Source organism: Pantoea vagans (assembly GCF_001506165.1).
Lineage (GTDB): Bacteria > Pseudomonadota > Gammaproteobacteria > Enterobacterales > Enterobacteriaceae > Pantoea > Pantoea vagans_C.
In genome coordinates, this window is record NZ_CP011427.1 from 1 (window position 1) to 57,671 (window position 57,671).

The 57,671-nt window shown below is 56.6% G+C and carries 48 protein-coding genes, 5 pseudogenes and 1 riboswitch (1 of these 54 running past the window's edge); of the genes and pseudogenes, 34 read left to right on the forward strand and 19 right to left on the reverse strand.

Annotation, left to right across the window (positions count from 1 at the left end; translation table 11 throughout):
* Nucleotides 1-2: 2 nt before the first annotated feature.
* Together LK04_RS00005 and LK04_RS00010 are read right to left on the reverse strand one after the other, a co-directional pair.
* Nucleotides 3-944, reverse strand: a pseudogene (locus LK04_RS00005) (malate:quinone oxidoreductase); the annotation flags it as partial.
* 569 nt (nt 945-1,513) lie between these two features.
* Entirely contained in the window at nt 1,514-1,756 is a 243-nt protein-coding gene (locus tag LK04_RS00010) for a DUF1158 domain-containing protein (protein ID WP_039333369.1), read from the reverse strand.
* Between the two features lie 283 nt (nt 1,757-2,039).
* Here LK04_RS00010 and mntP point away from each other — a divergent pair, with 283 nt between their 5' ends.
* From mntP to LK04_RS00060, 10 genes and pseudogenes are all read left to right on the forward strand, one after another.
* A complete protein-coding gene (gene mntP, locus LK04_RS00015) occupies nt 2,040-2,594 on the forward strand; it encodes a manganese efflux pump MntP (protein ID WP_059109752.1) in 555 nt (184 codons plus the stop codon).
* 648 nt (nt 2,595-3,242) lie between these two features.
* A pseudogene (gene dgcN, locus LK04_RS00020) lies at nt 3,243-4,244 on the forward strand (N-acetyltransferase DgcN).
* A 1-nt stretch (nt 4,245) separates the two neighbouring features.
* Nucleotides 4,246-5,212: pseudogene (gene dgcA, locus LK04_RS00025) on the forward strand (N-acetyl-D-Glu racemase DgcA).
* A gap of 15 nt (nt 5,213-5,227) precedes the next feature.
* A pseudogene (locus LK04_RS00030) lies at nt 5,228-7,092 on the forward strand (dipeptide ABC transporter ATP-binding protein).
* A gap of 21 nt (nt 7,093-7,113) precedes the next feature.
* Nucleotides 7,114-8,655: a glutathione ABC transporter substrate-binding protein gene (locus tag LK04_RS00035; RefSeq protein WP_039333359.1), complete on the forward strand. Its 1,542-nt coding sequence runs from the start codon at nt 7,114-7,116 to the stop codon at nt 8,653-8,655.
* Between the two features lie 100 nt (nt 8,656-8,755).
* Nucleotides 8,756-9,685 carry an ABC transporter permease gene (locus LK04_RS00040; RefSeq protein WP_039333357.1) on the forward strand — a complete coding sequence of 310 codons (930 nt, stop codon included), beginning with the start codon at nt 8,756-8,758 and terminating at the stop codon, nt 9,683-9,685.
* Entirely contained in the window at nt 9,685-10,569 is an 885-nt protein-coding gene (locus tag LK04_RS00045) for an ABC transporter permease subunit (RefSeq protein ID WP_039333356.1), read from the forward strand. Before LK04_RS00040 ends, LK04_RS00045 begins: the two co-directional genes overlap by 1 nt.
* A gap of 2 nt (nt 10,570-10,571) precedes the next feature.
* A complete protein-coding gene (locus LK04_RS00050) occupies nt 10,572-11,630 on the forward strand; it encodes a P1 family peptidase (RefSeq protein WP_039333354.1) in 1,059 nt (352 codons plus the stop codon).
* 87 nt (nt 11,631-11,717) lie between these two features.
* Nucleotides 11,718-12,538: pseudogene (locus tag LK04_RS00055) on the forward strand (M55 family metallopeptidase).
* Between the two features lie 82 nt (nt 12,539-12,620).
* Nucleotides 12,621-13,457, forward strand: a complete 837-nt coding sequence (locus tag LK04_RS00060; RefSeq protein ID WP_039333352.1) for a fumarylacetoacetate hydrolase family protein — start codon at nt 12,621-12,623, stop codon at nt 13,455-13,457.
* A 180-nt stretch (nt 13,458-13,637) separates the two neighbouring features.
* Here LK04_RS00060 and LK04_RS00065 read toward each other — a convergent pair whose 3' ends face one another.
* From LK04_RS00065 to LK04_RS00090, 6 genes are all read right to left on the reverse strand, one after another.
* Nucleotides 13,638-15,164, reverse strand: a complete 1,527-nt coding sequence (locus LK04_RS00065) for a serine hydrolase domain-containing protein (RefSeq protein WP_039333350.1) — start codon at nt 15,162-15,164, stop codon at nt 13,638-13,640.
* On the reverse strand, nt 15,161-15,901 hold the full coding sequence (locus LK04_RS00070) for an ABC transporter ATP-binding protein (protein ID WP_039333348.1): 741 nt from the start codon (nt 15,899-15,901) through the stop codon (nt 15,161-15,163). Before LK04_RS00070 ends, LK04_RS00065 begins: the two co-directional genes overlap by 4 nt.
* Before the next feature lie 141 nt (nt 15,902-16,042).
* On the reverse strand, nt 16,043-16,870 hold the full coding sequence (locus LK04_RS00075) for an ABC transporter ATP-binding protein (RefSeq protein WP_039333346.1): 828 nt from the start codon (nt 16,868-16,870) through the stop codon (nt 16,043-16,045).
* Entirely contained in the window at nt 16,871-17,770 is a 900-nt protein-coding gene (locus tag LK04_RS00080; protein WP_039333344.1) for an ABC transporter permease, read from the reverse strand.
* Entirely contained in the window at nt 17,767-18,777 is a 1,011-nt protein-coding gene (locus tag LK04_RS00085; protein ID WP_039333341.1) for an ABC transporter permease, read from the reverse strand. The genes LK04_RS00080 and LK04_RS00085 overlap by 4 nt, the downstream gene beginning before the upstream one ends.
* Nucleotides 18,777-20,372 carry an ABC transporter substrate-binding protein gene (locus LK04_RS00090; protein ID WP_039333338.1) on the reverse strand — a complete coding sequence of 532 codons (1,596 nt, stop codon included), beginning with the start codon at nt 20,370-20,372 and terminating at the stop codon, nt 18,777-18,779. Before LK04_RS00090 ends, LK04_RS00085 begins: the two co-directional genes overlap by 1 nt.
* 199 nt (nt 20,373-20,571) lie before the next feature.
* On the opposite strand from LK04_RS00090, the gene LK04_RS00095 reads away from it, so the two are divergent.
* A complete protein-coding gene (locus LK04_RS00095) occupies nt 20,572-21,627 on the forward strand; it encodes a dipeptidase (protein ID WP_039333335.1) in 1,056 nt (351 codons plus the stop codon).
* A gap of 2 nt (nt 21,628-21,629) precedes the next feature.
* Entirely contained in the window at nt 21,630-22,544 is a 915-nt protein-coding gene (locus LK04_RS00100; protein ID WP_039333333.1) for a LysR family transcriptional regulator, read from the forward strand.
* A 60-nt stretch (nt 22,545-22,604) separates the two neighbouring features.
* Here LK04_RS00100 and LK04_RS00105 read toward each other — a convergent pair whose 3' ends face one another.
* Nucleotides 22,605-23,957: an MFS transporter gene (locus tag LK04_RS00105; protein WP_039333331.1), complete on the reverse strand. Its 1,353-nt coding sequence runs from the start codon at nt 23,955-23,957 to the stop codon at nt 22,605-22,607.
* Between the two features lie 172 nt (nt 23,958-24,129).
* A complete protein-coding gene (locus LK04_RS00110; protein WP_039333329.1) occupies nt 24,130-25,032 on the reverse strand; it encodes a GntR family transcriptional regulator in 903 nt (300 codons plus the stop codon).
* A 135-nt stretch (nt 25,033-25,167) separates the two neighbouring features.
* Between LK04_RS00110 and LK04_RS00115 the strand changes: the two genes are divergently transcribed.
* Entirely contained in the window at nt 25,168-26,196 is a 1,029-nt protein-coding gene (locus LK04_RS00115) for a zinc-binding alcohol dehydrogenase family protein (protein WP_039333327.1), read from the forward strand.
* 138 nt (nt 26,197-26,334) lie between these two features.
* On the opposite strand, the gene LK04_RS00120 is transcribed toward LK04_RS00115, so the two are convergent.
* Nucleotides 26,335-27,252, reverse strand: coding sequence for a nucleoside hydrolase (locus LK04_RS00120; protein ID WP_059109753.1), 918 nt, complete (start codon nt 27,250-27,252; stop codon nt 26,335-26,337).
* Between the two features lie 106 nt (nt 27,253-27,358).
* Nucleotides 27,359-27,434, forward strand: a riboswitch (Fluoride riboswitch).
* A gap of 91 nt (nt 27,435-27,525) precedes the next feature.
* On the opposite strand from LK04_RS00120, the gene crcB reads away from it, so the two are divergent.
* A complete protein-coding gene (crcB, locus tag LK04_RS00125; protein ID WP_039333080.1) occupies nt 27,526-27,903 on the forward strand; it encodes a fluoride efflux transporter CrcB in 378 nt (125 codons plus the stop codon).
* 118 nt (nt 27,904-28,021) lie between these two features.
* A complete protein-coding gene (locus tag LK04_RS00130; RefSeq protein ID WP_039333082.1) occupies nt 28,022-28,819 on the forward strand; it encodes a sugar phosphate isomerase/epimerase family protein in 798 nt (265 codons plus the stop codon).
* Here the strand turns inward: LK04_RS00130 and LK04_RS00135 are convergent.
* The 3 genes from LK04_RS00135 to LK04_RS00145 form a co-directional block, all read right to left on the reverse strand.
* Entirely contained in the window at nt 28,816-29,421 is a 606-nt protein-coding gene (locus LK04_RS00135) for an alpha/beta hydrolase (protein ID WP_039333084.1), read from the reverse strand. The genes LK04_RS00130 and LK04_RS00135 overlap by 4 nt on opposite strands.
* An 11-nt stretch (nt 29,422-29,432) precedes the next feature.
* Entirely contained in the window at nt 29,433-30,374 is a 942-nt protein-coding gene (locus LK04_RS00140; protein ID WP_039333086.1) for a glutathione S-transferase family protein, read from the reverse strand.
* A 98-nt stretch (nt 30,375-30,472) separates the two neighbouring features.
* A complete protein-coding gene (locus LK04_RS00145) occupies nt 30,473-31,372 on the reverse strand; it encodes a LysR family transcriptional regulator (RefSeq protein ID WP_039333088.1) in 900 nt (299 codons plus the stop codon).
* A gap of 253 nt (nt 31,373-31,625) precedes the next feature.
* Here LK04_RS00145 and LK04_RS00150 point away from each other — a divergent pair, with 253 nt between their 5' ends.
* Nucleotides 31,626-32,750, forward strand: coding sequence for a GNAT family N-acetyltransferase (locus LK04_RS00150; RefSeq protein WP_039333091.1), 1,125 nt, complete (start codon nt 31,626-31,628; stop codon nt 32,748-32,750).
* Here LK04_RS00150 and LK04_RS00155 read toward each other — a convergent pair.
* On the reverse strand, nt 32,747-34,579 hold the full coding sequence (locus LK04_RS00155) for an ABC transporter ATP-binding protein (protein WP_039333093.1): 1,833 nt from the start codon (nt 34,577-34,579) through the stop codon (nt 32,747-32,749). The two genes, LK04_RS00150 and LK04_RS00155, sit on opposite strands and share 4 nt — an antisense overlap.
* Before the next feature lie 63 nt (nt 34,580-34,642).
* Here LK04_RS00155 and LK04_RS00160 point away from each other — a divergent pair, with 63 nt between their 5' ends.
* Nucleotides 34,643-35,137 carry a GNAT family N-acetyltransferase gene (locus tag LK04_RS00160; protein WP_039333095.1) on the forward strand — a complete coding sequence of 165 codons (495 nt, stop codon included), beginning with the start codon at nt 34,643-34,645 and terminating at the stop codon, nt 35,135-35,137.
* 85 nt (nt 35,138-35,222) lie between these two features.
* Here the strand turns inward: LK04_RS00160 and LK04_RS00165 are convergent, their stop codons facing one another.
* Entirely contained in the window at nt 35,223-36,137 is a 915-nt protein-coding gene (locus LK04_RS00165) for a sugar ABC transporter substrate-binding protein (RefSeq protein WP_039333098.1), read from the reverse strand.
* Nucleotides 36,138-36,571: 434 nt separating this feature from the next.
* On the opposite strand from LK04_RS00165, the gene LK04_RS00170 reads away from it, so the two are divergent.
* From LK04_RS00170 to LK04_RS00220, 11 genes are all read left to right on the forward strand, one after another.
* Nucleotides 36,572-37,966 (forward strand): MFS transporter, encoded by a 1,395-nt coding sequence (locus LK04_RS00170; protein ID WP_059109754.1) that lies wholly within the window; start codon nt 36,572-36,574, stop codon nt 37,964-37,966.
* Complete coding sequence (locus tag LK04_RS00175) at nt 37,947-38,906, forward strand: 2-hydroxyacid dehydrogenase (RefSeq protein WP_039337350.1); 960 nt, start codon at nt 37,947-37,949, stop codon at nt 38,904-38,906. Before LK04_RS00170 ends, LK04_RS00175 begins: the two co-directional genes overlap by 20 nt.
* 545 nt (nt 38,907-39,451) lie before the next feature.
* Nucleotides 39,452-39,760: a type II toxin-antitoxin system RelE/ParE family toxin gene (locus LK04_RS00180; RefSeq protein WP_039337348.1), complete on the forward strand. Its 309-nt coding sequence runs from the start codon at nt 39,452-39,454 to the stop codon at nt 39,758-39,760.
* 42 nt (nt 39,761-39,802) lie between these two features.
* On the forward strand, nt 39,803-40,135 hold the full coding sequence (locus LK04_RS00185) for a HigA family addiction module antitoxin (protein ID WP_039337346.1): 333 nt from the start codon (nt 39,803-39,805) through the stop codon (nt 40,133-40,135).
* Between the two features lie 186 nt (nt 40,136-40,321).
* Nucleotides 40,322-41,485, forward strand: a complete 1,164-nt coding sequence (locus LK04_RS00190) for an HD-GYP domain-containing protein (protein WP_039337345.1) — start codon at nt 40,322-40,324, stop codon at nt 41,483-41,485.
* 108 nt (nt 41,486-41,593) lie between these two features.
* Nucleotides 41,594-41,683: a K(+)-transporting ATPase subunit F gene (gene kdpF, locus LK04_RS00195; RefSeq protein ID WP_100701897.1), complete on the forward strand. Its 90-nt coding sequence runs from the start codon at nt 41,594-41,596 to the stop codon at nt 41,681-41,683.
* A complete protein-coding gene (kdpA, locus tag LK04_RS00200) occupies nt 41,683-43,362 on the forward strand; it encodes a potassium-transporting ATPase subunit KdpA (protein ID WP_039337343.1) in 1,680 nt (559 codons plus the stop codon). Before kdpF ends, kdpA begins: the two co-directional genes overlap by 1 nt.
* A 7-nt stretch (nt 43,363-43,369) precedes the next feature.
* Complete coding sequence (gene kdpB / locus LK04_RS00205) at nt 43,370-45,418, forward strand: potassium-transporting ATPase subunit KdpB (RefSeq protein WP_059109755.1); 2,049 nt, start codon at nt 43,370-43,372, stop codon at nt 45,416-45,418.
* An 11-nt stretch (nt 45,419-45,429) separates the two neighbouring features.
* Nucleotides 45,430-46,002 (forward strand): potassium-transporting ATPase subunit KdpC, encoded by a 573-nt coding sequence (kdpC, locus tag LK04_RS00210; protein ID WP_039337257.1) that lies wholly within the window; start codon nt 45,430-45,432, stop codon nt 46,000-46,002.
* A gap of 21 nt (nt 46,003-46,023) precedes the next feature.
* On the forward strand, nt 46,024-48,699 hold the full coding sequence (gene kdpD, locus LK04_RS00215) for a two-component system sensor histidine kinase KdpD (protein WP_059109756.1): 2,676 nt from the start codon (nt 46,024-46,026) through the stop codon (nt 48,697-48,699).
* 54 nt (nt 48,700-48,753) lie between these two features.
* A complete protein-coding gene (locus LK04_RS00220) occupies nt 48,754-49,251 on the forward strand; it encodes a TIGR00645 family protein (RefSeq protein WP_039328365.1) in 498 nt (165 codons plus the stop codon).
* A 28-nt stretch (nt 49,252-49,279) separates the two neighbouring features.
* Here LK04_RS00220 and LK04_RS00225 read toward each other — a convergent pair whose 3' ends face one another.
* Nucleotides 49,280-50,212 carry a LysR family transcriptional regulator gene (locus LK04_RS00225; RefSeq protein ID WP_039328367.1) on the reverse strand — a complete coding sequence of 311 codons (933 nt, stop codon included), beginning with the start codon at nt 50,210-50,212 and terminating at the stop codon, nt 49,280-49,282.
* A 92-nt stretch (nt 50,213-50,304) separates the two neighbouring features.
* Here LK04_RS00225 and LK04_RS00230 point away from each other — a divergent pair, with 92 nt between their 5' ends.
* From LK04_RS00230 to LK04_RS00245, 4 genes are all read left to right on the forward strand, one after another.
* Nucleotides 50,305-51,513, forward strand: coding sequence for an MFS transporter (locus LK04_RS00230; protein WP_039328438.1), 1,209 nt, complete (start codon nt 50,305-50,307; stop codon nt 51,511-51,513).
* Nucleotides 51,514-51,566: 53 nt separating this feature from the next.
* Nucleotides 51,567-52,916, forward strand: a complete 1,350-nt coding sequence (locus tag LK04_RS00235) for a cation:proton antiporter (protein WP_039328368.1) — start codon at nt 51,567-51,569, stop codon at nt 52,914-52,916.
* A 26-nt stretch (nt 52,917-52,942) separates the two neighbouring features.
* Nucleotides 52,943-53,290 (forward strand): hypothetical protein, encoded by a 348-nt coding sequence (locus tag LK04_RS00240; RefSeq protein ID WP_039328369.1) that lies wholly within the window; start codon nt 52,943-52,945, stop codon nt 53,288-53,290.
* A 494-nt stretch (nt 53,291-53,784) separates the two neighbouring features.
* Nucleotides 53,785-54,630, forward strand: a complete 846-nt coding sequence (locus LK04_RS00245; RefSeq protein ID WP_039328439.1) for an alpha/beta hydrolase — start codon at nt 53,785-53,787, stop codon at nt 54,628-54,630.
* A 78-nt stretch (nt 54,631-54,708) separates the two neighbouring features.
* On the opposite strand, the gene LK04_RS00250 is transcribed toward LK04_RS00245, so the two are convergent.
* Complete coding sequence (locus tag LK04_RS00250) at nt 54,709-55,626, reverse strand: bestrophin family protein (RefSeq protein WP_039328440.1); 918 nt, start codon at nt 55,624-55,626, stop codon at nt 54,709-54,711.
* 254 nt (nt 55,627-55,880) lie between these two features.
* Between LK04_RS00250 and LK04_RS00255 the strand changes: the two genes are divergently transcribed.
* Entirely contained in the window at nt 55,881-56,522 is a 642-nt protein-coding gene (locus LK04_RS00255; protein WP_039328370.1) for a hydrolase, read from the forward strand.
* A 1-nt stretch (nt 56,523) separates the two neighbouring features.
* Here LK04_RS00255 and LK04_RS00260 read toward each other — a convergent pair whose 3' ends face one another.
* Nucleotides 56,524-57,426 (reverse strand): LysR family transcriptional regulator, encoded by a 903-nt coding sequence (locus LK04_RS00260; protein ID WP_039328371.1) that lies wholly within the window; start codon nt 57,424-57,426, stop codon nt 56,524-56,526.
* A gap of 95 nt (nt 57,427-57,521) precedes the next feature.
* On the opposite strand from LK04_RS00260, the gene LK04_RS00265 reads away from it, so the two are divergent.
* Nucleotides 57,522-57,671: the 5' portion of an SDR family oxidoreductase gene (locus LK04_RS00265; RefSeq protein WP_039328372.1), read on the forward strand. 678 nt of this gene lie beyond the right edge of the window; only the first 150 of its 828 coding nucleotides appear in the window; it begins with the start codon at nt 57,522-57,524; the stop codon falls past the right edge of the window.

Genomic DNA, 57,671 nt, shown 5'->3' on the forward strand with positions numbered 1-57,671 from the left:
CCATCCAGCACGCGGGTATCCACGTGTGGCACGGACATCGGCGGTGCGCCAACGCTGGCTTTACCGTACACCTTCGCCATGTGCTGTTGCACCACGTCTGGGTTTTCGGTCACCAGGAAAGAGCCGCCCACCGGGAAACCGGCGTAGCCTTTCACTTCTGGAATGCCGGATTTCTGCAGCAGTGGCAGCGCTGCGCCGCCCGCACCGATAAACAGCTGGCGGGTGATCAGCACGCGATTTTCACCGCTGGTGAGATTATGCAGGCTGACCTGCCAACGACCATCATTCAGGCGCTTGATATCACGCACTTCCTGGCGCAGACGCAGGCGGAAATTAGGTTTCTTCTCTAAAGAAGCAATCAGTTGGCGCGTGACTTCACCGAAGTTCACGTCAGTACCCATGTCGGTCCAGGTGGCGGCCACTTTCTGCTTACTGTCGCGTCCATTCATCACCAGTGGGATCCACTGGGTGATCTGTTCACGGTCTTCAGAATAATGCATGCCACGGAACAGAGTACTTTTTTGCAGTGCCTGGAAACGTTTGCGCAGGAATTCAACGTTATCGTCGCCCCAGACAAAGCTCATATGCGGCGTGCTGTGAATAAAGCTTTTAGGGTTGCGCAGGTTGCCCTTCTGAACGTGGTACGCCCAGAACTGACGGGAAATCTGGAAGGATTCGTTGATCGCCACCGCTTTGGCAATGTCGATGCTGCCATCCGCCTTCTGTGGCGTATAGTTCAGCTCGGCCAGCGCAGCGTGACCGGTACCGGCATTATTCCAGCCGTTGGAGGACTCCACCGCGACATCATCGAGGCGTTCCACCATTTCAATCGACCAGTCTGGCTCCAGATCCTGCAGCCATGTGCCTAAGGTCGCACTCATTACGCCTGCACCAATCAGCAGAACGTCAACGTCTTTTCGTTCCTGAAGTTTTGCGCTATCCATGCCAGCGGCGGCTAGCGCCAGGTTTACCGCAGTGTTGCTCATGAGGCGACATCTCCTCTCTCTGTTGACCTGAAGCTCAAGGTTCGCAGGCGAAACAGCCACGCTTCTTTCGAGCGCGTCGCGCTGTTTCTCAAAGGTTAAGACTCAGGTTTAAGTCATGGGGACGATAACGGTTAACTGCACGTTATGCATATGCATTTGAATATAACATTCTCGTATCGGAATTAAACGTTTGTTTATTTTTTAAAGGCGGAAATGATTCAGCATAAGAATTAATCAGCTCAACCCCGCTGGTATAAGGGATTTTTATCCTTAATCAGAGAGTTATGGTAACGCAGTTGTTGCGATATTGTGAGAGGAAAAGGCATGGGATGGTTGCTTAGTGAGCTGGATCACAACTTAACACTATGATTAAATTGATTTAATGTGAAATTGATTTTTTATGCGGTTTTTCTGTTGCGCATGTTTCGCCAGGTTCTGTAAAAATAATGTTACATTCCTGTGGTTCTTAAATTATCTGCCGCGTTCTGCTTTGGTCAGAAGAAAAATGCATCACGCAGCGGATAACATCATGCCTTGGACCAGAGGCGCCAGGCGAAACGGATGACGAAAAATTCAATCGCGCCGAGGATCAGGAACCACAGGCAGAAGACGATGGTGTAGAGCTGATTTACATCCTGCAAATGCAAATTCTCTTGCAGTTGTCTGGCCAGCGTGACGCCAAACTGAGGTGCTGGCAACAGCAGGGCAGAGAGAAAGCCCAGCAGCAAAATACCACCAGGGATGATTAACGTTTCAAACGGGTTTTTCATCGCAGTTTTCCTATCAATAAGCGCGGGCATTAGCGCACAAAAGGGCGCAATGGTGCAATCCCCGTGCCGCTCAAGCCTCAGAATTTTCTTCAATTCCATTCACTTAGCGACATAAATAGCGCAAGTTAAGAGTTATAGCCTTTGCTATACTTAAATCCATGATTTTACTGTCTTTTTTTTGGCGTTTTTGCGTGCTAGACTGCGCGCACTTTTTTATTACTGAACAATAGATGCGGAAAATTGCCTGTTTGAACGCTTTTTCCGCGGCATTGATTGAAAACCCATGACATTTATCGCAACTCTGATTCTGGATGTCGATGGAAAAGGACAAAAGCACCAAAGCATCCTTGCATCGCCGAATTTCAAAGAAGCGCTACGCACGGGCTTAATTTTTGGTGTCATTGAAATGCTGACACCGCTGATTGGCTGGGCCATTGGTCTGGCTGCCAGCCGCTACATTATGGCTTGGGATCACTGGGTGGCATTTGGCCTGTTAACCGTACTCGGCGGCCGTATGATGATGGAAGGTTTTCGTCAGACGGCGGATGAGCCGTGTGAGGCGCCACAGCGTCATGGCTTTATGGTGCTGGCACTGACAGCGGTAGCAACCAGTCTCGATGCGTTGGCGGTGGGCGTCGGCCTCGCCTTCCTGCAGGTGAATATTATTCTGACGGCAGTTACCATTGGTGCCGCCACCACTATTATGGCAACCACCGGCGTGATGGTGGGACGTTTCATTGGCCCGGTGATGGGCAAGTGGGCAGAAGTCTTGGGCGGCGTGGTGTTAATCAGTATCGGTTGTACCATTCTCATTGAGCATCTGAATCTGTTCAGCTAACTATACCCGTCATACTTCGAACCGCAGCTGCGTTGGCTGCGCGTGCTCACTCCAGTCACTTACTGATGTAAGCTCCTGGAGATTCACCCACTTGCCGCGTGATTCGGCCTTCGGCCTCACCTTCGGGCCAGCGCAAGCGCTGTTCAAAGCGCCGTAAGGCACTTTTGTGCTGCAATTCGAATTATTTAGGTATTGGATCCCATTTTTGTGATCTGGTTCAAAAATATTTGCGTGAAAAATGCGCGTTAGTTATACTTTTCGCATATTTCTTCAACAATTTTTGAGCCAGGTAATCATGAAACGCTTTTTCCGCTACGTGTTCCGCGCCTATGTCGAGACCTTTAAACACGTCCCGCCAGGCGCGCTTTAAATACCCGTCATACTTCGAACCGCAGCTGCGTTGGCTGTGCGTGCTGCGATTCGAATTATTTAGGGTATTTCACCCGTGAATGGCCCTACGATTTTCTTATCTCTCCGCCAGTTCATCCTACTTATTGCCTCAAAAAAATCCTTTCTAGCGCTGGCACCATCAGTTTTTGATCTGGCTAGCCTGACGTTATACCCCGCCACCAAACAAGCATTCGTCACCTTTTTCTCCGCATGGAATAGTCGATTCAGGCCTCTAACCCGTCTGAAACGAGAAACATCATGCTGATCCCTCAACCCTATTTACTGTTCCTTGGCGATGTCACCGATCCACTGGCTGCTAAAACCGCGCGCGCATTCATGTCTGGCGACCGGAGCAGTGCGTGGGCGAAATTAAACTGCCGGGCTGTACTGTCAGCCTGGGTCTGGACGTGCTCGATATTGCAACGGCAAAAGAGCGTGGGGCAAAAACCCTGGTACTGGGTACCGCTAATGCCGGTGCTATCTGCCTGAGCACTGGCTTGAAACCGTTAAAGGTGCCATTAAAGCCGGTATGAACGTGGCCAGCGGTCTGCATCATCGTCTGGTGGATGAGCCGAGCTGGTGGCGTTAGCGCAAGAGTTTGGTGTGGAACTGTTTGACCTGCGCCATATGCGTCCAAAACTGAATGTCGGCAGCGGTAAGAAGCGTACAGGTAAGCGAGTGCTTACTGTTGGCACCGACTGCTCGGTGGGCAAAATGTACACCTCACTGGCACTGGAAGCCGCCATGCGTGAGCGCGGCATGAAAGCTGATTTCCGTGCCACCGGCCAAACCGGCATTCTGGTGGCGGGTGAAGGGATTGCGATTGATGCGGTGATTGCCGACTTCATCGCCGGTGCGGTTGAAGCGTTGTCACCGGCCAATGACGCCGACCACTGGATATCGTGGAAGGTCAGGGTTCCCTGTTCCATCCTTCTTATGCGGGCGTCAGCATGGGTCTGATCCATGGTGCGCAGCCGCACTGGCTGGTGATGTGTCATGAAATGGGCCGTCCACATATGCGTCATTTGCCGCATCAGCCGATGGTCAGCCTGAAATTGTGTTGAAGCCAACCTGCGCGCCGCTCATGTCACCAGCGACAATGTGCAACTGGCCGGTTTCGCCATCAACACCTCAAACTACAGCGAAGCGGAAGCGCGCGCCTTCTGCGCAGAAGTCAGTGCCGAATTCGGCGTGCCAGCAACCGACCCAGTGCGTTTTGGTATTGCAGATATCGCTGCACTGCTGCAGGAGCGTGGCTAATATGCGGCGCATGCAGATTGAAGTGCTTGAGCTGCCGCTGGCGCGTCCCTTTGCGATCTCACGTGCACACGCACGGCTGTAACCGTCATCCGCGTCACGCTGGAGCAAAACGGTTTTATTGGTCGTGGCGAATGCACACCGGACGCCCGCGCTACGATGAAAACGCCAGACAGCGTGCAGGCCGAACTGGAAGCGCTGGCGCGAGGATGTCGAAGCTGGCTTAAGCCGTCTCGATCTGCAACGTCGTATCTCTGCCGGTTCAGCGCGAAATGCGCTGGACTGCGCGCTGTGGCGTCTGGATGCGGCACTCGGCCAAACAGACGCTGTGGCAACAGTGTGAGCGGGTTGCACCGCCTTCGGTGATTACCGCTGAACCTTAAGCCTCGATTCAAGTTGAAAACATGGCCGCGGCGGCGGCGGATGCGGTTTCACGCGGTGCCATCCTGCTGAAATTAAGCTTAATCGCGATGAGATTCTGGAAAAGGTTGCGGCGATTCGCGCCGTTGCACCGCGTGCCACGCTGATCATTGACGCAACGAAGCCTGGTCAGGTGTGGATCTGCACAGCCTGCTCACCGCTTTGCAAGCCTACAACATCGCCATGGTCGAACAGCCACTGCCTGCCGGTCAGGATCAGGACTGCAACGTTTTCCCCATCCCATTCCGGTGTGTGCCGACGAAAGCTGTCACACCCGTGAAGATATCGCGCAGCTGCGTAATCGCTACGAAATGATCAACATCAAGCTGGATAAATGCGGTGGTCTGACCGAAGCCTTGGCGATGGTCGAAGAAGCACAGAAGCTGGATATGCGTTTGATGGTGGGCTGCATGTTGGGCTCTTCACTGGCGATGGAAGCCGCGCTGCCGGTGGCGATTGCCGCCGAGCATGTCGATCTGGATGGCCCGATTTGGCTGGCCGCCGATAGCTCACCTTTCCTTACCTACGCTCAAGGCCGAATCCGGCTGTAACCGCACGAGGCAACGATGACGGACACTTTACTTACTCCCAACGCCGCCAGCGTTGCCGGTTCCGCGCCGGTCCTCGCGATTCAGGATCTCAGCGTCTCGTTTCGCGGCCGCAGCGGCGAAACCAGGCTCTCAAAGGCATCAGTTTTGCGATTCATCCGGGCGAAATTGTCGCCGTGGTGGGCGAAAGCGGCTCAGGAAAATCGGTCACGTCGCTGGCGGTGATGGGCTTACTGGCAGCATCGGGGCGCATCGATCGCGGCAGCATGCAGTTCCGCGATCGCCAAGGCAAAGCGCATGCCCTGGAGAAGCTGGATGAAACACAGCGCCGTGCGTTACGCGGCCGTGAGATGGCGATGATTTTTCAGGAGCCGATGACCTCGCTCAACCCGGTATTGCGGGTAGGCGATCAGCTCACGGAAGCGCTGCGCGATCACCAGCTGTGTGATAAACCCACGGCGGATGCACGTGCGCGTGAACTGCTGCGTCAGGTGCGTATTGCTGATGTCGATCGCATCATGAAAAGCTACCCGCATTCGCTGTCGGGTGGCATGCGTCAACGCGTGATGATCGCGCAGGCATTGGCCTGCGATCCCCAGTTGTTAATTGCCGATGAACCGACCACCGCGCTGGACGTAACGGTTCAGGCGCGCATTCTTCACATCCTGCGCGATCTGCAACGTGAAAAGCAGATGGCGGTACTGTTTATTACCCATGACATGGGCGTGGTGGCGGAAATCGCCGACCGTGTGGTGGTAATGCTGCGCGGTGAAGTGGTAGAGGAGGGCACAGTCGATGAGATTTTCAACGCCGCTCAACATCCTTACACCCAGGCCCTGCTCGCGGCGGTGCCCAAGCTCGGCGATATGCGTGAGCACAGCTGGCCGCAGCGTTTCCCATTGCTGGGTGCGCCACACAGCCATAACGCGGAACAGCGCACCGCCCGTTATGACGAAACCCCACTGCTGGATGTGCGTGGCCTGAAAGTCTATTACCCGATCCGCAGCGGAATCTTCTCCGCGCTGACGCATCAGGTGCACGCGGTCGAGCAGATCGACTTCAGCTTATGGCCGGGGGAAACCTTAGCGATTGTCGGCGAGAGCGGCTGTGGCAAATCCACCACGGGCCGCGCGCTGATGCGTCTGATCAACAGCCATGCCGACAGCATCCATTTTCAGGGCAGTGAAATCGCCGATCTCAAAGAGGCGCAGTTCCAGCCGCTGCGTAGTGAAATCCAGATGGTGTTTCAGGACCCGTATGCCTCACTCAATCCACGACTCACCGTTGGGTTCACCATTGCGGAGCCCCTGTTGCTGCACGGTTTGGTGAAGTCGCTGGAGGAAGCCACGCCGCAGGTGAATGCCTTGCTGAAAAGCGTCGGTCTGTTACCGGAACATGCCCAGCGTTACCCGCATGAGTTCTCTGGTGGCCAGCGTCAGCGCATCGCCATCGCGCGTGCCATGGCGTTGAAACCCAAAGTCATCATTGCCGATGAAGCGGTGTCCGCACTGGATGTGTCGGTGCAGGCGCAGGTGGTGAATCTGATGATGGACCTGCAACAGCAAACCGGTGTGGCATGGATTTTCATCTCGCATGATATGGCGGTGGTGGAACGCATCGCTAATCGCGTGGCGGTGATGTACCTCGGCCAGATTGTTGAACTGGGGCCACGTCAGTCGGTATTTAACCAACCGCAACATCCTTATACCCAACGTCTGCTGGCCTCGGTGCCGGTGGCCGATCCACAGAACCGTCAACCCCGCATTTTCGAAGACAGCGAGATCCCCTCGCCGCTGCGCAAAGTGGGCGAAACGGTCACAAAACCCCGTTATCGCCAGGTTGCGCCGCAACACTGGGTCGCTGACGACATTGCATCGCGTTAACGCTCAATACCAGGAGATTTCATGAAATCGAATTTTCGCCGTGCTTCACTGGCTGTTGGATTGACCCTCGCGCTGGCTGCTGCCGCGCAGGCGCAGGATCTGCGCATCTCAATGTATGCAGATATCACCGGGCTGGACCCGCATGATACCTCGGACAACGTCAGCTACTCCGTACAGAGCGGTATCTTTGAACGTCTGTTCCAGTTTGATGCCAAGATGAAGCTGCAACCCTGGCTGGCGACCAGTTACACCAGCAATGACACCGCCACCGAATTTACCCTGACGCTGCGTAAAGGCGTCACCTTCCAGGACGGCACGCCTTTTGATGCCGAGGCGGTAAAAGCCAACCTTGAACGCCTGGCCGATCAAACCAAAGGGCTGAAGCGTAATAGCCTGTACAAGATGATTGCCAAGGTCACGGTGCTGGCACCGGATCAGGTGAAAATCGATCTCAACCAATCTTTTGGTGCCTTCATCAACACTCTGGCGCACCCGTCGGCGGTGATGTGGAGCCCGGCGATCCTCAAGCAGTATCCAGAAGAAGCCCAGTTGCGCTTACATCCGGTCGGCACTGGCCCGTTCAAGTTTGTCGAGTGGCAGCCAGGCAAAGCGGTTTCGCTGGTGAAGTATGACGGCTACTGGCAGAAAGGCTGGCCGAAGGTGGATAAAGTGACCTTCTCACCGAGCCCAGAAGACGCAACGCGCGTAGCGGCGCTGAAATCAGGGCAGGTCGATGCGATCTGGCCACTGCCATCGGACCTGATCGCCACCGTGCAGAGCGACAGCAAATTGGCGATCCAGCGCGATCCGAGCATTTACCTCTATTACATGGCGATTAACACCCAGCATAAACCGCTGGCCGACGTGCGAGTGCGCCAGGCGATTAACTACGCCATCGACCGCGATCTGTGGCTGAAAGTGGCGTTCGCCGGTATGGGTAAAGCGGCTACCTCTGCCATGCCAGAGGGGGTGCAGTTCTACCAGAAGCAGACTGAGCCAAACTACCGCTATTCCGTCGACCAAGCCAAAGCACTGCTAAAAGAGGCGGGATATCCGAACGGGCTGGATCTTAAACTCTGGACCACCAATGCCACCGCCAGCGTGCGTGCAGCACAGGTATTGAAAGCGCAGCTGGCGACTGTCGGCATTCGCGCCACCGTGACGCCAATGGATTCCGGCACGCGCAACGCCAAGCTGTGGGGCGTGAAAGATCCGAAGCAGGCAGAATTTGACCTTTACTACGGTGGCTGGTCAACCTCGACCGGTGATGCAGACTGGGCGCTGCGTCCGCTGTATGCCACCGAATCCTGGGTGCCAACCTCGTATAACGTTTCCTACTTCAGCAACCCGGATGTGGATAAAGCCATTGCCGGTGGTTTAGCCACGGCCGATCCGGCCAAGCGCGGCGCAGCCTATGCCGAAGCGCAGAAACTGTTGTGGAAAGATGCACCTGTCGCCTTCCTCGGCACGCCAGATAACCTGGTGGGTAAACGCAGCAACCTGAGCGGTGTGTCGATGCTGCCGGATGGCAATTTCCTCTATACCCAAGCGGCATTTAAGTAAGGCGATGCGGGTATTGGTCGCCATAAATGGCGACCCTACTTTGTAGGGTGCGCATTTATGCGCACCTGAATACCGACCGCACTCACCATAAAGGAAGCGCATGTTCGCATACATCATTCGTCGACTACTGGAGATGATCCCCGTCCTGCTGGTGGTCTCGTTACTGGTGTTCGGCTTTATCAAGCTGCTGCCGGGCGATCCGGCGCGCATTTACGCCGGACCTGATGCGCCGATCGAAGCGGTCGAAGCCGCACGCCAGCATCTCGGTCTCAACGATCCGTTGCCGCAGCAGTACGTTAACTGGATCGGTGGATTACTGCGTGGCGATCTTGGTGTGACCTATCGCACCCAACAGCCGGTGCTGGACGTCATCAAACAGGGCTTTATGCCTACGCTGTGGCTGGCGCTGGCAGGGTTTGCCTGGTCAGTGATCCTCGGCTTGTTCCTCGGCGTTTTCGCGGCGCTTAAACGCGGAAAATGGCAGGACTGGACGCTAATGAGCGTCGCCGTGGGCGGCATCTCAATGCCGACCTTCTGGCTGGGGTTACTGCTGATCCAGTTCGTCGCCATGCCGTTTGGTCTGTTTTCGGTCAGTGGTTTCAATAAAGCCAGTGACATCATTCTGCCCGCCATCACTCTCGGTTCCTCCGTGGCCGCCGTGATGGCGCGCTTCACCCGTTCCGCCTTCCTCGAAGTGGCACAGGAAGATTATGTGCGTACCGCCAAGGCCAAAGGGCTACGCAACCGGCTGGTAACGTGGAAACACGTGATGCGTAACGCACTGATCCCGGTGATCACCATGTTGGGTCTACAGTTCGGTTTTCTGCTCGGTGGATCGATCGTGGTGGAGAGTGTCTTCAACTGGCCGGGATTGGGCTGGCTGTTGATCGAGTCGATCAAAGCACAGGATCAACCAGTGATTCAGGCGTTGGTGATGCTGTTCGTGTTTGAATTTATTGTGATTAACCTGCTGGTGGATCTGCTTTACGCCGTGGTCAACCCAGCCATTCGCCTGCGACAGGAGTCGTGATGAGTACACAATCTCTGTCTGCCGCATCACCTCAGAGCATTCGCTCGCCGTGGCGCGATTTTCTGCACGCCTTCGTGCGCAACCCGCTGGCGCTGGTGTCAGGCGGTTTTGTCTTGTTGCTGGTGCTGGTGGCGATTTTTGCCCCGTGGCTGGCACCCTGGGACCCGATGGCACCGGACTGGATGGCGCTGTCATCACCGCCGTCCTCGGCACACTGGATGGGCACTGATGAACTGGGACGCGACCTGCTAAGCCGCATCATCTATGGTGCGCGCATTTCGCTCTATGTCGGCGTGCTGTCGGTGACGTTGGGCATGGTAGTCGGTGTGTTCTTCGGCTTGCTGGCGGGCTATTACGGCCGCTGGGTGGATATGCTCATCATGCGCGGTGCTGATGTGCTGTTCGCTTTCCCGGGCATGCTGCTGGCGATTGCGGTGGTGGCGATTCTCGGTCCGGGGCTGAATAATGTGATCATTGCCGTGGCGGTGTTTAGCGTCCCGGTGTTTGCCCGCATTGTGCGTGCCTCCACCTTGTCACTAAAACAAGCGGCCTACGTGGAAGCGGTGCGCTGTGCGGGCGCGCCAGATCGGGTGATTCTGCTGCGCCATATTCTGCCGGGTACGCTCTCCAATGTGATTGTCTATTTCACCATGCGCATCGGCACCAGTATTCTGACGGCAGCGGGCTTGAGTTTTATTGGCCTCGGTCCAGAACCCGATGTGCCAGAGTGGGGGAATATCCTGGCGATGAGCCGCAGCATGATGATGGCGGGCTTATGGCACGTCAGTGTCTTCCCCGGCCTGGCGATCTTTATTACCGTGCTGGCGTTCAACCTGCTGGGTGATGCGCTGCGCGATACGCTCGATCCTAAACTGAAGAGCTAAACATGGATTTTCAACAACTGCAGCGCGATCTGCTGCTGCAACGCTGGCGCAGTGAGCGACAGCTGGGACAACCGCGCAGTGCCTGTGGCCCGACCAATCGCATCAGCGATGTGCCCGGCGTGCGCGTCGGCCATCACACCTTAGACAACGGTGAGATGCAAACTGGCGTCACGGCAATTGTGCCGCCCGGCGACAACCTGTTCCTCAACCCATTACCCTGCGGTGCGGCGGTATTTAACGGTTTCGCCAAGCCGGTTGGACTGGTGCAAGTGGAAGAGTTGGGAGTACTGCAAACGCCGATCTTACTGAGCAACACGCTGGCGGTGGGCACGCTGTTTACCACTCTGGTGCGCGATGCTATCAGCCGCAACCCGGAACTAGGCCGCAGCCTGCCCACGGTGAACCCGTTAGCGTTGGAGTGCAATGACGGCTGGCTTAATGATATTCAGGCATTAGCGGTGACCGAAGCCATGGCGCAGCAGGCACTGGATTCCGCCCAGACCGATTTCGCGCGTGGCAGCGTCGGAGCGGGGCGCGGCATGAGCTGCTTCAGTCTGAAAGGCGGCATCGGTACCGCATCTCGCCTCATTCCTTCCCTGAATGCCACGCTCGGCGTGCTGGTGCTGGCCAATTTTGGTGCGCTCACCGCCCTGACGCTCGACGGTGTGCGCCTTGGCGAGATGATTGCCCCATTGTTGCCAGAGCTGACACCACAGCGTGACGCCGGTTCCATCATCATTATCATGGCCACCGATGCCGCGCTGGATGCGCGCCAGTTGAAGCGTATCGCTAAACGCGCCGGGGCGGGGTTAGGGCGTTTGGGCAGCTATTGGGGGCATGGATCCGGCGATATCGCCGTGGCCTTTTCCACCCAAACCACGCCACAGCCGCCGGAAGATGCCGCGCTGGAACCGCTGCTTGCCGCCGCCGCCGATGCTACTGAACACGCGGTGTTAGATGCCTTACTGAGCGCTGAGGCGGTCAGCGGTTTTCGCGGGCATCACCGACCGTCATTGACGGAAGTACTGGATAAACTGGCGACGACATCTCGGTCGGCATAAATGCCGCCCCTACAAAAACATGTGATACCCGTAGGGTCGCCATTTATGGCGACCTTGTTCATCACCGCACGGAACTAACATAACCTCATGAAAATCTTTATCTCTGCCGATATTGAAGGTATTGCGGGCGTGATGCGTCCGGAGCAGTGCTCGCCTGGCCATGCGGAGTACCAGCTGGCGCGTGGACTGATGGAACAAGAGGTGAATGCCGCCATTGACGGTGCCTTCGCAGGCGGAGCCACCGAAGTGGTGGTCGCAGACAGCCACGCGCACTGACCAACCTGCGTGCGGAAAACATCGATCCGCGCGCGCGTATGGTACAGGGCAAACCGCGCGGTTTATCGATGGTGGAAGGCATTGAGCAGCAGCCGTTTGATGGCCTGTTTTTTATCGGCTATCACAGCGCGGCGGGTGAACCCGGCGTACTGGCTCACACCATCAATGGTCGTGCGTTCTGGCGTATCCACATCAACGGTAAAGTGATGGGGGAAAGCGATATTTATGCCGCTGCCGCTGCCGAGCAGGGTACGCCGCTGTGGTTAGTCAGTGGCGATGATCAGTTGCAGGGCTGGATAGCGGAGCACTATCCGTCAGTGGATTATGTCTGCGTGAAACGCGCGATCTCTCATACCTGCGCCGAATCCATCAGCCCGCAGGCGGCACAGCACGCCATTCGCCATGCCGCTACGGCCGCTGTACAGCGCGCCCGCCAGGTCAGCACCACACGCCTGACGGCACCCTATGAGATGCAATTACAGGCCAGCAAACCGGTATTAGCGGATTTATTCAGTTTGATTCCCGGTGTGACGCGCATTGATGCGGTGACCGTTGGTTATCGTGCCGATCAGATGGGCACCTTGATCAGCCTGCTCAGCGCCTTCTCCTATCTGGCCAGTACGCAGTCGTAGGCATATTCTTTGCAGGTCGTACCGCATTTCCTGCTGGCTTTTGGTAACCTGCGCGCAATTTATATATAACAACGAGGCAGTCATGCAGCTCTGCAGTTTTTATCTTATTGACCGGGAAAGAAAAAGTTACGGAATCGCCTTAAATGAGGGCGTCATTGACCTCGGTTTACGCCTTGGGGGCGAATGCCCAGACCTGAAATCTTTGTTGCAACGCGGCGCGCTAAGCGACCTCGAGGCTTTTCGCACGCAGCCGGTTGATTACCCGTTCAGCGCGATCCGCTTCCTGCCAGTGGTGGAAAATCCTGGTAAAGTGTTCTGTGTTGGCATGAACTACGCTGACAAACGCAAAGAGTTTGCGGAGACTATCGAAGCCCCGACGCTGTTTGTCCGTTTTGCCGATTCACTGGCGGGGCATGAGCAGCCGTTGCTGAAACCGGCCACCACCCAAGAGTTCGATTACGAAGGTGAGCTGGCGGTGATCATCGGTAAAGCAGCTTATCAGGTCAAAGCTGCGGATGCCCTGCAGTACGTCGCCGGTTACAGCTGCTTTATGGATGCCACAGTGCGTGACATGCAGTTCACCTGGTTTACCGCCGGGAAAAACTGGCAGCAGACCGGCGGTTTTGGTCCGTGGATGACCACCGCGGATGAGATCCCCGATCCGCAGCAGCTGGCGATCAAAACCTGGTTAAATAAGCGCGAAGTGCAGAACGACACCACCGCCAGCATGGTGCATCCGGTGGCGAAAATCATCGAGTACATCTCTGCGTTCAGCCCACTGTCGCCGGGCGATGTGATCATCACCGGTTCACCGGGCGGCGTGGGTAAAAAGCGTACGCCACCGCTGTTTATGTTCCCGGGTGATGAGATAGAAGTGGAAATAGAGAAGATAGGTCGTCTACATCATTACATTGCTTAACGCCCGTCATACTTCGAGCCGCAGCTGCGTTGGCTGCGTGTGCTCACCCCAGTCACTTACTCATGTAAGCTCCTGGGGATTCTCCCACTTGCCGCGTGATTCGGCCTTCGGCCTCACCCTGCGGGCCAGCGCAAGCGCTGTTCAAAAGCGCCGTAAGGCACTTTTGTGCTGCAACTCGAATTATTTTGGGCGAGCTGTCTGTAAAAATCTCACCACGCGGCTGCGATTCAACTGCAGCCTCAGCGCCTCGCCTTCGCGCGATATCACAAACCGCTTCTCCCACGGCCCATCCTGCGCGGTGGCTAACACCCGCCCCCCACCCAGCGATTGCAAACTGGCGCGTATCGCCGCCGGGCCGATGCCCATGATGAGACTGTCGCCTTCAATCACCATTTCACTGCGCCACGGCTGTGCAAACCAGCGGCCTTGCATTTGCTCAAGGCTGGCACGGTCTGCTTGCACCGGCACAAACCGACGTGGTGCATGACCAATTTCACCGACAATCGCTGCACCCTCATGGCGTAGTTGCATCGGGAAGGTGCTGGAGAGTGAGACCGCATCGCCATGCGCATCGGCACGCCATAAGGTTTCACCCGCACCGAGCCAGGTTGCGGTCACGCCGTTGATCTCCAGCCAGTCGGCGGCGTCCTCCGCCACATACAGGCCAGGCGTAAGATCGTGCCCTTTCTCCGGCAGGGTGCGATTGAGTAGCGCCGCCATCACGCGCAGGGCGCTTTCCGAGGTCGCGACATCCTCGCGATTCGCGACAATCGCCACACCCAGTTTCAGCTCCGGGTGCAGCAGGAAATAACTTTTATATCCGGCATGCGATCCACCGTGACCAAACAGCGTCTGGCTGCCCAACGTGGTGCTGGTGATGCCCAACCCATAGCCGCTGATGCGGCCATCATTCAGGCTGCGCGGTGCGGTCAGGCGTTGCAGCACACCCGCGCCTGTGCCGTTGTCTGCCAGCAGGCTTTGCAGCCAGCGCGTCAGATGGTGGATGCTGCCCGTGACACTGCCAGAGGCAGAAAGATGCAAACCGGCGCTGGCGAGCTGCCACTGTGCGCCGTTTTGCCAGTATCCCGGCACCAGCCCCGGCACGACATCAAACCAGGTTTCCGGCGCGAACAAATTGATATCCAGCGGCTCACACACATACTGTTGCAGCAGATCGTTGAACAACACGCCTTTGGCTTTGAGCGCTTCCTCCACCAGGCGATAGCCCGTGTTGGTATATGAAATCTCGCTGCCGGGCGTGTAATTGAGGTCGCCTTCCTGCGCGATAAACTCCAGTAACTCTGCGGCGCTGGTGGCGTTGTACACCGACAATCCCAGCAGCGACAGGGTTTCACGCACGTCGGGCAAGCCGCTACTCATATCCAGCGCCTGGCCGACGGTAATCTGGCCGTTAGCCCCGGTCAGCTGCGGCAGATGTTGGGCCAGCGTATCTTCCAGTTGCATGTAGCGACGGCCTGGCCCGGTTACCAGAGCGGCAAACAGATGCTTGGTGATCGAGGCAAAACGCACCACGCTGTCGGCGCTGAAGGGCGTTTGCTGGGCTAAATCGGCCAGCCCGGCGCAGTGGGTGGAGTGAATCTGATGGGCATCAAACAGCACCACCGCGCCGCCCGGCGCGCCTGGTTGCTGCCAGCTTTGGGTAATCTGTTGTGCCACCTCTGCGGCCTGTTGCCAGTTTGCGGTCATGCCGGTTCCTCCAGCGTCATGCTGAGATCGAAGAGTTGAGCGGTATGCGGATGCTGGATGCGTCGCGCGCGCAAATCCTCTGCGCTCAGTTGCTCCACCATCTCACCCTGCTGCATCACCCCAATGCGTTGACACAGATGCGTCACCACCGCGAGGTTATGCGTCACCATAATGTAGATGAGTTTGCGCTCAGAGCGTAGATCGCTGAGTAAATTGAGGATTTCGGCCTGTACCGACACATCCAGTGCGGAGGTCGGTTCATCCAGCAGCAGTACTTCTGGCTCGGCGATCAGGGCGCGGGCAATCGCCACACGCTGGCGCTGGCCGCCCGACAGTTGATGCGGGTAGCGGAAACGCACGGCGGCAGTCAGGCCAACTTCACTTAATGCCTGGCTGATGCGCTGCTCCGCGCGATCAAGCTGATGCACTAATAACGGCTCATGCAGAATGCGATCAATGGTTTGACGCGGATGCAGCGAACCGAACGGGTCTTGGAACACCATCTGCACCTGGCGATAGAAGGCGCGGCTGCGTTTAGCACTCAGCTGCATGCCGCCAAACTGCATACTGCCTTGCCAGTCGGCATTTAGCCCGGCAAGTGCGCGTAAAATGGTGGATTTACCCGAGCCGCTTTCGCCAACCATGCCAAAGCTTTCGCCGTTCGCGACGGCAAAGCTGACATCTTTCACCACCTGGTGCGCACCAAAGGCAATGCGTAGGTTATCGATTTGAATCATGGAGTTGCCTGTTTAAATCACCTGATAAATAGGGATGCAATCGGTAGCGGCGCAATTTATTGCGCATCTGGCAGCCACGCCATGGCTGCCGATACGCGCGATAAATAGCGCCGCTACGGATCAATGCGGCCTGATATGACGCTATTCCCGCCACGCCGCATCGCGCTGTAGTACCGGTAAACGCTCGCGAGGATGTTTCAACGACGGCAAACAGGCCAGCAACCCGCGTGTATACGGATGCTGCGCCTGCTGCAATTGCCCGGCCTCCAGCAGCTCGACGATACGTCCGGCATACATCACCGCCACGCGATCGCAAAAGTGCGACACCAGCGGCAGATCGTGACTGATCAGGATCAACCCCATACCGCGCGCCGACACCAGATCGTCAATCAACTTAAGGATCTCCGCCTGCACCGTGGCGTCCAGTGCGCTGGTGGGTTCATCCGCAATCAGCAATTCCGGGTCCGGTGCCAGCATCATGGCAATCATCACGCGCTGGCCCATGCCACCAGACACTTCATGCGGGTAGCGTTTCGCCACTGCGGCTGCATCACGAATCTTCACCTGCTCCAGCAGGTCAATCGCCGCCAGCATCGCGGCTTTGCGGCTGCCGCCCTTGTGCTCGCGCCAGGCTTCGGCAATCTGCTGTCCAATGGTCATCACCGGATTGAGCGAATATTTTGGGTCCTGCAGGATAAAGCCCACGCGCTTACCGCGAATCTGACGCAGCACTTTCTCGCTGGCACCGCGCAGATCAATACCATCGAAACGCAGCACATCGGCGTTCACTTCGGCGTTGCCGGGCAAGAGCTGCATCAGGCTGCGTGCGGTCAGGGATTTGCCCGAACCACTCTCGCCAACGATGGCGAACTTCTCGCGGCCGACGCTAAAACTCACGCCGCGGACCGCTTCAAAGGTTTCAGTGCGACTGCGAAACGCAATACGCAGGTTTTCAATTTCCACCAACATTTAGCGCTCCTTGGGATCCAGCACGTCACGCAGACCGTCGCCGAGAAAGTTAAACGCCAGTGAGGTCAGGAAAATCGCGATACATGGCATCAGCGGCACCCACCATTCGCTGAACAGGAAGCGGCGTGCGGTGGCAATCATCGTGCCCCACTCTGGCGAAGGGGGCTGTGCGCCCATACCGAGGAAGCCCAGGCTGGCGGCAGTGATGATGATGGAACTCATATCCAGCGTGATGCGCACAATCAGGCTCGGCACACACAACGGCATAATGTGGCGCAGGATAATGCGCATTGGCGAGGCACCGGTCAGCCGGCTGGCAGCGATAAAATCGCTGTGGCGGAATTGCAGGGTCTCTGCACGTGCCAGACGGGCATACGGCGGCCAGGCGGTTAAGGCAATCGCCAGAATCGCACTCTCCACGCCGGGCTTGAGGGCGGCGACAAACGCCAGCGCCAGAATCAAACGCGGAAAGGCGAGAAAGATATCGGTAATACGCATCAAGGCTTTATCGACAATGCCCCCGGCATAACCGGCGATGCAGCCAATCAGCAGGCCGAGCGGGGCGGTCAGCAGTACCACCGCGATCACCATGCCCAGCGTGGTACGTCCGCCGTAGATAATACGCGTCCAGACATCACGGCCCAGCTCATCGGTGCCGAGCCAGTGAGCCGCAGACGGCGCAGCTAAGCGGTTTTCCAGATGCTGAACACTGGGGTCAAACGGCGTTAACCACGGAGCAAACAGCGCCAGCAGCAGCATCACGGCAATCACCGCTAATCCGGCCATCGCCAGCGGGTTGCTGCGCAGACTGAGCCACAGGCGATAACGACGGCCCCACACCGCCTGACGGCGATTCGCAGGTGTGTCATCCAACAACCAGTCACGAGAGAAGAAAATCATTTTACGCGCGGGTCCCAAAGTCGATAAAGAAGGTCAGCCAGCAGGTTGAGCAGCACATACACCGTGCCCACCAGGAGCGTTGCACCCACTACGGGGTTCATGTCGGCGTTCATCAGAGAAGTGGTGAGATACTGGCCGAGACCAGGCCAGGCAAAGACGTTTTCCGTCACCACCGCACCTTCCAGCAAACCGGCATAGGTCAGCGCCAGCACGGTCACCAGCTGCACGGCCACGGTAGGAAACGCATGCCGCCAAATCACCCGGCGTGAGGACAATCCCTTGGCCCGCGCGGTAATCACGAACTCGCCGCTCAATGCATTGAGCATGAAGGTGCGCGTCATACGCGTGATGTAGGCCATGCTGAAGTAAGCGAGGATTAACACCGGCTGGGCCATGTGCGCCAGCGCATCCCAGAAGGCATCGGTCTCACCTGCCAGCAGTGAGTCGATGGTGAGGAATCCGGTGACCTGCGGCACCATATCCTGCCAGATGATGTCCTGCCGACCTGGACCGGGCGCGATGCCCAACACGGCGTAGAACACCAGAAGACTGAGTAACGCCAGCACGAACACCGGCAGCGAGTGTCCTGCCAGACACACCACGCGAATGGTTTGATCCACCCAGGTGCTCTGCCGCACTGCCGCCCACACGCCGAGCGGGATGCCGATCAGTGCGGCGATAATGATTGCGGCCGTGGCTAGCTCCATGGTGGCGGGGAAGAAGCGCGCAATATCGGTGGTGACCGGGTTCGACGTCAGAACCGATCTCCCCAGATCACCATGTAATAGCTGGTTGAGGTAATGGCCAAACTGGATGTACAGGGGCTGATCCAGCCCCATTTCCACCCGCACACGATCCACTACCGACTGCGGTGCGTTATCACCTACCGCCGCCAGCACCGGATCGGTGGGCATCACACGACCAATAAAGAAGGTCAGAACCGACAAACCAAACAGCGTCAGCACCAGGCTTCCCAAGGTGCTGACGATTTTTTTCAGTATTGGCATCAGGCTTTTTTCACCTGATCATACGGCCACTGCTCCAGCACGGTCATGTGTACATCTTTGATATTCTTGCCGCAGGCGATATTTTTGGTTTTCTGCATCATGAAGATAAACGGACTCTTCTCACGGCCTAACTGCTGAATCTGCTGATAGAGCGCGATGCGTTTGGCCGGATCCGGCTCGTGCAACGCCTGTTCTGTCAGCTTGTTAAACTCGTCATCAGACCAGCTGCAGCGCCATGCCAGGGTGCGTGCACGTGCGTTGTCGCTGTTATCGGTATTGACGCAGAAAGCTTCGGTGTTGGAGTTAGGATCGAAATAGTCTGCACCCCACACGGTGAGCGCCAACTGATGCTGACGGGCACGCATTTTGGTCAACACCTGACGGTTCTCGGCGGCAATCAGCGACACTTTGATACCAATCGCACCCAGCTGCGTCTGAATGGCCTGGGCAATATCTGGATAAGGCTGCATGGAGTAGTGGTCGAGGGTGATCTCAAAGCCATTCGGATAACCGGCTTCTGCCAGCAGTGACTTGGCTTTGGCCACATCTTTGTGGAATGGCGTGTCGTCCAGCGCGGCGGGGAAGCCACTCGGCAGGAAACTTTGATGGGTGATAAAGCTCATCGACAGAATGTTTTTCTGGATGCTGTCGTAGTCCAGCGCCCACTTCAGGGCCTGCCACACCTGAGGTTTTTTCAGGTATTCGTTATTGGTGTTGCATGACATCAGCATGATGGCCGACAGCGATTGATTTACCAGAGACACGCTGCTGTCGTTTTTCAGCGGCAAAAGTTGTTCAGTGGTGAGGTCGTAGGCCGCATCGACATCGCCTTTCTTCACCATCAACGCCTGCGCGGCTGGGTCAGCAATGTGCTTGAGGATCACGCGCTTAATCTTGCTCTGCGCGGCATATTGCGGGCTCAGTTCAAGAATCACCGTCTCACTGGCCTTCCAGGTGCGCAGAGTGAAAGCACCCGAACCGGCGCTGTGCTGCTTCAGCCAGGCATTACCAAAGTCATTGTTCTGCTGATTGGCTTCACAGGCTTTTTTCGACACGATGCTGCCCACAGTGGCGGACAGGCAATACAGCAGGAAGGTTTCTGCTGCCGGTGCGCCAAGTTTCATTTCTACGGTATGGGCATCTTTCGCCGTCACCATCTGGGTGACGTTGTCTTTGGTGAAGCCAAATTGGTTGATGATAAAGGCCGGGCTTTTATCCAGTTTAACGATACGTTCAATCGAATAGGCGACGTCTTCTGCCGTCAGTGGCGTACCGTCGGCGAATTTTGCCGCTGGATCGAGGTGGAAGGTGTAAGTGCCGTTATCGCTGCTGACATCCCAGCTTTTGGCCAGTTGGCCGACGATTTTTTCCGCGTGCTGCGGATCGGGCATCACCAACTTTTGGTACATGTTGCCGCAGATTTGGCCGCCAGTGGCTTCGAAGCTTTCATGCGGGTCAAGGCTGGTAATGTTGTCGAGCTGCATGGCCATCACCAACATGCTGGGTGGGGTATCGGCAAATGCAGTGTTAAGGCTGAGGTAGGAAAAAGCAGGTACGGCTGCGCATCCTGCGAGAAAACGTCTTCTGGTTACCATGACAACTCCAAGTTATTGATTATTAAAATTAAATTATTTTATTTTGCTGTTTTATGTCTTGACTTTCCCCGTGTGCAGGGGGATTAATAATGGGATTAAGTCATTTGTTTCACGCTTGAATGCTTGCCTCTTTTTGGTGCAACCTGCCCCGCTAATTGGCAGCGCTTGCGCTTTCTCCCGAACCTGGAACCGATACAACATGTCTGACACGCTTAACCTCGACATACCGGTCTTTGACGGTCACAACGATGTGCTCAATAAACTGTGGCAGCACCATCAGCCTGATGCGGTGCAGGCATTTCTGCAGGGCACCGGCCGTGGCCAAATGGATCTTCCCCGTATCCGCCAAGGAAATATGGTAGGTGGGATTTTTGCCACCTGGGTGCCGTCACATCCTCTGATTGCAAGAAGTGCGCCAGACCTCTCAGATTTTCCTCAGGAAATTATTGGCGCTGCGCGTGAGGCGACTTTTTCGATGCTGGCGCTGCTGCTGCGTATTGAGCAGGCTTCTGCAGGGCAGGTGAAAATTTGCCGCAGCGCGCGCGACATTCGCGAGTGCATGGCGAAAGGCGTGCTGGCGGTGGTGATGCATGTGGAAGGGGCCGAAGCGCTCGATACTCATGGTGAGCTGCTGGATATTCTCTATGCCAGCGGCTTACGTACCCTGGGGCCACTGTGGAGCCGTCCGAATCAGTTTGGTGATGGCGTGCCGTTCCTTTACCCCTCATCACCGGATATCGGCAACGGTCTGACGGCAGCGGGCAAGCAATTGGTGCGCGACTGTAACCGCCGCCGCATCATGGTTGATCTGTCGCACATGGATGAAAAAGGCTTCTGGCATACCGCGGAAATCAGTGATGCACCGCTGGTGGCGAGCCACTCCAATGCCCATGTCATTAGCGCGCAATCGCGCAACCTCACCGATCGCCAGCTGGCGGCGATCAAAGAAACCCACGGCTTTGTTGGTGTCAACTTCGCGGTGCCATTCCTGCGGGAAGATGGCGACCGTCATGCGCCGACCACCGTTGATGCCATCGTGCAGCACGTGGAATATCTGCTGGAAAAAGTGGGCGAAGATGGCGTGGGCTTTGGCTCTGATCTGGATGGCGCGACCATGCCGGGGGATATGAAAGATGTCGCCGGTTTCCCGTTGATCGTCAACGCATTGGCGGCACGCGGTTATTCGCGTGAGCTGCTGGAAAAAATCTGCCACGGCAACTGGCTGCGAGTGCTCGAAGCCACCTGGGGCGAATAATCATGCGGCTGCGTCATATTGAGGTGTTTCAGGCGATTGTGCAGACCGGCAGCATCAGTGCGGCGGCGCGATTGCTGAATGTGTCGCAGCCGAATGTCAGCCGGGTGCTGAATCATGCAGAACAGCAACTGGGTTTCGCGCTGTTTGAGCGGCGGGCGCAAGGGATGATTGTTACCGCAGAAGGGCGGCGTTTGTTACCGGAAGTGGAAGATCTCTACCAGCGTTTGCAGTCGATTACCCAGCTAACCGAGCAGCTGCGACGCGGCGAGGGACAAATTGTCCGTGTCGGTGCGGCACATGCTTTTGGTCAGATGGTGTTAGCCCCGGCGCTGGTGAACTGGCGTCAACAAGCGGCGTCGGTGAGCGTGGAGTTAGTGACTGAGCACTTCAGTACGCTGTGCCAGATGATCATGGATAATCAGCTCGATTTTGCACTGGTGTTTGGTCAGCAGGTGGATGCCGATTTGCTCGCGGAGCCGCTGTTTCAATCCTCAATGGTGGCGTTATTGCCGCAGCACCACACACATAACGCCCCCGCCACGCTGGAGTGGCTGTGCGCCAATAACCTGTTGATGATGCAGAATCATGACCCGCTGGGCCGCGTGTTGCATCGCGCCCTGCGTGATAAAGGTCTGGACCCGGCGGTGTCACTGTCGATTAAAACCTACTCGGTGATTGCGGATATGGTGCTGGCGGGCGGCGGTGTCGGCGTGGTGGATCTGTTCACCGCCTGCCGCTATGCCGACCAACTGAAATTACTGCCAGTGGCACAGCCGCTGCCGTTTGAAGTGATGCTGATCAGCCGCCGCGATCAGCCGCAATCGCAGTCAACGTTGCAGTTAAAGCAGGTGATTCGCAATAAGTTATGGGAAATTGCACGTCAGTGTGAAACGCGGTTTTTTACCAGGTCGGCATAAATGCCGACCCTACGAAATCACGTGAGATCGCTGTAGGGTGCGCATTAATGCGCACCTGGATTACACCCCATCCGTAATCGGTTTACGCACTAACACCAAATACGCCAGCGCACCTACCACCGCCACACCGGCACAGATCATCAGCGCCAGGCTAAACGACTTCGTGGTATCCAGCACCCAACCGGTGATCACCGGGGCGAACGAGGCGAAGACAAAGCTGGCGAAGTTCTGGATGCTGCCTACTGAAGCCGTCATACGCGCGGTGACGTTGGCGTGAATCAAGCCCCAGCACGATGTCCCGGCAAAGTGGATACAGAACAGGGCCATACCGATCAAGGTAACGGCGCTGGTGGTATCTGTGGCGCGGGTGACGAAAGTCGTGAAGGCCGCAGACAGCAGCATGCCGCTGACAATCGACACCTTACGTACTTTCACCGCATCCATGCCGCGACGCACCAGTGCATCCACCACATAGCCATTCAAGAGCATGCCAGCTGCACCAAACAGGAATGGAATCGCCGCCAGCAAACCGGTGCTTTTCAGATCCAGATGATAAGTGGATTGCAGATAACCCGGCAGCCAGGCAATGTACAGCCAAGCGGTGTAGTTAATGCCGCTGAAGCCAATCATCATGCCCCACATGGTGCGCTGCTTAAACAGGCCACGCCACTCGGCAAAGCTCAGCGGCTCTTTGCGTGAGGCCACGCTGCCCGCCTGCAAATAGTGGATCTCTTCCGCGCTCAGCTTGCTGTTATCGCGGTTGCGATACATCAGATACCAGCCGATGGCGAGGAACATGCCGAGCACGCCGATGGTGACGAACATGCCGCGCCAGCCCATTACCAACATCATGGCGGCCAGAATCGGAGGCGCAACGGATAAGCCGATCATCGAGGCGGCGTTAAACATGCCCATCGGCATACCGCGATCTTTGATGTTGAACCAGTCGTTGATTACTTTAACGCCGCACGGGTTCATCGGCGCTTCACCGATACCGAGCCCGATACGCACCAGCACAAACTGGGTGAAGTTATGCACCAGACCGGCCGCCGCCTGGAACAGTGACCAGATAAACATCCCCAGTGCCAGCATGATGCGTGGCCCTTTGCGATCAAGCAGTGCACCACAGGGCAGCTGCGCTAAACCGTAAGCCAGCGAAAAGGCTGACAGCAGCACGCCAATCTCGGTGGCTGACAGCCCCAGTTCACCCCGGATGGTCATATTTGCCACCGACAGCGAGCTGCGGTCGAGATAGTTAATGATGGCGGCAAATAGCAGCAGCAACATCGCCGTCACCTGAATCTTTTTAATGCGCGGTGAGCGCACCACGTCACTGCGCGCCGGGACAAAATCTTGTCCGTCGGCGACGGGTGCGGGTGCGGTATCACGACCACGTGCGGATGTATTTTCCATTGCAACCTCCCAGGTATGGGGTCTTATCGTTATCAACTGTTGGGATCCTGCGGCAGCGAAACGGTGCTGCCACAATGGATTGCTTTGGAGACTAGAAGTAAACCGATCGGGATGTTGCGAGGATGTTTCAGATTCGTGCGGGCGCTTATGCTTTGTGGTTTTTAATCGGTTTTTAATTGTACTGACGAATACAGCGGATCATCGATGACTTCGCCGTGCCGAGATGGTTATGTAAGGCGCATAACGCCTCCACATCCCGGCGGCTGATCAAGGCTGTCAGAATCGCCATATGCTCCTCAAGTGCCACAATATTCCGCTGCTTCAAATCGGTCTCATCCCATTGATAATGCGAATGAAAAATCACCGATATAATCTCCAGTGACTGATTGAAAAACGGGTTGTTAGCGGCGGAAAGAATCAGCGTGTGCATCTCCTTATCCAGTGCAGCAAAGTGGCGATAGTTGCTGGCAATGGTGTCGCGCATCGCCCGGTGGCGATCTAGCAGGTCACGTGCCTGAATCCAGCGCTCATCTTCTGAAGGCAGATTAAGAAAGCGCGTCAGGGCATGGGTTTCCAGCATCTCACGCAGCTCGAACAGGTTTTCGGCGTAAGTCTGATCAAACTTTTTCATGCGCCAGTGCCCGCGTTTAACGGGTTCCAGCAGATCGTAACGCATAAAGCGCAGCAGAAATTCGCGCACCACCACCGGGCTGGCTTTCACCTGCTGTGCCAGCTGCAACTCGCTAAAGCTGTCGCCGGGCATCAGCTGGCGCTGGTTTATCAGGTTAAAAAACGTCTGCTCGAACTGCAGCGCCTGCTGATCGATCGGCGGGCTGAGGGCGCTAAAACCATCGTCTTCGCTGGGATCGCGTACGATAACGTAGGTCTCTTCGACTTTATCCAGTACACCACGTTCATGCAGATGTTGCAGGGTGTGGCGCACGGTGGTGCGGCTGATATTAAACATTTCAGCCAGCGCTGCTTGCGGTGGCAATGGAGAACGGATGTGACGTTTGGCGATGCCCTCCAGCATTTGATTAATGACATTCTGGCGCAAATTTTGGCTTCGACTCATCGTGTTCTCCGGTTTTTTATTTATTAAAAACCACACAAAGCCCAAAAAAATGGCGCTGCTTCACACTTCCGCAGGTGCAAAAAGCGGTTATCGCCGATTTTCGCCATAACTGCGACATCAGCACAGGAGAAGCCCATGACAACAATGAAAACCCTGGTGGTTGCCGAGCCGCGCAACATGGTGTGGCAGCAGCGTGAGAAACCTACGCCCGCCGCGCACGAGATTTTGATTAAACCCATCGCCGCCGGTATTTGTGGTACCGATATCCACGCCTGGGCGGGAAATCAGCCGTTCTTCAGCTACCCACGCGTGTTGGGTCATGAACTCTGTGGTGAAGTGGTTGAACTGGGCAACCGGGCAAACGGCTTTAAGGTGGGGCAGCGTGTGGCGCTGATTCCCTATGTGTCATGCCAGCAATGCGATGCCTGCCTGAGCGGAAAAACCAACTGCTGCGAAAATATCTCGGTGATTGGTGTGCACCAGGACGGCGGCTTCTGTGAGTTTCTCAGTGTGCCGGCCAGTAATCTGCTGGCCGTGGATGAGGTGGAGCCGGAAGCGGCGGCATTGATTGAACCCTTTGCCATCAGCGCCCATGCGGTGCGCCGCGCAGCGGTAGCAGCGGATGAGCAGGTGCTGGTGGTAGGTGCTGGGCCAATCGGTTTGGGCGTCGCGGCGATTGCAGCGGCGGCGGGCGCGCAGGTGGTGGTCGCAGATACCAGTGAACCGCGCCGTCAGCATGTGGCGCAAAAACTGGGGTTAGCGACGATCAATCCCCTGGCAGACAATTTTGACGCGGCTTTGCGGGCAGAGTTTGGCGGGCGACTGGCGGCGAAAGTGATTGATGCCACCGGCAGCCCGGCAGCGATGAACGGTGCGGTGAAGTTGATTCGTCACGGTGGCACCATCGTGTTTGTTGGCTTGCACAAAGGCGATCTGGTGATCCCGGATATTGAGTTTCATAAACGCGAAGCCAGCGTATTGGGCAGTCGCAACGCCACCCATGAAGATTTCGCTAAAGTCGGCGAACTGATGGCTTCTGGGCAGTTACGTGCCGACATCATGCTAAATCGCCATTACAATTTTTCGACCCTGGCGGAAACCTTCGAGTCTGAAGTGATTAACAATCGCGAGCTGATTAAGGGTGTGATTCAATTCGCACGCTGAGATTGGGCGTATCGGGGTTACAGCTTGCTACTTTTGTCTATGAGATATCGTCAGCCGGGGCCGCTTTGGGTCCGGCTGGCTTCGTAGCTAAGGTGCGGAGTGGTGAAGGGCATTGTGAGGCTACATCTATTCGGTACCCTACATTTGCAGTGCCGCAAAAAAGTGTTCCCGTACCGCTTCGGCATCCACGCCGAGGCACAAGCGCTGTGGGCGGAGTCCGGCAAACGGATCTTCACGCGAGGCGAGGGCGCTCAGGCGTCGTACTGTTTGACCGCGGCTAATGCCTTCGGTCACCACCCGCACTGGCGCTTCTGTCACCGTAAAAGCCTGCGGCAATGCCAGCCATGACAGCGTCAAGGTGTCATGCAGCGCCATCCCCTCAAAGCCCTCTTTTTGCAAGCTGTAAGCCAGATACGGACGGCAAATCGCGCTCAGCACTGGCTGATTTAACTGCCGCACTTCCTCTCCGGTGATCAACACCTTATGGGTAACATCCAGCGGCACCACCACCACCGGTAGCGCCGAGGCCAGTACCTGATCGGCAGCATGCGGATCTTTCCAGATATTGAACTCGGCGAAGGGCGATACATTGCCGGAGTGGCCGTCGGTGCCGAATGCACCGCCCATGATCACCAACTCCTTCACCAGCGGGATAATATCGGGCGCCTGGTTGATGGCACTGGCGATATTGGTCAGCGGCCCAATCGCCACAATCGTGATGGCATGCGGCTGCGCACGCACGCTGTCGATAATGAACTGCACCGCGCTGGGGGCCTCTTCGCTGTGCGGATTGTCGAAGGCATCACCCAGTCCATCGATGCCGTGCAGCGTGGCGGGCGCAGAGGGGGCCAGTGCCAGCGGACGCGAACAGCCGCGATACACCGGCGCATCAATGCCCATCTTCTGGCAAAACAGGCGGGCATTTTTCACCGCCTGGCCAACCGCCACATTGCCAAACACTGTGGTAATCCCCAGCAACTGCTGAGTTTTCGCCGCGTAGGCCAGCGCAAAGGCATCGTCCACACCGATGTCCGTGTCAAAAATCAGGGTACGCATTGGGATCTCCTCTCTCATGATGGCTCCACGTTAAAACATAATCGTATGCAAAGGTAAGCCAATCGTTGCCCGATATTGTCACCCCCGCTGTGCCAGCGTATTATCATGCCGCTAAGGTGATGGCGTGCCACCTTCCCCAACCGCCGTTCTGGAAACAGACGGCTGATGACGCCTGACAACACTCGTATCCCTGCGCGGGAGACGGCGGTGTGTCAGGCGTTTTTCTGTCCTGCCGCGGCCCTGCGCGTAACTCATTTCAGGAGCTCCAAAAGTATGTTGAAGTCGTTACTGGCTGTTGTGCTCGGTGGTGCCGTGGGCTGTTCGCTGCGCTGGCTGATCTCGCTGCGTTTTAATGCGCTATTCCCTAATCTGCCGCCGGGCACTTTGATGGTAAACCTGGTGGGCGGCTTTATCATTGGCGCGGCGCTGGCCTTTTTTGTGCGTAACCCGCACATCGATCCTTTCTGGAAGTTACTGATTGTCACCGGCCTGTGCGGCGGCTTAACCACGTTCTCCACCTTCTCCGCAGAAATTGTCGGCTTGCTGCAAACCGGGAAGTACCTCTGGGCGATGTCGAGCGTAATGGTGCATGTTATCGGTTCACTGTTGATGACTTTTGCCGGTTTTGCCGTGGTCAATTTGCTGGGATAAATCCCCGGCGCATCACGGGCTTGAAATAACGCCTAAGAGGTAGATACTGGTCGGTGTTCTGTTTGCGTGACAAGCAGAACCTGTCACCGATTTATCCGGACGATTAGGGAGCCCGTTGATGCGAAGTAACCCCAAATTCCTTAACCTGGTGTTGTTAAACGGTGAACCTGAGCAAAAGCTGCGTGCCGCACGTGCAGCGGGTTTCGAGCAGGTTGAGATCTGGCGGGAAGACGTTGAAGCCAATACAGCGCCGCTGGCGCAACAGTTAGCCCTCGGCTTTACCAATCTGCAGGTGCTGCGCGATTTCACGGGTGCGCCGGATCATCTGCGGCTGCAAAAGCGCGAGGAAATGCGGCAGTTCATCCAGATTGCACAGGCGATGGGCTGCAACACGCTGCAGGCACCTGCCACCACTCGCACAGACTGCGTGGCCGAACGTATCGATGAAGATTTGCGCTGGATGGCATCCGAAGCCGCACGCTACAACATGCGCATCATGTATGAGCCGATGGCGTGGTGCAGCGTCGACAATACGCTGCCGCTGGCATGGGAACGTTTGCAGCGACTGGATCAGCCGAATATCGGGCTGGTGGTCGATCTTTTCCACATCTGTGCGTTAGGCGGTGATGCCTCGCAACTGGATGGTATACCCGCCGATCGGATTTACGAGGTGCAACTGTGTGATATGGCGGAGATGCCGCCGCAAGAGCCGGGTGCGCTCAGTGACTATGCGCGCCACCAGCGTTTACTGCCCGGCGACGGCATCATTGAAGTCGAACGCTTTATCGATAAGCTGAAAAGTGGCGGCTACAGTGGGCCGGTAGGCATTGAAGTGTTCAACGATGCATTAAAAGCGCAGCCGCCGGAAGTGGCTGCGCAACAAGCCTGGCAGGCACTAAACCGTTACTGGCCTTAATCCTGCAGGCACTGAGCGATAAAGGTCGCGGCCTGCATGGCACCCTGTGAAGAGAGGGTATGCCCGGTAGTGGCTTCATAACGCGCTTCGACCGCCAAACCCGCTGCCTGCAGACGCTGCGCGGCGGATTCAGTCTCGCTGTAGGGAATCACGCCATCTGCTTTGCCGTGAATCAGCAGTGCCGGGGTATGGGCTTGTGGGGTTAATGTACCGTCAAAAGAGAGGCGGCCTGAAAACGCCACCACGCCTGCTAATGGGTAGCGTCCCGATGCCAGCGCATCCAGCGCCATAATCGAGCCCTGCGAAAAGCCCACCAGAATCACTTTATCCCACGCATCAGCCATCCCGTGCTGCGCCATCAACTGCTGTAACGTCGCATCAAAGGCCGCACGCGCTTCGCGTACGCGCGCCGGACGGTTTTCTGTCGTGATCCCCGTCAGGCTAAACCACTGGTAACCCATTGCATGTTCAAACGGAAAAGGCGCATTCGGCGAGGCAAAAGCCACATCTGGCAGCAGACTGGACCAATGCTGACCCAGCACCGCCAGATCGTCGCCATTACTGCCTACACCGTGTAAAAAAATCACTAATGCTTTTGCCATGCCACTGCTCCTTAAAAACCGTAATCCGCCATATCGGGGCCAACCGGCACAATACCGTTGGGATTCAACGCTTTGATTGAGTAATAACCCTGTTTGATATGGTCAATGTTAACTGTCTGACGCACACCCGAAACCGCCAGCATACTCTTCAGATAGCGATCGAGCAGCGGATAGTCGCGCAGACGGCGCAGGTTACATTTGAACAGGCCGTGGTAGGCCACGTCAAAGCGGATCAGCGTGACAAACAGACGAATATCCGCTTCGGTCAGGCGCTCGCCCAACAGGAAGGTGCGACCATCCTGCAAGCGTTGCTCCAGTTCATCGAGCTGGCTGAATACGTCGTTGAACGCCTGCTGATAGCTCACCTGAGTGGTGGCAAAACCGGTGCGATAGACGCCATTGTTCAGACGGGGATAGACCGATTCGTTGATCGCGTCGATCTCGGCACGCAGATCCTCGGGATAAAGATCGAGGCTATTGTTCGCCAGATCGCCAAATCCACTGTTCAGCATGCGCAGGATATCCGCTGACTCGTTGTTCACTATGGTCTGCGTCTTTTTATCCCACAGCACCGGGACGGTGGCGCGACCGGTAAAGTCGGCATCTGCGCGGGTATACAATTCGTGAATGTATTCGGCCTTATTCAGCCAGTCGCGGTCGGCACCGGGATAGTCGCCGAAATGCCAGCCCTGTGCGCCCAACTGCGGTTCCACCACCGATACGCTGATGACATCCTCCAGTCCCTTCAGACTCCGCGCCACCAAGGTGCGGGAAGCCCACGGGCAAATCAGCGCCACATACAGATGATAGCGATCCGGCTCGGCTGCAAATTCGCTGGAGCCGTCTGCGGTGATCCAGTGGCGAAAACTGGACGTCTGACGGACAAAACCGCCTTGTTTATCGGTGGCTTGTACCGGATGCCACTCTGCGCTCCACTTACCGTTTACCAACATCGCTCTGCTCCTCTGTGGTGATAGAGTCAGCATATCGCGCTGCTGGTTGGGTGATAATCCGGGCAAAATGACAATCATTGCTTCCAAATTGGAAGGAATCAGCCGGGTGGTTGCTGCTGGAAATGTTCGGCGAGGAAATCAATCAGCAAGCGGGTCTTTTGCGCCAGATGGCGGGCGGGCGGATAGAGGGCAAACAGGCCCAGCGGTGGCGTGGCAAAGTTTTCCAGTAGCGAGACGATTTCACCCCGCTGTAGCGCAGGCGCGGCGATAAAACCGGGCAAACGCGCGATGCCCAAACCAGCAATCGCCGCCTGCAAACAGGCTTCGGTATTGGAAAAACATAAACGGCCGCGAATCGGCATGCTGACGCTATCGCCGCAAGGTGTGACAAACGGCCAGTGCCAGGGATCGCGAAAATTGGTGTCGCTGATACATTGATGAGCGGCCAGATCGCGCCAGTGCTGTGGCGTGCCTTGTTGCAGCAAGTAGGCGGGCGATGCCGCCACGCGAATCGGCACATCACCCAGACGGCGCGCAATCAGGCTGCTGTCATCCAGCTTGCCAATGCGAATCGCCATGTCGAAGCCTTCATCCACGATGTTGACTGCACGATCGGAGAAATTAACGTCCAGTTCAATCAACGGATAGTGGCGAGCGAAAGCCACTAACACGCTGGCGAGCACCGCCGTACCGAAAGTGCCAGGTGCGCTGATTTTCAGGCGGCCGGTGGGGGTGGTGGCGTTTTCACGTACCGTGGCATCCAGCGTATCGAAGGCTTCCAGCAAGGTTTTCACCCGTTCGTAATAGGCCCGACCCACTTCCGTGGGCGACAGTGCACGCGTGCTGCGTTTAAACAGCTGCACCCCCAGCTCCTGCTCCAGCCGTGACACCAGCTTTGAAGCCTGGCCGCTACTGGTGCCAAGACGCTCAGCGGCGCCAGCAAAACTGCCCACTTCCAGCACCGCGACAAACATGCGGTCACAATCGAGACGATCCATGGCGGTTCCAGTCAAGGGAAAAGGGTGAGTATACGTGATTGATTGAAATTTCTGTGGTTACGTGCACTGATTAAAGCGGTCGCCATAAATGGCGACCCTACATTTGTAGGGTGCGCATTCATGCGCATCTGGTTAAAGGCCGCATGAACTTTAATCGTATCTGATCCATTAGGCATTCAGTGCGCCGCCTCTTTTCCCCTGCCGCAAAACCTGTTGAACTAGGCTTTCGCCTCAAGCTGGCCGGGAGCCATCAATGTCTTTGCTTCACCTGTCATCGCTGACGGAGATTTCCGCTCTCGAATGGGATGCGCTGTTACCTGACGATCAACCTTTTCTACGCCACGCCTTTCTGCTCACGCTTGAAGAGAGCGGTTGCGTGCGGCCAGAAAATGGCTGGCAGCCCGATCACCTGCTGTGGCGTGAAAATGGCACGCTCAGCGCCGCACTACCGGGCTATCGAAAACGCAATTCTCAGGGCGAGTATGTGTTCGACCACGCCTGGGCGGATGCTTGCCACCGTGCGGGCATTCAGTATTACCCGAAATGGCTGGGCGCGATTCCCTTCAGCCCGGTGACCGGTGCCCGTTTGTTGGGGGATCATACTGCCATTACCCAACTGCTGGCGGCATTGCCTGACCATTTACAGCAGCACAGCCTGAGCGGCGCGCATATCAACTTCACCACGCCGTTCGCCAACGATGTTATGGCGCAGCAACCCGACTGGCTGGCACGCCTTGGCATTCAGTATCACTGGCACAACAAAGGCTACCGGGATTTTCAGGATTTCCTCGACACCCTGATGTCGCGCAAGCGTAAACAGCTGCGTAAAGAGCGTGAACAGGTGGCGAGCAGCGGCTTTGAATTTCATTGGTATCGCGGTGATGAGCTGAGCGAAGATCAGTGGGATTTCGTCTACACCTGTTATGCCAACACCTACGCGGTGCGCGGGCAGCGTCCCTATCTGACGCGCCAGTTCTTCAGTTTGCTGGCCGAACGTATGCCGCGATCGATACGGGTGACCATCGCCAGCGTGCAGGGCCAGCCGGCCGCCATGGCCTTTTATCTGGTGGATGGTAATACGCTCTACGGGCGCTACTGGGGCTGTCTGGCGGAGTTTGACCGCCTGCACTTTGAAACCTGCTTCTATCAGGGGATGGATTTCGCCATTGCCGAAGGGTTGCAGCGCTTTGATGCCGGAGCACAAGGTGAGCACAAACTGGTGCGCGGCTTCGAACCGCAAATTACCCACTCATGGCACTACCTGTGCCATCCGGGATTGCGTGCAGCGGTGGAGGAATATCTGGTGCAGGAGCGGGCAGGGATGCGCGCCTGGGCGATTGAAGCGCGCGATGCCCTGCCGTATCGACGTGGCGATTAATCCGCGCCGACAAAACCACCGGTCTGATGCTGCCACAAACGCGCGTACAAGCCGCCGTGTGCCAGCAGCTCGCGGTGGTTGCCCATCTCGACAATTTCACCTTTCTCCAGCACCACCAGGCGATCCATTTTGGCGATAGTGGAAAGACGGTGCGCGATGGCAATCACCGTTTTGCCCTGCATCAGGGTTTCCAGGCTCTCCTGAATCGCTGCTTCCACTTCGGAATCCAGTGCTGACGTGGCCTCATCCATGATCAGAATCGGCGCATCTTTCAGCAGCACGCGGGCGATAGCGATACGCTGACGCTGGCCGCCAGACAATTTCACCCCGCGCTCACCGACATGTGCATCCAACCCGGTACGGCCTTGTGGATCGGACAGCAGCGGAATGAACTCATCAGCACGGGCGCGGATAATCGCCGCTTGCAGCTCATCCTCAGTGGCATCCGGACGCCCGTACAGCAGGTTTTCACGAATCGAACGGTGCAGCAGCGAGGTGTCTTGGGTGATCATACCAATCTGCCCGCGTAGGCTCTCTTGTGTCACCTCGGCGATGTTCTGGTCATCTATCAGGATGCGCCCGCCGTTGATGTCATAGAGACGCAGCAGTAGATTGACCATCGTGGATTTACCGGCACCGGACGGCCCGATCAAACCGATTTTCTCGCCGGGTTTGATGGTGAGATTGAGGCGATTGATCACCTGGCGACTGCCACCGTAATCAAAGCGCACATCTTCAAAACGAATCTGGCCGCGTGAGACCTGTAGCTTTTTCGCCTGCGGCTCATCCTGCACGCTCAGCGGCTGGGCAATGGTGTTCAAACCATCTTGCACCATACCGATGTTTTCGAAGATGCCGTTGACCACCCACATGATCCAGCCTGACATATTCACCAGGCGAATCACCAACCCGGTGGCCAGCGCAATGGCGCCCACGCTGATCAGGGACTGGCTCCACAACCACAATGCCAGCGCTGAGGTGCTGACAATCAGCAGGCCGTTCAGTGTCGACAGCGTGATATCCATGGTGGTGACCATGCGGCTGGCGTGCTGGGTTTTGTCGGTCTGCTCCTGAATCGCTTCACGCGCATAGCGCTTCTCCAGATCGTTGTGGGCAAATAATTTGATGGTGGCGATATTGGTGTAGCCATCCACAATGGTGCCCATCAGTTTCGAGCGCGCCTCGGAAGAGACCACGGAACGCTGCTTCACGCGCGGCACAAAGAAGCTCAGCGACACGCTATAAGCGACGATCCAGATAATCAGCGGAATCATTAAGCGCCAGTCGGCTTCGGCGAACAGCACCAGCGAGGTCACGGCGTAAATCACCACATGCCAGATGGCATCCACTAACTGCACCGCGGAATCGCGCAGTGAGTTGCCGGTTTGCATGATGCGTTGGGCGATGCGCCCGGCGAAGTCATTCTGGAAGAAGTTCAGGCTCTGGCGCAGCACGTAGTTGTGATGCTGCCAACGGATCATGCTGGTCATGCTTGGGTTAATGCTTTGGTGCACCAGCATATCGTGCAAGGCGATGATCACTGGCCGTAAGATTAGGGCGACAAAGCCCATCCACAGCAGCACCGGCCAGTTATCGGTAAAAAGGGTGGCGGGTGTGGAGTGATTCACCAGGTCGATAATACGGCTGAGATAGCTAAACAGCGCCACTTCAATCAGCGCCTGCGCCAGCCCGACAATCAGCAGGGCGACAAAGCTTGGCCACACCTGACGCAGGTAGTAGAGATAGAACGGCCATACGCTGGCGGGTGGAGAATCGGTTGGTGCATCCTGGAAAATATTGATAAAACGTTCAAAACGACGATACAACATAAAGTCACTCTTTCCGTTTGGTGAGAGTTAACAGCTTAGTGCAACTAAATAGGGATTACCGACATGGATCTGATCATTCGCGGTCGCGAACCAGCCGATGCTGCCGCTTATCAACGCCTTTACAGCCACCCTGAGGTGTACAGCTGGACCACACAGCTGCCGTTTCCCAGCGTGCAGACGTGGCAGAAGAAATTCGAGAATATGGATGCACTGGGTTATATCGGCTTTGTGGCTGAGCTGGATGGGCAGATGGTGGGCGAACTGACGCTATTTGTGGAACAACGTCCACGTACGCGTCACAGCATCAGCTTCGGCATCAGCGTTGATCCAGCGTTTGGTGGGCGTGGGATTGGCGAGAAACTGATCCGCAACGCCATCGATTATGCGTTCAACTGGCTGGGCGTGATGCGCATTGAGCTGGAAGCGTTTCACGATAATGCGCGTGCGATACGGCTCTATCAGCGCCTGGGTTTTGAGCATGAGGGCGTGAAGCGTAAAGCCTGCCTGCGTAACGGCGAATATCACGACATCGTGATGATGGCGAAACTGCGGGAGTAAATGAGGGGCGGTCTTGGAAACGGTGCGCATAAATGCGCACCCAACAGGGGTTGTAGGGTCGCCATTGATGGCGACCACGAAACCGTTACTGACTTTTTTCAACGTACTTCTGCATATTCTCTTTGGTCACCAGCTCGAACGGGATCCACACGTGTGAATCAATCTTCTCGCCTTTAATCAGCTTCTGCGCCGCATCCACGGACGCTTTGCCTTGACCGACGGCATCCTGGAACACCGTGACCTGCATTTTGCCTTGCGCCATCGCTTTCAGCCCATCCGGCGTGGCATCAATCCCGCCCACCAGCACCTTTTTGTTGTTTTTCGCCAGCGCCATGGCAGCCCCGATCGCCATCTCGTCGTTGTTGGCGGCGACAATATCAATCGCTTCGCCGTTGCCGATCCAATTGTTCATCAGGTCCATGCCTTCGTTACGCGCATAGTTGGCAGGCTGCTTTTGTACCACTTTCATCCCCGGATATTTTGCCACTACCTGTTCCACATCCTTGGTGCGTTGCAGCGCGCCGGCATCGGTCAGGTTGCCGATCATGATCGCCACGTTGCCTTTGTAATTGGCCATTTTCGCCAGCGCTTCCATCTGTAAAGTGCCGGACTCGCGTTCGTCAGAACCGACAAACACCACACCTGCGGGCAAGGTTTTATCGCCTGGCGTGCGGTTGACATACACCAGCGGAATCTTCGCCTGCTGCGCCAGCTTGGTCAGTTGTGGGGTGCTGGCGGAATCAACCGGATCGACAATGATGGCATCCACACCCGCGCCGATAAAACTCTGTACCTGATCGGTCTGGCGACCGACATCACCGCGTGCATCTTCAAACTGCACATCGAGTCCGCGCGCTTTGGCTTCTTTATCAATGGAGTGACGAATAATGGTTAAAAAGTTCTGATCGAAGTAAGCCATCGACACGCCAATTTTTTCTGCCAGCGCAGAGGCTGAACTGGACAGCAGGCCAAGCAACAGTATTGCCTTGAGGGTTTTCATCGCGGACTCCAGGGTAAGCTTGTTATTAGAATGAATATTCCAATGAAAATTAAAATGGTTCATTGGAATCATTTTCAGCCTACGAGGCGGCCAGCATACTGACAATCGACATGAATGGATTTTGCTGCGCAGCGCACACTTTGCTCGCGGGTGCATCACGATTTGCAGGCTCATAGTTATGTTGCGAAGTTTTTTCTCAGGGCTGGCGCACATTCCAGAGCAAAAGCACCAGGTTATTTGGGAATCTGTGCAGCGCCGCACCTCGTGTTGTGGCAGATGCCAAAACTCAGGTGAAATCAACCTGTGGATTCCTCCATTCGCACAATGACCAGCTTGCATCAGGCTCTCTATAGTGGCTGAACAGCGAAATTTAAGCGGTATTCCTGATCATCATCGCTTCGGAGCAGGAGGCTCCCTTATTGAGGAATTCAGCCATGTTGCAGAGTCAAAACCCTAAACAGAACAGTCATGTGCGAATCTGGATCCTCTGTCTGATCCTGTTTTTATCCGTGGTGGCCTATGCCGACCGCTCGATCCTGTCGATCTCTGGATCGGCGATCAAAGAGGAGTTTGGTCTTTCGGCGATCCAGCTTGGGCTGATCTTGTCAGCATTTAGCTGGGCGTATGTGATCGGTCAGATCCCCGGCGGCCTGTTCCTCGACCGTTTCGGCACCAAAAAAGTCTATGGCGTGACGCTGGCGCTGTGGTCAGTTTCCACCATTCTAATGGGCTTTATTGGGGAGTTCTCCAACGGCATGACCATGGCGCTGGTATTGATGTTTGCGCTGCGCTTTGCGTTGGGCCTGATTGAAGCACCCAGTTTCCCGGCCAATGCGCGTGCGGTGATCATGTGGTTTCCCGGCGCGGAACGCGGGCGCGCATCGTCTCTGTTTGCTTCGGCGCAATACTTTGCTGTGGCAATTTTCTCGCCGCTGTCAGGCTGGCTGGTATCACGCTTCGGCTGGGAGTGGCCGTTCTTTGTGCTGGGCGGTATTGGCGTGCTGGCAGTGTTCATCTGGGGCTGGTACATGCGCAGCCCCAAACAGCATCCGCATGTCTCCGCCAGTGAGTTGCAATACATCGAGGAGGGCGGTGCGCTGGTGGACATCGACTCTGCGCAAACCCTCAAGGCACGACCGCCGTTAAGTAAAGCGATGTTTAAAACTCTGCTCAGCAACCGCATGCTGTGGTGCGCCTACATTGGGCAGTACTGCATCATTGCGCTCAGCTACTTCTTTATCACCTGGTTCCCGATCTATCTGGTGCAGGCACGTGGCATGAACATTATGGAAGCCGGTTTCGCCACTATTGCGCCGGCGCTGTTTGGTTTCCTCGGCGGCATCAGCGGGGGATACATCTCTGACAAGCTGCTGGCAAACGGCTGGAGCCTGTCCTGGGCGCGTAAAACTCCCTACATCGTCGGTATGCTGATGGCAGCCTCGCTGATTCTGGCTGCCGTGATCCCGACCAATGCGGGCATTATCGCCATTATGTCGTTTGCCTTCTTCGGTAAGGGCGTGGCGGCCGGCGCAGGCACCTGGACCATTGTCAGTGACACCGCACCGAAAGAAGCGGTAGGTCTGGCGGGCGCGATTTTCAACGGCATCGGCAATATGGCCGGGTTCATCACGCCGCTGCTGTTCGGCATCATCGTCGGTTTGACCGGCAGCTACAGTATTGGCTTGGTGTTCGTTGGTGCACACTGCATTGTCGCAGCACTGCTGTTCTTGCTGGTGATGGGCCCCATCGAGCGTGTCGGTGATGAACAAGATTCGTCGGTAGCATCCTATAAAACACAGGGGAAACATGATGGTATCAAAGCCGTTTAACGTATTGCTGAAAGGCCCGTTGTTGCCGCAGCGGCTGCAGGACAACCTTGATGCGCATTTCGCCACCTCGCGTTTGTGGCAGCAGGATGACCAGGCCGCGTGGCTGGCACAGCACGGTGCCAGTATTGATGCGCTGGTGACCAGCGGCAATGCCCTGATGGGCGCAAACGCGGCGTTGCTGGCGCAACTGCCGAATCTGAAAGTGATTTGCAGTAACGGCGTTGGCTATGACGCGATTGACATCGCCGCTGCCGAAGCGCGTGGCATTGTGGTGACCAACACGCCGGGGGTGTTGAACAGCTGTGTGGCGGATACCGGTATGGCGCTGCTACTGGATGTGGCGCGCCGCATCAGCGCATCCGACCGCTATGTGCGCGCCGGGGAGTGGCTCGCGAAGGGGCGTTATCCACTGACCACCAAAGTGGGCGGGAAGGTGTGCGGCATTGTTGGGCTGGGCGGTATCGGTAAAGAGTTGGCAAAGCGCGCGCAGGTATTTGATATGGATGTGCATTTTTACAACCCACGTTCGCGCCCGGATGTGCCTTATACCCGCCACGATTCGTTGCTGTCACTGGCAAAGCAGGCTGATTTCCTGGTGCTGACCCTGCCGGGCGGTGCCTCGACCCATCATCTGGTGAATGCCGAGGTGCTGCGTGCGCTGGGGCCAAAGGGCTTCCTGATCAATATCGCGCGCGGCAGCGTAGTGGATGAGCAGGCGTTAATCGCGGCCCTTGAAGCGGGTGAGATTGCCGGTGCCGGTCTGGATGTGTTTGAGCAGGAACCGTCAGTGCCAGCGGCGTTATTAACGCGTGATGACGTGGTGATCACCCCCCACCTCGCCAGCAGCACCGTTGAAACCATGGCAGCGATGGCCGACCTGGTATTTGAAAACCTGCTGGCGTTCTCGCAGGGCGAAGCGGTGCTGACGCGGGTGGTGTAAGGCTTGCAGGTCGCCATTATTGGCAGAATGCTCGTCAGTTAAGCGACTGACGATAACGCCGTCTGGGGTCGCACCGGGGCTGGCGGTCCTCACGCCGCTACGCGGTACCTTCACTTCATTCGTCTGCCTTACGGACCGGTGCAGATGGAACATCTATGTTCCAGCGCCACCTTTCGCCCGCGTCCTGCGGGCTCTCCTGGCATACTCACGCCGTTCAGCGCTGCGGATGCCTGCCCCGGTGCGACCCCAGCCTGCTCATTAGCTTAAGTGCGCGTTGTCAAAAAGGGCACATTGTCTGAGGCCATGACGCCTCTACGACTATCGTGTCTGGTTTTAGTAGGGTGAGCACAGATTTAACTCTTCACACCAAGGCGCAATTTATTGCGTCATGCGAGTCTGCGCACGCTTCTCATGATGTTTTACTGAATCCCAAAATCTTTTTGTAATCCCGTTCAAATACTGACTATAATGTTAAATTATGCACTTGATTGCTGTGCAATCTGTCATTAGCTTTCCCGCAAGTTTTACTTTCAGGCAGGAAGCAAATGACGGGTGCAATTAAACATTTTAGAGATGATTGGCTTCAGCAATTTTTTATCTATGCCACACCGCACAGACATCTCCCCAAGTCGATTGAATCCGCACTGGCGCGCAAACTCGACATTATCAATGCCGCCAAAACGTATCATGATCTGCGATCGCCACCCGGGAACCGTCTGGAAACTCTAAAACCCCCCTTGCAGGGTTATTACGCTATCCGCGTAAATGAGCAATATCGGCTTATTTTTCGTTGGATAAATGGAGAAGCCAGCGATCTTTATCTCGATCCGCATAGTTACAGACACTACCAATAACGACTGTATGTGGTCGGAAACCAACAGTGAAGAGAAGCCGAAATGAATCAGGCAAAGCGTAAGCCCACCAGTGTAGGTGATGTGCTGCAATATGAGTTCCTCGAACCCCTCCATCTTAAAGTCAATGACTTGGCTGAGATGCTGAATGTACACAGAAATACGGCCAGCGCATTGGTCAATAACAACCGCAAAATGACCACTGAGATGGCGTACCGTTTAGCGGCGGTTTTTGCGACCTCTGTCGATTTTTGGCTTAACCTGCAACGCTATCAGGACCAGTGGGAAGTGGAAAATGATGCCCGCACCCAAGAAGAGTTAAGTCGTGTCACGCCGTTAAATACCTTTTTAGCGCAGCGTGGGATTCAGGTTGCCTGACAAGCACCAGACACACATGCCTACATAAAACGTAGCGGTGCAATTCATGAAGTGAACCCCCCACACTGCCGCTACCGCTATGCGCGACATCACGCCGCGACCCGATAGCACAAATCACTCCTGAAGATTATTTGCTCAGCTGCCGATACCTCTCCTTACCATCCACTGATATTAAGGAGAGATATCGTGATAAAGCTGATTACCGTTGACGAACTGCGGCAAGGAATGTTCATCCACAAACTGGAGGTTTGGTGGCTCAAGGACAAACGCATTCGTAACCAAATGCTGATCACTGATAAGCGCCAGATCGCGATGATCCGCAATGAGGGGATCCAGCAGTTATGGATCGATCTCGACAAATCGGTACAGGCACCCGCGAAGCCTGAACCGAAAAAAGAGATTCCTCAAACTCCATTTTTCAAAGAGCTGGATCAGGCGCAGACCCTCTTCAAGCAAGGTAAACCGCAAGTGCTGGCGATGTTCAACGAAGCGCGTATGGGGCAGGGGCTGGATCTCGACTACATGCTGGACCTGGTTGATGACATCGCCGGTTCCATCACGCGTGAACCCACGGCACTGCTCAGCGTGGCGCGCCTGAAGAATCATGATGATTACACCTATCTGCACTCGATGGCGGTGTGCGGACTGATGATCTCGCTGGGCAAGAAAATCGGTCTGGATGAGCACCAACAGCGCCGTGTAGGCATGGGCGGATTGTTGCACGATGTCGGCAAAGCCGCCGTGCCGCTGGAAATCCTCAACAAGCCGGGCAAACTCACCGAAGAAGAGTTCACCATCATGCGCCAGCACCCGATTACCGGGGCGCAATTGTTGATGGAGGCCGATGCCGGTGAAGACCTGTTAGATATCGCGCTGCACCATCATGAAAAAGTCGATGGCAGTGGCTATCCGCATGGCCTCAAAGGCGAGGAAATTTCGCTGTTCTCGCGGATGGCCGCAGTGTGTGATGTTTACGATGCGGTGACCTCCAATCGCCCTTACCGTAAGGGATGGACGCCCGCAGAGGCGATGCACAACATGCTGAGCTGGCGTGGTCACTTCGACAACACGCTGCTGCATGCCTTTGTGCGTACCATCGGTATCTATCCGGTAGGGTCGCTGGTGCGGCTGGCTTCTGGGCGCGTGGCGCTGGTGGTCAAGGCCGGGGAAAAATCTCTGCTGAAACCGAAAGTCCATGTGTTCTGGTCGCTGCATGCGCAGCGCGAAGTCAAACCGGAAGAGTTGGATCTCGGTGACTCATTCTGTACCGACAGCATCACCGGTGCAGAGGACAGCGGCCTGTGGCAAAACGTCGATCTTAATCGCATCTGGGCGCTGGAAACCGCTTAATTCCACAGCATTTTTATACTTTCTTTACGCCAGATTCCTGCCTTTTTACCCCTTCTTTATGCCGCGCCGCGCATGCTTGCAGCACTACCAAATCCTCTGGAGGTTGCTGTGAGCGTGGGCGTGATTGCCGGCATCGTGCTGGTGTTTATTCTACTGGGCTACCTGATTTATGCCCTGCTTAATGCGGAGGCATTCTGATGGCTGCGAATGCATTTTTACTGATTGCGGTATTCCTGCTGGTGCTGATGGTGCTGGCGCAACCGCTCGGGCGTTTTCTGGTGCTGCTGGTGGCCGACAAGCCGTTGCTGCCGCGCACCGAACGCGCGCTGTGGCGACTGGCGGGTGTGGAGAGGGGGGCCATGCGCTGGCCACACTATCTGCTGGCAATCCTGCTGTTCAATGCGCTTGGATTTGGGGTGCTGTTGGCGATTCTGATGCTGCAAGGCACGCTGCCGCTCAACCCGCAGCACTTGCCTAATCTCAGTTGGGATTTGGCACTGAACACCGCGATCAGCTTTGTCACCAACACCAACTGGCAGGCTTATGCGGGCGAAAGTACGGTGAGCTATTTCAGCCAGATGGCGGGGCTCACGGTGCAAAACTTCCTGTCGGCGGCGACCGGTATCGCGGTGGCGTTTGCGCTGATCCGTGGCTTTGCCAATCGCTCACTGGATACGCTGGGCAACGCCTGGCGTGATTTGACGCGTATCATCCTCTACGTGCTGCTGCCGATCAGCCTGGTGATGGCGCTGTTTTTTGTCTCTCAGGGCAGCATCCAGACCTTTGAACCTTACCATGCCCTTACCACGCTGGAAGGGGCGCAGCAAACGCTGCCGCTCGGTCCGGTGGCCTCGCAGGAGGCGATTAAAATGCTGGGCACCAACGGCGGTGGCTTCTTCAACGTTAACTCAGCCCACCCGTTTGAGAACCCAACTGCACTGACCAACTTTGTGCAAATGCTGAGTATTTTCCTGATCCCGGCTGCGCTGTGCTTCACCTTCGGCCAGCATCTGAGCGACCGTCGTCAGGGCCATATGCTGCTGTGGGCGATGACCATTATGTTCGTACTGGCGGTGATCACGGTGATGTGGGCTGAGGTTCGCGGCAATCCACACTTCCTGACGCTGGGGGCGGACAGCGCCATCAACATGGAAGGCAAAGAGACGCGCTTCGGTATTCTCAACTCCAGCCTGTTTGCCGTGATCACCACCGCTGCTTCATGTGGTGCGGTCAACGCCATGCATGACTCCTTCACCGCGCTCGGCGGTATGGTGCCGATGTGGTTGATGCAGTTGGGTGAAGTGGTGTTCGGCGGCGTGGGGGCGGGTCTGTACGGCATGCTGCTGTTCGTGCTGCTCGGGGTATTTATCGCCGGGTTAATGATCGGTCGCACGCCGGAGTACATGGGGAAAAAAATCGACGTGTGGGAGATGAAAATGACCGCACTGGCGATTCTGGTGACCCCTACCCTGGTCCTGCTGGGCACCGCGCTGGCGATGATGACGGACGCCGGACGCGCCGGGATGGCCAACCCAGGCATTCACGGTTTCAGCGAAGTGTTGTACGCCGTCTCGTCGGCTGCCAACAACAACGGCAGTGCCTTTGCTGGTTTAAGTGCCAATACCCCGTTCTGGAACCTGCTGCTGGCCTTCTGCATGTTGGTGGGGCGCTTCGGCATCATCATTCCGGTGATGGCGATTGCCGGTTCGCTGGCGGCGAAGAAAATCCAGCCGGTGGGCAACGGTACGCTGCCGACCCACGGCCCACTGTTTATCGCGCTGCTGATTGGCACCGTATTGCTGGTGGGGGCACTGACCTTTATCCCCGCGCTGGCACTCGGCCCGGTAGCGGAACATCTGCAACTCATTCAGGGATAACGGAATCATGAGTCGTCAACAACTGGCGCTGTTTGATGCGGCGTTAACGCGCACCGCCGTGTTCGATGCGGTGAAAAAACTCGACCCGCGTGTACAGGTGCGCAACCCGGTGATGTTTCTGGTGTGGCTCGGCAGCGTGCTGACCTCGCTGCTGGCCATCGGTATGCTGAGCGGCCATTTAAGCGGCAATGCCGGCTTTACCGCCGGTGTTGCGATCTGGCTGTGGTTCACCGTGCTGTTTGCCAACTTCGCCGAAGCGCTGGCGGAAGGACGCAGCAAGGCGCAGGCCAACAGTTTGAAAGGCATCAGTAAAACCAGTGATGCGAAAAAGCTGGCGGAAGCGCGTTACGGTGCCCAATGGCATAACGTGGCGGCCGATACGCTGCGTAAAGGTGATGTGGTGCTGGTGGAAGCCGGTGACATCATTCCCTGTGACGGTGAAGTGCTGGAGGGCGGCGCATCAGTGGATGAGAGCGCGATTACCGGGGAGTCTGCCCCGGTCATTCGTGAATCCGGCGGCGATTTTTCTTCAGTCACTGGTGGTACGCGCATTCTTTCTGACTGGCTGGTGATCCAATGCAGCGTCAATCCTGGCGAGACCTTCCTCGATCGCATGATCGCCATGGTGGAAGGCGCTAAACGCCGCAAAACGCCGAACGAGATTGCGCTGACTATTCTGCTGGTGTCACTGACCATCGTGTTCTTGCTGGCGACCGCGACCTTGTGGCCATTTTCCGCCTATGGCGGCACACCGGTCAGCGTGACGGTACTGGTGGCATTGCTGGTGTGCCTGATTCCGACCACCATCGGTGGCCTGCTGTCGGCGATTGGTGTAGCGGGGATGAGCCGCATGCTGGGTGCTAACGTGATAGCCACCAGCGGGCGCGCGGTGGAAGCCGCTGGTGACGTGGATGTGTTGATGCTGGACAAAACCGGCACCATCACCTTGGGTAACCGTCAGGCCACGCAGTTTATGCCTGCGCCGGGCGTTACTGAGCAGCAGTTGGCGGATGCCGCACAGCTGGCTTCGCTGGCGGATGAAACCCCGGAAGGGCGCAGTATCGTGGTGCTGGCGAAGCAGAAATTTAACCTGCGCGAGCGCGATCTCAGCAGCATGGGAGCCAGCTTTATTCCGTTCTCGGCGCAGACACGTATGAGTGGCGTCAACGTGCAGGATCGTCTGATTCGCAAAGGCGCAGTCGACGCGGTTCGCCGCCATATCGAAGCTAATCACGGTCGTTTCCCGGCAGAAGTCAACGCCAGCGTGGAAGAAGTGGCACGTGCCGGGGGCACACCGCTGGTGGTGGCGGAAGGTGCGCAGGTGCTGGGCGTGGTGGCGCTGAAAGATATCGTCAAAGGCGGTATCAAAGAGCGTTTCGCCGAACTGCGCAAAATGGGCATCAAAACCGTGATGATCACCGGTGACAACCCGCTAACGGCGGCAGCGATTGCGGCGGAAGCGGGGGTGGATGATTTCCTTTCGGAAGCTACGCCGGAAGCCAAGCTGGCGCTGATTCGCCAGTATCAGGCCGAAGGGCGGTTAGTGGCGATGACCGGTGACGGCACCAACGATGCGCCTGCGCTGGCGCAAGCGGATGTGGCGGTGGCGATGAACTCGGGTACCCAGGCGGCGAAAGAGGCGGGCAACATGGTCGATCTCGACTCCAACCCGACCAAATTGCTGGAAGTGGTGCACATCGGTAAACAGATGCTGATGACACGCGGCTCGCTCACCACCTTCAGTATTGCCAACGACGTGGCGAAGTACTTCGCCATCATCCCTGCGGCGTTTGCTGCCACCTATCCGCAGCTCAATATGCTGAACGTGATGGCACTGCACTCTCCGAATTCGGCGATTCTGTCAGCGGTGATTTTCAACGCGCTGGTGATTGTGTTCCTGATTCCGCTGGCACTAAAAGGCGTGAGTTATCGCCCGATGAGTGCCGCTGCACTGCTGCGTCGCAACCTGTGGATCTACGGGGTCGGCGGATTAGTGGTGCCGTTTGTGGGTATTAAAGCCATCGACCTGCTGCTGACGCTGTTTGGCCTGGTTTAAGGAGAAGAGAAATGAGTCAGTTACGTCCGGCTATTGTATTGTTAATACTGCTCACCTTGTTGACCGGTGCGGTCTATCCGCTGCTCACCACCGGCTTAGCGCAGTGGTGGTTCCCGGCGCAGGCCAACGGGTCATTGATTAAGCAAGATGGCGCAGTGCGCGGCTCCGATGTGATCGGGCAGCTCTTTAATCAACCGGGGCACTTTTGGGGCCGCCCGTCAGCGACGGGCGATACGCCTTACAACGCACTGGCCTCCAGTGGCAGCAATCTGGCGGCGAGTAATCCGGCGCTGGATAAAGCGGTGGCGGAACGGGTGGCCGCGCTGCGCAGCGCTAATCCCCAGGCGCCCGCTGCGGTGCCCGTGGAGTTGGTCACCGCTTCGGCGAGTGGTTTAGATCCGGATATTTCACCCGAAGCAGCACTGTGGCAGGCGCCACGTATCGCCGCGGCGCGCAATATGGCGCTGAAGGATGTCGAAGCGCTAATTGCCCGCAACACCGAACGTCCGCTGCTGCCGTTTATCGGTGAAGAGACGGTAAACGTGCTGCGATTGAATATGGCGCTAGATGCGTTGCAGGGATAATGACGCAAAAATGGATAACTGATGAACGACGACATCACCCGCCCTGACCCCGATGCGCTGCTGCTTAACCATAGCGACAGCCATCGCGGTAAGCTGAAAATCTACTTCGGCGCCTGTGCAGGCGTAGGGAAAACCTTTGCCATGCTGCAGGAGGCACAGCGCTTACGCACGCAAGGCCTCGATGTGCTGGCGGGCGTGGTGGAAACCCATGGACGTGAAGAGACTGCCGCGCTGCTCAGCGGTCTGGCGGTGCTTCCCCGTCGCGCCACCGGGCGCTCACGCCATGCCGAATTCGATCTCGATGCAGCGCTGGCACGCCATCCGGCGGTGATCCTGATGGACGAACTGGCGCACACTAATGTGCAAGGCTCGCGCCATCCCAAACGCTGGCAGGACATCGAAGAGCTGCTGGAAGCGGGCATTGATGTGATTACCACCGTTAATGTGCAACATCTGGAGAGCCTCAACGATGTGGTCGGCGGGGTGACCGGCATTCAGGTGCGGGAAACCGTGCCCGATCCGTTTTTCGATAGCGCCGATGAAGTGGTGCTGGTGGATCTGCCTCCGGACGATCTGCGCCAGCGGCTGAAAGAGGGCAAGGTCTACGTGGGCGATCGCGCCGAACGTGCGATTGAAAACTTCTTCCGTAAAGGCAACCTGTTTGCCCTGCGAGAACTGGCGCTGCGCCGCACGGCAGACCGCGTGGATGACCAGATGCGCGCCTGGCGCGATCAGCAGGGCCGCGACAAAGTGTGGCACACGCGTGACGCCATCCTGCTGTGCATTGGTGATGACACCGGCAGCGAGAAACTGGTGCGTACTGCGGCCCGTTTAGCGGCGCGCCTCGGCAGCGAATGGCATGCGGTCTATGTTGAAACGCCACGCCTGAATCGCCTGCCGGAAGCGCGTCGGCGCGGGATTTTGCGCACCCTGCAACTGGCACAGGAGCTGGGGGCTGAAACCGCCACCTTGTCCGATCCTGATGAAGCGCGAGCGGTGCTGCGCTACGCTCGCGAGCACAACCTCGGCAAAATTGTTACCGGACGCCAGCCGCAGCGGCGCTGGCGACGCGACAGTTTTGCGCAGCGTCTGGGCCAACTCGGCCCCGATCTCGATTTGCTGGTGGTTGCCTTAGATGAACCGGTGCGCGATGCACCGCATCCGCTGGGCGGGAAACCGGCCAGCAGCGATAAGTGGCGGCTGCATCTGCGTGGCTGCCTGATGGCGATTGCGCTGTGCATTTTGGTCACCCTTGTGGGGCGCAGGCTGCTGGTGGAGTTCGATCCAGCCAATGCAGTGATGATTTACCTGCTGGCGGTGGTGCTGGTGGCGTTGCGCTTCGGGCGCTGGCCGTCGGTGTTTGCCACGGTAATCAACATCCTCGCCTTCGACCTGTTCTTTGTGGCCCCCACCGGCACGGTGGCGGTGTCGGATTTGCAGTATCTGGTGACCTTCGCAGTGATGCTGGCAGTGGGGGTGATTGTCGGTAACCTGACCGCTGGCGTGCGTTATCAGGCCAAAGTGGCGCGCTATCGTGAACAGCGTGCGCGACACCTGTATGAGATGGCGAAATCCCTGGGCAGCGCGCTCACCCCGCAGGATATCGCCGCCACCAGCCAGCGGGTGATTGATGTCACCCTGCAGGCGCGCAGCCAGCTGTTGCTGCCGGATGAGCAGGGCGAGTTGCAGGCGGTCGGTGAGAGCAGCATCGGCACACCGCCGGATCTCGGCATCGCGAAATGGAGTTTCAGCAAGGCGCAACCGGCGGGAGCGGGCACGGATACGCTGCCCGCCGTGCCTTATCAAATCCTGCCGTTGAAGAGCGGCAATCACTGTCGTGGCTTGCTGGTAGTGGAACCGGAAAACCTGCGCCAGTTGATGATCCCAGAACAGCAGCGTCTGGTGGAAACCTTCACCGTGCTGATCGCCAACGCGCTAGAACGTATGGCGCTCTCACAGAGTGAGGCGGCTTCACGCCTGGCAGCAGAGCGTGAGCAACTGCGCAATGCCTTGCTGTCTGCGCTGTCGCACGACCTGCGCACGCCGCTAACGGTGCTGTTTGGCCAGGCGGAGATGCTGATGCTCGATTTGGCGGGGGAAGACTCAAAATATGTCGGACAAGCCAATCAAATTCGCGAACAGACGCTCAGCACCATTCGGCTGGTAAGCAACATGCTGGATATGGCGCGTATCCAGTCCGGTGGCCTCAACCTGCGTGATGAGTGGGTGGCGCTGGATGAGGTGATTGGCGGTGCGTTAAGCAGCATGGGACCGTCGCTGAAAGGGCACGATTTTACACTCGATCTGCCGCCAGAGCTGGTGCTAATCAAAGGCGACAGCGCCATGCTGGAACGCGTGTTTACCAACCTGATTGAAAACAGTCTGAAGTATGCTGGCAACGCGGCCCAGCACGGTATTCGTGCATGGCGTGATAACGAGCGGCTGGAGATTGCGGTGTGGGACAACGGTCCGGGTATCGCGGCGGAAAACCTGACGCGTATTTTCGATAAATTCGCGCGTGGGGATAAGGAGTCCGCTGTGCCGGGTGTCGGGCTGGGTTTGGCGATCAGCAAAACCATCATTGAATCCCATCGTGGGCGTATCTGGGCGGAAAACCGCCCGGCAGGCGGCGCGGAGTTTCGTCTGTCGCTGCCGCTGCCTGCGGCCCCTGAAATTTCTGAAGAAGGGCTGAAATAACTTCACACAAGTTCGGTTATACTCGACCACTTGTTTGTTGATTAATGGGAAATTATGGAACGTTTTATCGAAAACCTGATGTATACATCGCGCTGGTTGTTGGCCCCGGTTTACATTGGACTTTCGCTGGGGCTGCTGGCGCTGACCATCAAATTTTTCCAGGAAATTATTCACCTGTTGCCCAATATTTTCAGCATTGCGGAAAACGATTTGATTCTGCTGCTGCTGTCACTGGTGGATATGACGCTGGTCGGCGGATTGCTGGTGATGGTGATGCTCTCTGGCTATGAGAACTTTGTTTCTAAGCTGGATATTGATGAGAACAAAGAGAAGCTGAGCTGGCTGGGCAAAATGGATTCCGGCTCGCTGAAGAACAAAGTCGCGGCCTCGATTGTGGCGATTTCATCGATCCACCTGCTGCGTATCTTTATGGACGCGCGCAACGTCGATAACAGCAAACTGATGTGGTACGTGATTATTCACCTGACCTTTGTGCTGTCGGCCTTTGTGATGGGCTGGCTGGATAATATGTCGAAGGTGGAGAAGAAGTAAGCAGGTGGGGGCCATTCGCTCGCCCCCATCATTTCAACACCGGTTGTGTCCCCGCCAGTTTCGGCATCACATCTCTGATCATCGCGAAAAAATGCCGCATCCTCGCGGGATAATAACTGGCCCACGGATAGATCAGCCACACCGGCAGCGGCGGGGCTTGCCACTCGGGCACCAACTGAACCAACGCCCCTTTCGCTAAATCCTCCTGCACTACCCACGAAGAAAGAATCGCTGCGCCCATACCGGCGAGTGCCGCCTTGCGGATGGCGTACAGGCTGTCGCTGGCGAGACGCGGAGCAATCGCCAGATTCACTGCCTGGCTATCGCTGCGCCGCTGCAGCATCAGTTCATTACGGTAGAAGCTGGTCAGTGCCAGCCAGGGGAGTTCGGTGAGCTGTGTCACCTCGTCAATCGGCGGATGCTGCGCCAGCAGTGACGGGGAGGCGACCACAAAACGCGGTACTTCAGCCAGCAAAATCGCCACCAGGGAGGGATCGCTCACCACGCCGACCTGGATGGCGCAGTCAACGTTCTCACTAATGAAATCTGGCGTGCGGTCATTGAGCATCCACTCCACCGTCAGGCGCGGATAGCGCTGGAGATAATCTACCAGCGGATCAATCAACTGATCCTGACCAAAGGCGTGCGGTGCACGGACCCGCAGCGTGCCTATTGGATCGTCACTGGAACCGGTGAGTTCATCCTCCAGTGCATGCCAGGTTGCCAGTAACTGCCGGGCCTGTGCATAACAGCGCTCACCATCGTCAGTGAGTTTCAGAGCGTGCGTGGTGCGCAGGATCAACTTCAGCCCCAACCGTTGTTCCAGCGCCTGTAATCGACGGCTGATGGTGGGCTGCGTGGTGCCCAGCTGCACGGCGGCTGCGGAAAGCGAGCCGCTCTCGACAATACGTATAAAAGTTTGCATCAGTTCAATGCGGTCAATACTGGCTGAATTGCTCATACACACCATGCATAACAGTTCTGTGTTTGAGCAGTCTACCGCGTATGGCGGCAACGCGCTTTAATAAGCGCACTTTCACGGGGGAAACCAATATGTCAGCCATTTCGCAATCTTCTGCCATGCCAGCGGAAAAACTACCGGCACCGCTGGTGTTTACGCTCGCGGCGGGTGCCGGGCTCAGCGTGGCATCGATTTACTACAGCCAACCGATGCTGGATATCATCAGTAAACAATTTAACGTCGGTATCGGCAGCGTGGGCATGGTGCCGATGCTGACTCAGGCCGGATACGCGCTCGGCATCCTGTTGCTGGCACCGCTCGGTGACCGCCATGACCGCCGCACCATCATCCTGATTAAAGGACTGCTGCTGATGGCCGCGCTGCTGCTGTGCGGCTTTTCTGGTGGCTTGAATGCATTGTTGATTGCCAGCTTTGTCACCGGCTTAACCGCCACCGTGGCGCAGGATATCGTCCCGGCGTCAGCCGCCTTAGCGCCGGAGCGCAGTCGCGGGAAAACCGTTGGCACCGTCATGACTGGCTTGCTGGTGGGGATTCTGCTGTCACGCGTCGTCAGTGGCGTGGTGGCGGAGTATTTTGGCTGGCGCACCATGTACCTGGTGGCGGCAGGCGCGGTGTTGTTGATCAGCCTGGCGTTGTGGCGGGTACTGCCCAGCTTTAAACCCGGCACATCGGTGAGCTACCCGCGTCTGCTGCTGTCGCTGGCGCACCTGTGGCAGCATCACCAGACACTGCGTCGTGCCGCAATAGCGCAAGGGCTGCTGTCGGTAGGCTTTAGCGCTTTCTGGTCAACGCTGGCGTTGATGCTGAGTGATAAATTCCATTTTGACAGCGCCGTGGCGGGGGCATTCGGCCTGGCAGGCGCAGCAGGTGCGCTGGCAGCGCCGTTGGCGGGCAGTGTGGCGGACCGCATTGGTCCAGCGCGTGTCACGCAGTACGGTGCCTCGCTGGTGATGGTGTCATTTGCCTTGATGTTCCTGCTGCCAGTTTTACCGGTTCCGGCACAGATTGGTCTGATTATCATCAGTACGGTGGGCTTCGATTTAGGTGTACAGGCCACGCTGGTGGCGCATCAGACGCTGGTGTACAGCCTGGCTCCTGAAGCGCGTAGCCGCCTGAATGCGCTGATGTTTACCGTGGTGTTTATCGGCATGGCAACGGGCGCGGCACTCGGCAGCCTGGCGCTGGCTCACTTTGGCTGGACCGGCGTGGTGACGCTCTCAACCTTGGCTGCTGCGCTGGCTTTGATGATCCGTCTGGCGAGCCGCCACCTGAAAAACTGATTGGTATTCCTGTGCCAGGCTTAAGGGAGGATATGATTTAAAAACGGAGCGTTATGAACTTCCTGGCCTGGACTGCCGCCACCGGTGGTCTGCTACTTCTGATGTCACTGGCTTCCGGTTGGATTCACCGTGGGCCAGTGACTGCGTTTGGGCTTTACCTGTTCGCGGGCATCTTGTGCGGCCCGTGGATGTTCAATCTGTTGCAACTCGACATTATCGGCCACGCCAGTCTGGCCGCCCACCTGACCGAAATCGCCATGGCCGCCTCGCTGTTTATCACCGGGCTCAAGCTACGTTTGCCGCTTAAGGCGCATGCCTGGAGAGTGGGGGTGCGTTTAGCCTTTCCGGCCATGCTGCTCACCGTGGGGGGCATGACGTTGCTGGTACACTGGATCACCGGTTTTGACTGGGCGCTGTCGCTGGCATTTGGCGCGATTGTTGCGCCGACCGATCCGGTGCTCGCCAGCCTGATATCGGTTAACGATGCGCGTGATGATGATGCTCTGCGCGTGGCCCTCTCCAGTGAAGCGGGCATGAACGATGGCTCAGCGTTGCCGTTATTGATGCTGGCGCTGTTAATGCTCGCGCCTGAATCGTTGAATGTCAGCAACCTCAGCGCATGGGCAATGAAAGATGTGTTATGGGCCATCGCGGGCGGGCTGGGCATTGGTTATCTGCTGGGACGCGTCATCGGCCAGTTAACGACTCATCTGCGCAGTGCCCATCAAGACATCGCTCCCAATGACTTCCTCGCTCTGGCGTTAATTGCACTGAGCTATGCGGCAGCACAAGCGGTGGATGCCTCTGGCTTTCTGGCGACGTTCGCGGCGGGTGTCGGTTTGCGACGCGCAGAATTGCGGGTGGTGAAGCACTATCCGCAAGAGGCGGTGTCAGAAGAAGAGCAATACCTGCCTGCTGAGGCACGCGTCAATCCTAACCAGCGTCTGGCGCACGGCGGCAGCGGCATGGTGAAATCAGTGGGTTTGGTGATCGGTGATGCGTTGTCATTTGGTGATACCATCGAGCGCCTGCTGGCGGCGGGCATGATGGTGGTGCTGGGTATCACGCTGGCGCAGCACTGGAACCTGACAGGCATTGGCCTGGCGCTGCTGCTGTTTGTGGTGGTGCGGCCGCTGGCGGTGTGGATCACCACCTGGCGCTGTGAAATCCCCTTGATGCGCCGCTTGTTAATTGGCTGGCTGGGCATTCGCGGCATCGGTAGTATCAACTACATCGCTTACGCCTGGGTGCATGGTCTTCATGGCCCGCAGGCGGAGCAAATGGTGGATATGGCGTTGACGTTAGTGGTGTGCAGCATTGTGCTGCACGGCATCACGGTGACGCCGTTATTAAACTGGCGTGCAGCCCGTCAGGCGGCACGCGCACAACACAATCAAAAGTGATTTTCTGGAAATTACTGGAGCCTGTTATGAAAGCGTTTCTGTTTGCTCTTGTGGGACTTTCCCTGTCCGCCAGCGTGCTGGCTGCCGAGGGTGATGATAATCAGATGGAAAATGTCTACGCCAGCCAGCTGTGCCATATCGTTAGCACGGAAAAAAAGACCAGCGACCTGGATACTTACACCGCGAAGATGAAGTCTCAGCTGGCGGCCAGCCAGTCTTCATCCGCTGTAGATAAGCCTGAATTCAATGAAGAGACGGCGCAGGAAGTGATCAGCGCCTGGATGGAGTTGGGTGATGATGAGCGCGCGCAGCTGCGGCACAACCAGCAGCAATGCGAGCAAACTGTTATGACCCAATTCCAGCAGCAAGACTAAATCCCCGTCATACTTCAAGCTGTCGCGGCGTTGGCTGCGGATGCTCGCCCCAGTCACTTACTTGTGTAAGCTCCTGGGGACTCTCATCCTTGCCGCCTTGCCACAGCTCGAATTATTTAGGGGATTAAATCCCCGTCATACTTCAAGCTGTCGCGGCGTTGGCTGCGGATGCTCGCCCCAGTCACTTACTGGAGTAAGCTCCTGGAAACTCTCATCCTTGCCGCCTTGCTACAACTTGAATTATTTAGGGGATTTGAGCTGAGTAGATAATTAAAAGAATTTTTGGATTAGCTATAAAACAAGCGCTTTTTTAGGCGCTTTTTTTATGGATTTTTTGTACAAAATGCGTACATAATCGCCAGCGTTGAAATACGACACGCATCACATAACGAGACTCAGCCCGCAAGGCTGACAAATATCTTCAATACTGGCGACTGGGCATGAAACTTTCACGGCGTCACTTTTTGCTGGCTACCGGGGCTACCGTCCTCTCAATGACCACGGGCAAACTCTTTGCGCGTGATGACATCATTCCATTATGGCCCGATGATCCACCGGGCGGCGGCGGGCCGTCTGGTCTGTTGAAAGTCAGTATGAACGGCTCCTGGACCAACATCGTTTCTCCAGCGATTCAACGTTTCCGCCCGGAAAATCCCAATGGCGAAGCGGTGATTGTGGCGGCTGGCGGCGGTTATCGTTTTATCGGTATGGGCCGTGAAGCCTGGCCCGTGGCGCGCTGGTTAAATGCCAATGGTTATACCGTGTATGTGCTGAGTTATCGTTTGCCGGGTGAGAAATGGCAGGCGGGCAATCTCGCGCCACTGCAGGATGCCCAACGCGCTATCCGTCTGGTGCGTTCGATGGAGCGTAAAGTGCATCTGCTCGGATTTTCTGCCGGTGGACACCTGCTCGGCATGGCGGCAGCACGCCCCGACTTCACGACCTATCCTGCGCAGGACCCGCTCGATCAAATTCGCCCAACCGCCGACAGCGTGGGCCTGATCTATCCGGTGATCACTCTTGAAGCACCGTATCAGAACACCAAAACGCACCTGATGATGGTGGGCGACCACGCGACGCCAACCCAGGAAGCGAACTGGTCAGTGCAAAACTATGTGACCCGCGCCTATCCGCCCACCTTCCTGGCGCAGGCGGAAGACGATCACACCTCCAATCCCCATAACACTGAAATGATGCGTGATGCCTGCCGCCGTATGCGCGTGCCGGTGGAACTGATTGAACTCAGCAGCGGCGGACACGGTTTTGGTCTGGGTAAAGCGGGTACGCCATCCGCGCTCTGGGATCAGGCGTATGTGCGGTGGCTGGATAAGCAGAATTAACGCGTGTCAGGTCGCCATAAATGGCGACCCTATAACAGCGTTGGGTGCGCATTTATGCGCACCAGGCGGGCCATCTCGTTACGTCAAATTAAAATGCTTATCCGGCTGGTGCGGTTCCGGCAACGGAAAATCATTATTCATCGCCTTCAAATTACGTTCGATATTCACGCACAGCGCATCCAGCGGCAGATGATTTGGCGCGGTGCCGAACGGATCTTCTAACTCCTCTGCCAGCGACTCCAGTGACAGGAAGGTGTAAGAAATAAACACCGATACCAATGGCGTCATCAGATGCAAATCCGCCACCAGCGCGAACGGCAATAAGGTACAGAACAGATAAACCGTGCGATGCAGAATCAAGCTGTAGGCGAAAGGAATCGGTGTACCCGCCAGACGATCGCAGCCTCCCAGATAAGCCGACAGATGACTGAGATTCTCATCAATACTCTGCCAGACAATATCCGACACCAGACCTTCATCACGCCGCTGCGCCAGCCATTCACCCATGCACAACAACGTTTGAGAGGTGGGCATTGGATGGCCCAGCACCGCGTTGTGCCATTTTTCTGGCAGCAAACGCGCTAAGTCAGCCTTTGCATCAGTTTCACGTAAGCGATGTTTCAGCGCCCAACTAAAGGCCAGTTGCAGCCCGATAAATTCCTGCACCTGCGCTTCACTGATGCCGCGCAGGCATTTTATCTGGCGCAGCAATGAACGCTGGGTGATATGCATATTGCCCCACAGCGTACGGGCCTCGATAAAGCGTGCATAGCTGGCGTTGTTGCGAAAGCCGAGGAAGATGGCGATCGATACCCCAATCAGGCTAAAGGGGGCGGTAGTGAGGTGAATGCCGAAGGTGGAGTACCACGGATAGCCGATGATGGCGGCCACCGACATCAGTAAGTTGAGCGACAGGCGAAAGACAATGCTACTCAGCACCGAGCCGTGCCAGTCAAACAGCCGGAGGAACCAGTGTTGATGAGGACGTACGATCATTTTTGCGATGGTGTTTTTTATGATTTTGTCTGCACAGGTTACGCCCGTTTTTGCCGTCGAGGCAATGTGCATATCGGGTATTTTTACGCTAAAAATGGCGTGTTTATGGTGTATTTATTCTTGTAAATCAACCTTCTAAAAACAGTTTGAACAAGTTGTAAAATTCTTTGCGTTATCTCTTCCTCGACCCTTTCTCTAAAGTTTATTCCAGCAGCACAACACACAAATTTAACGATACCTTTGAGGAATAAATCATGTCTAAACTCGACCTGCTCGACCCACAGAACTCAACTCTGATCTTCATCGACCATCAACCGCAGATGTCTTTTGGTGTCGCTAACATTGATCGCCAGCAGCTCAAAAATAACACCGTTGCCCTGGCCAAAGCGGGCAAGATTTTCGACGTGCCGGTGATTTATACCTCCGTAGAAACCGAAAGCTTCAGCGGCTACATCTGGCCAGAACTGCTGGCGGTGCACCCGGAATCGAAACCGATTGAGCGTACTTCTATGAACTCATGGGAAGATGCCAAATTCGTTGAGGCGGTGAAGAAAACCGGTCGCAAGAAGCTGATTATCTCCGCGCTCTGGACCGAAGTGTGCCTGACCTTCCCGGCCCTGATGGCGCTGAAAGAGGGCTACGAAGTTTACGTAGTGACCGATACTTCTGGCGGCACCAGCGTCGATGCCCACGAACGTTCTGTGCAGCGTATGGTGCAGGCGGGTGCAGTGCCAGTGACCTGGCAGCAAGTGCTGCTGGAGTACCAGCGCGACTGGTCACGTAAAGAGACCTACGACGCAGTGATGGATCTGGTGCGCGAACACAGCGGTGCTTACGGCATGGGCGTGGATTACGCTTACACCATGGTGCACAAAGCGCCACAGCGTCAGGCTTGAGTCACGACCGGCGCGGCAGGCTGATTTTCAGCGCATCGATAAACAGCCGCAGCGCCATCGACTGATGCTGGTTGGGCGGGAACCACAATGCCATACCTGCCGACTGCACCCGCCAGTCGGCCAGTAGCTCGACTAACTGACCGGATTGCAGCGCTGTTTCGGCGTAAAGCGACGGCACATAAGCAATGCCCAATCCGCTGATGGCCGCACTGGTCATCAGCGCGTTGTTGTCCAGGGTGATAATGCCTGGCACCTCGATCTCACATCTTTCTCCTGCTTTCTCATACTCCCAGCGATAGCGTTTTCCACTGGGCAAACGATGCCGAATACACTGCTGTTGCAATAAATCCTGCGGTTGCTGCACCAACGGATGCGCAGCCAGATAGGCTGGTGAAGCGACCGTCATAAAGCTCAGCGGGCCGCCTAAATGAATCGCCACCATATCCTGCGGCACATCTTCCACTAAGCGAATGCCGGCATCGAATCCGGCTGCGGTGATATCCACCAGTGCACCTTGGGCGGCGAAGTCGAGCTGGATGTTGGGATAGTCACGGCTGAAATTGGGCACCACTTTTTCCAGCAGGATACTGATTGCCGCATCGCTGGCGCTGATGCGCAATATGCCCGCATGCTGCTGGCGGCGCGCGCTGACATCATGCAGTACCTCATCCATCTCATTCAGCAGTGGGGCGAGCCGATCGAGTAACTGTTGCCCGGCATCGGTGAGCGACACGCTACGCGTGGTGCGTTGAAACAGCTGCACCCCAAGGTTGTGTTCCAGCGTTTTCACCAGATGGCTAAGTGAAGAGCGTTTCAGGCCAAGCATCTCAGCGGCACGGCGAAAGCTGCGCTGTTCACCCAGCGTTTTAATGGCCTGCAGTTCATGCCAGGAGGGTCTTCTCATTGGTGGTTTTTCCTCACCAGGTCATGCGCGATTGGGGAGATTATGACCACCAGTAAAGCGATCTACTATCAGGTTTTCAATAAGAGGAGGTCAAAATGAAAACCTGGTTAATCACTGGTGCCAGCAGCGGGCTGGGCCGTTTAATGAGTGAAGATCTGTTGGCGCGCGGCGATCGCGTGCTGGCCTGCGTGCGCCGCACCGCTGCAATGGCGGATCTGCAGGCGCGATATGGCGAGCAGTTACAG

Excerpts from the sequence above, each read along its gene's own strand:
- LK04_RS00250 (WP_039328440.1), bottom strand. The coding sequence starts at position 55,626 with ATGATCGTACGTCCTCATCAACACTGGTTCCTCCGGCTGTTTGACTGG.
- mntP (WP_059109752.1), top strand. The coding sequence starts at position 2,040 with ATGACATTTATCGCAACTCTGATTCTGGATGTCGATGGAAAAGGACAA.
- LK04_RS00180 (WP_039337348.1), top strand. The coding sequence starts at position 39,452 with ATGACGGGTGCAATTAAACATTTTAGAGATGATTGGCTTCAGCAATTT.
- LK04_RS00170 (WP_059109754.1), top strand. The coding sequence starts at position 36,572 with ATGTTGCAGAGTCAAAACCCTAAACAGAACAGTCATGTGCGAATCTGG.
- LK04_RS00040 (WP_039333357.1), top strand. The coding sequence starts at position 8,756 with ATGTTCGCATACATCATTCGTCGACTACTGGAGATGATCCCCGTCCTG.
- LK04_RS00150 (WP_039333091.1), top strand. The coding sequence starts at position 31,626 with ATGTCTTTGCTTCACCTGTCATCGCTGACGGAGATTTCCGCTCTCGAA.
- LK04_RS00225 (WP_039328367.1), bottom strand. The coding sequence starts at position 50,212 with ATGAGCAATTCAGCCAGTATTGACCGCATTGAACTGATGCAAACTTTT.
- kdpB (WP_059109755.1), top strand. The coding sequence starts at position 43,370 with ATGAGTCGTCAACAACTGGCGCTGTTTGATGCGGCGTTAACGCGCACC.
- LK04_RS00135 (WP_039333084.1), bottom strand. The coding sequence starts at position 29,421 with ATGGCAAAAGCATTAGTGATTTTTTTACACGGTGTAGGCAGTAATGGC.
- LK04_RS00085 (WP_039333341.1), bottom strand. The coding sequence starts at position 18,777 with ATGCCAATACTGAAAAAAATCGTCAGCACCTTGGGAAGCCTGGTGCTG.
- kdpA (WP_039337343.1), top strand. The coding sequence starts at position 41,683 with ATGGCTGCGAATGCATTTTTACTGATTGCGGTATTCCTGCTGGTGCTG.
- LK04_RS00100 (WP_039333333.1), top strand. The coding sequence starts at position 21,630 with ATGCGGCTGCGTCATATTGAGGTGTTTCAGGCGATTGTGCAGACCGGC.
- kdpC (WP_039337257.1), top strand. The coding sequence starts at position 45,430 with ATGAGTCAGTTACGTCCGGCTATTGTATTGTTAATACTGCTCACCTTG.
- LK04_RS00130 (WP_039333082.1), top strand. The coding sequence starts at position 28,022 with ATGCGAAGTAACCCCAAATTCCTTAACCTGGTGTTGTTAAACGGTGAA.
- LK04_RS00115 (WP_039333327.1), top strand. The coding sequence starts at position 25,168 with ATGACAACAATGAAAACCCTGGTGGTTGCCGAGCCGCGCAACATGGTG.
- LK04_RS00060 (WP_039333352.1), top strand. The coding sequence starts at position 12,621 with ATGCAGCTCTGCAGTTTTTATCTTATTGACCGGGAAAGAAAAAGTTAC.
- LK04_RS00235 (WP_039328368.1), top strand. The coding sequence starts at position 51,567 with ATGAACTTCCTGGCCTGGACTGCCGCCACCGGTGGTCTGCTACTTCTG.
- LK04_RS00240 (WP_039328369.1), top strand. The coding sequence starts at position 52,943 with ATGAAAGCGTTTCTGTTTGCTCTTGTGGGACTTTCCCTGTCCGCCAGC.
- LK04_RS00155 (WP_039333093.1), bottom strand. The coding sequence starts at position 34,579 with ATGTTGTATCGTCGTTTTGAACGTTTTATCAATATTTTCCAGGATGCA.
- LK04_RS00070 (WP_039333348.1), bottom strand. The coding sequence starts at position 15,901 with ATGATTCAAATCGATAACCTACGCATTGCCTTTGGTGCGCACCAGGTG.
- LK04_RS00110 (WP_039333329.1), bottom strand. The coding sequence starts at position 25,032 with ATGAGTCGAAGCCAAAATTTGCGCCAGAATGTCATTAATCAAATGCTG.
- kdpD (WP_059109756.1), top strand. The coding sequence starts at position 46,024 with ATGAACGACGACATCACCCGCCCTGACCCCGATGCGCTGCTGCTTAAC.
- LK04_RS00185 (WP_039337346.1), top strand. The coding sequence starts at position 39,803 with ATGAATCAGGCAAAGCGTAAGCCCACCAGTGTAGGTGATGTGCTGCAA.
- LK04_RS00230 (WP_039328438.1), top strand. The coding sequence starts at position 50,305 with ATGTCAGCCATTTCGCAATCTTCTGCCATGCCAGCGGAAAAACTACCG.
- LK04_RS00105 (WP_039333331.1), bottom strand. The coding sequence starts at position 23,957 with ATGGAAAATACATCCGCACGTGGTCGTGATACCGCACCCGCACCCGTC.
- LK04_RS00065 (WP_039333350.1), bottom strand. The coding sequence starts at position 15,164 with ATGACCGCAAACTGGCAACAGGCCGCAGAGGTGGCACAACAGATTACC.
- LK04_RS00140 (WP_039333086.1), bottom strand. The coding sequence starts at position 30,374 with ATGTTGGTAAACGGTAAGTGGAGCGCAGAGTGGCATCCGGTACAAGCC.
- LK04_RS00245 (WP_039328439.1), top strand. The coding sequence starts at position 53,785 with ATGACCACGGGCAAACTCTTTGCGCGTGATGACATCATTCCATTATGG.
- LK04_RS00010 (WP_039333369.1), bottom strand. The coding sequence starts at position 1,756 with ATGAAAAACCCGTTTGAAACGTTAATCATCCCTGGTGGTATTTTGCTG.
- LK04_RS00095 (WP_039333335.1), top strand. The coding sequence starts at position 20,572 with ATGTCTGACACGCTTAACCTCGACATACCGGTCTTTGACGGTCACAAC.
- LK04_RS00260 (WP_039328371.1), bottom strand. The coding sequence starts at position 57,426 with ATGAGAAGACCCTCCTGGCATGAACTGCAGGCCATTAAAACGCTGGGT.
- LK04_RS00035 (WP_039333359.1), top strand. The coding sequence starts at position 7,114 with ATGAAATCGAATTTTCGCCGTGCTTCACTGGCTGTTGGATTGACCCTC.
- crcB (WP_039333080.1), top strand. The coding sequence starts at position 27,526 with ATGTTGAAGTCGTTACTGGCTGTTGTGCTCGGTGGTGCCGTGGGCTGT.
- LK04_RS00220 (WP_039328365.1), top strand. The coding sequence starts at position 48,754 with ATGGAACGTTTTATCGAAAACCTGATGTATACATCGCGCTGGTTGTTG.
- LK04_RS00160 (WP_039333095.1), top strand. The coding sequence starts at position 34,643 with ATGGATCTGATCATTCGCGGTCGCGAACCAGCCGATGCTGCCGCTTAT.
- LK04_RS00050 (WP_039333354.1), top strand. The coding sequence starts at position 10,572 with ATGGATTTTCAACAACTGCAGCGCGATCTGCTGCTGCAACGCTGGCGC.
- LK04_RS00075 (WP_039333346.1), bottom strand. The coding sequence starts at position 16,870 with ATGTTGGTGGAAATTGAAAACCTGCGTATTGCGTTTCGCAGTCGCACT.
- LK04_RS00145 (WP_039333088.1), bottom strand. The coding sequence starts at position 31,372 with ATGGATCGTCTCGATTGTGACCGCATGTTTGTCGCGGTGCTGGAAGTG.
- LK04_RS00175 (WP_039337350.1), top strand. The coding sequence starts at position 37,947 with ATGGTATCAAAGCCGTTTAACGTATTGCTGAAAGGCCCGTTGTTGCCG.
- LK04_RS00045 (WP_039333356.1), top strand. The coding sequence starts at position 9,685 with ATGAGTACACAATCTCTGTCTGCCGCATCACCTCAGAGCATTCGCTCG.
- LK04_RS00255 (WP_039328370.1), top strand. The coding sequence starts at position 55,881 with ATGTCTAAACTCGACCTGCTCGACCCACAGAACTCAACTCTGATCTTC.
- LK04_RS00120 (WP_059109753.1), bottom strand. The coding sequence starts at position 27,252 with ATGCGTACCCTGATTTTTGACACGGACATCGGTGTGGACGATGCCTTT.
- LK04_RS00165 (WP_039333098.1), bottom strand. The coding sequence starts at position 36,137 with ATGAAAACCCTCAAGGCAATACTGTTGCTTGGCCTGCTGTCCAGTTCA.
- LK04_RS00080 (WP_039333344.1), bottom strand. The coding sequence starts at position 17,770 with ATGATTTTCTTCTCTCGTGACTGGTTGTTGGATGACACACCTGCGAAT.
- LK04_RS00090 (WP_039333338.1), bottom strand. The coding sequence starts at position 20,372 with ATGGTAACCAGAAGACGTTTTCTCGCAGGATGCGCAGCCGTACCTGCT.